The sequence below is a fragment of the Bacillota bacterium genome (assembly GCA_013178125.1).
Taxonomy (GTDB): domain Bacteria; phylum Bacillota; class SHA-98; order Ch115; family JABLXJ01; genus JABLXL01.
Genome location: JABLXJ010000002.1, coordinates 288,358 through 346,028 on the forward strand (window position 1 = coordinate 288,358; position 57,671 = coordinate 346,028).

The window sequence follows — 57,671 nt, forward strand, 5'->3', positions numbered from 1 at the left end:
CGACGACGTCTCCGCCGGTTACAGCACCTTCATGGTGGAGATGATCGAGACCAGGGAACACCTGGTGGCCGCCGCGCGCCGCCGCATTCGCGCCGGATCCGGGTCCGGCCCTGGGCACTCCCTTGTGCTCGTGGATGAGTTGGGCCGGGGGACCTCGACATATGACGGCATAGCCATAGCCCAGGCCTATGTGGAAGCCATGGCCCGAGCGGGCGGGTGCAAGGTCCTCTTCAGCACCCATTTTCACGAGCTTACCCGGCTCGAGGGGGAGATCGATGGGGTCAGGAATTATCACATGGAGACCGTTGTCAGGGAGGGCAGGCCCGTATTCCTTTACAAAATAGCGCCGGGGCCCGTTGCGCGGAGCTTCGGCATCAATGTTGCGCGGATGGCCGGCTTTGATGCCGCGTTTTGCAGGCGGGCGGAGCAGATCCTGAAGGACCTCGAGAGGAGGAATCCTGAGAGGCTCCAGCTGTCCCTATTCGGCATGGTGGAAGCCGCGAGTCAGATGGAATCTCGGGGGCAGCGGGATGATCAGGGCGCCCCTGTGGGCATTGATGGTAGTATTACAGGCGATGGTGCCGTAGGCGATGCCCCCGCGGATGAGGGGAGCAAGGGAGGGGCCCAATGCGACGGGACTGGACGAGGCGAAGCCGAGTGGGAGATCGAGATTCTCGATTATATCAGGAACCTCGATATAGATAACCTCACCCCGGTCGAGGCGCTCCAAAAACTCCATGAGCTCCAGCAGAGGCTCCGCGCGGCCGGGCAGGTTGATTAGGCCCCATGGGGAGACGGCGATGAACGGTGATGAATTGATGAATTGGCTTGCGCTGTGGGCGCCGGGGCTGTATAATAACCTCATAAAACAGGGTAAGACAAGCAGGAGCGGCATACTGTATAAAACAGGCAGGAGCGGCGTAATACATAATTATCTATGATTAGACTTTATCTATGATTAGACTTCTGGATGACGAGACGATCAACAAGATAGCCGCCGGGGAAGTGGTCGAGAGGCCGGCCTCTGTTGCGAAGGAGCTGGTCGAGAACGCCATCGATGCCGGGGCCAGGAACGTGATCATTGAGGTGCACGGGTCCGGCGTGGAGTTTATGCGCGTAACCGACGACGGCTGCGGGATGACCCGTGACGACGCCCTGCTCGCCTTCGAGCGCCATGCCACGAGCAAGATATCCCGCGCCGAGGACCTCTTCAGCATTTCGACCCTGGGCTTCAGGGGGGAGGCTCTCCCTAGCATCGCGAGCGTGTCGCGTGTAGAGCTCCTGACCCGGCCGGCGGACTCCATCGCCCCCACAGGGACCCGGATAGAGGTCGAGGGGGGCAGGCGGCTCGAGGTCGCCGATGCGGGGGCTCCTCCCGGCACAACAGTTATCGTGCGAGACCTGTTCTTTAATACGCCGGCCCGGTTCAAATACCTGAGGAGCGACGCGACGGAGTTCCGGCATGTATGCGACCTCATCATGAGGCTCGCCCTGGCCCACCCTGAGGTGGCCATAAGGTTCAGCCGCGACGGTCGCCCGGTCCTGACCTCACCCGGCCGGGGCGACCAGATTGGCGCGATCGCCGCATCCTTCGGGACGGGCGTTGCAAAGAGCCTTATAAGGTTCGCCGCGGGTGAGCGGGGAATGGAGATCATGGGGTTCGTAGGGAGGCCCGATTCCTCCAGGACCCGGCGCGATGCCCAGTGTTTCTTCGTGAACGGGCGGTCAATCTGGAGCGCGGTTATCCAGCGCGCCCTGGACAGCGCTACCGCCAAGCTGGTCCCGCAGGGCAGGCACGCCGCCGCCTTCATTTGGTTGAATATCGATCCCTCGCAGGTCGATGTAAATGTGCACCCCACGAAGCGGGAAGTGAAGTTTGAAGATGAGACCAGAATCTACCGGGTGATATTCAATGCCATCCATAGCGCGGTCCAGTCCTTCACGGCGACGCCAGGCATAGCCACAATAGCCACACTCCGGACCGTCCCTGGCACAGGCCACCAGGGGTCTGGGATAGCTCGCCCGCGGCCGGGTTATGAGCCAGGGTATGGGCTAGGGTGGGGCTGGCCAGAAAGGCGCGAGAGATGGTCAATGCATGAGAAACGGCCGCTAGAGGGGGGGCCGGGGCTCGAGAAAAGGCCGGCGGGAGACGGGGCAGCGGCTGCAGCGACTACATGTGAGCCCGCGGGCGCCGCGGATGTAGTTAGGGATGCGCTTGGCCCAACCCGGCTGCCGGTCCGGCTGGTGGCCGCCGAGGTTGCTGCCAGCGTCCTGGCTCAGTTCAAACGGTCCTATATCGTTGCAGAAGCCGGCGATACCCTAATTCTCATCGACCAGCACGCGGCCCACGAGCGCGTGATATATGAGGGACTTCTCAAGGCCAGGTTGCATGACGACGGCGAATCCCAGGGGAGCCCCATTCAACCCCTGCTCATTCCAGTTCCCATCCAGGTCACGCCGGTTATAGCATCGTTTTTCGAGGATAATAAGAATAGGGACGAGCTCCGGAAAATGGGATTCGATATCGAACCCTTCGGCCGGGATGCCTTGCTCTTGAGGGCCGTGCCGGCCATCCTGGGGCGGTTTCCCGGCGGGGACTCGCCCGCGGCTCTGGCAGAAGCAATTCAGAGCCTCGGCGAACCCGAGCTTGCCGGGTGGATGGACCGGGATCAGTCTGCGGATCAGTCTACGGGTCGGTCTGTGGATCAGCCTGCCTGTGCGCATTCCTCTGTCTCTGTCCCGGTCTCTTTTCTTGAGCATTTCGCGGCGCAGGTTGCATGCAAGGCGGCGGTCAAAGCCGGCACCGAGCTCGCTGCCGCGGAAATGCAGCAGCTTGTCGTCGATCTATTTTCATGCGATAATCCATATTCATGCCCTCACGGGCGCCCGACGCTCATCCGGTTTGAGCTCGACACCATCGAAAAGAGCTTCCGGCGCAGATAGGAAGGGGCTCCCGCTGCAGATAGGCGGGGTTACAGGTAGAATGGGGTTGCAGATAGAATAGAGCTGTAGAATTTAAGTGGGGTGGGTGGAGCCGGGCGGAGCGCAGGCAGGTGGAGCCAGGTGGAGCGGGGCGCGGATAGAGCGGTTTTAGAGAAGGGTGGGATAGCATCATGGCAGGCCCCCTGGTTGCGCTGGCCGGCCCGACGGCGGTGGGCAAGACAGAGCTCTCGATCGAGCTGGCCCTGCGGATGAATGCCGAGGTGGTGTCGTGCGACTCAATGCAAATCTACCGTTATATGGATATCGGGACGGCCAAACCATCGCCGGCCGAGAGAAGAGGCGTGCCTCATCACCTCATCGATATCGCCGATCCGGGCGAGGCGTTCAATGTGGCGAGATATCAGGAGCTTGCGCGACGCGCCATCGACGGGATACTCGCGCGGGGGAAGCTCCCGCTGCTCGTCGGCGGCACAGGGCTTTACCTGCGGGCGGCTACGACCGACTACCTCTTCCCGGTGCCCGAGGCAAATTGGGAGGTCAGGGAACGCCTGCGGGTGCAGGCGGAGGAGATTGGGGTCCAGGGGCTCTACGAGGAATTGCGCAGGGTGGATCCCGTGGCTGCCGGGAGGATTCACCCCAATGACCTTCGCAGGATAGTCAGGGCCCTCGAGGTTCACATATTGACCGGCCAGCCAATCTCAGAGCTCCAGGAGGGGCATGAAGGTCGCGTCTTTCACTACAACCCCACCGTGACGATATGTCTCATGCGCAACAGGGCGGCACTCTACGCGCGGATAAACGCCCGCGTTGACCGGATGATCGAGATGGGGCTGGTTGACGAGGTCCAGTGGCTCCTCCAGCGCGGCAACAAAAAGACATTGACCTCCGCGCAGGCCACGGGGTATAAAGAGATTACATACTATCTTGCGGGCCTGTGCACCCTGGATGAGGCTATCAGCCTGATCAAGAGGAATACGCGGCGTTATGCGAAGCGCCAGATTACCTGGTTCAAAAAGGAGCCCGGCGTTACCTGGGTCAACTTAGACGCGTTTGGCAGCTTTTCCGAGGCCGTTGAAAACATCCATCATTTGATTGAAGGGAAACTTGCCGATATGAAGAATAGATAGATATGGAGAATAGATAATACGTCGGAATAGCAGTAGGATCAGCTGTCGTCATTTATAGGATCAGCGGTTGTCATCTACATGTTGTTCTGGGAGGTATAGACGTGAACAAGCCGCAGCCGAATTTGCAGGATGCCTTCCTCAACCAGGTGAGAAAGGAAAGCATCCCCGTAACCATCTACCTGATAAATGGCTATCAAATGAAGGGGCTGGTCAAGGGCTTTGATAATTTCACCGTTGTTCTTGAAAACGACGGCAGGCAAGACATGATATACAAGCATGCGATCTCGACCATCACGCCTTCAAGAGCCATTTCATTCGTGTTTTCGGAGGCGGCGCGGAGAGAGACGGCAACCCAGGATGATTCACCTGCCAGCTAGGCAATGCCAGCCAGGCAATGGTTAAAATCTAATAAAATATAATATTAACAAAATCTAACATGGAGCATGCGGCGAGCACCGCTTGCCGCAAGTGGTGGATGGGTGTCCGGCGGAGGAAGGCTATCTGGAAAATTATTTATTTTAGCTATTCGCCTTCCGCCTGAGGGAGAATAGGGAAGTTGGGGCCCTGCAGGCGCGCCTCTGAGGGCGCGGCTGGGGCAGGGTAAACCACGCGGTCCCGCCACTGTATCCGGGGAGATGCCCTCAAAACGCCACTCGTATCGCGCCTGGGAGCGCCGGGTGCACGGGGAAGGCCGGGGTTTCGGTGATCCGGGAGCCAGGAGACCTGCCTATCCGCCTTGATGCCGTTGAGCCTTCGCGAGAAAGGTAGGTGGGCGCGGGATGACAGGGAACAAAAGAGGTCCTTAACCTTTCCGAGTCGGAGGTTAAGGGCCTTTTCTATAATCAATATCGATTCTATGATCAATTCCATGCTATGACAGGACAGGCTGGCACGCATGCACACGAAGCATACACATGCACGAGGCACACAGAAGCGCACAATAGAAGGGTGGTTGATCAGGATGGGGCCCAAGATGATACACGGGATGATGTTCAGGATGATATTCAGGACGGCATCCAGGACGATATATAGGATGATATATAATAGTAGGGTGATATTATGTAGAAAGGCAGTTCCGGTTATCCTGTTGCTGGTAGGCTTCATGCTCGGGCTTGTAGCGATGATGCCGGTAATGCCGGTACCCGGGCCAGCCGTTAGGGCCATTACGTGCCTGGCAGCCGAGCGGTTCCCGCTGACTGTCGTCGATGATGCGGGGCGGCAGGTGACGATAAGCAGGGAGCCCAGGCGCATCGTATCGCTAGCCCCGAGCAATACTGAGATACTCTTTGCGCTCGGGCTTGGCGACCGGGTCGTTGGCGTGACGACCTACTGTAACTACCCCCCGGAGGCTGCGAAAAAGGAGAAGATCGGGGGTTTTGCGGATCCCAGTATAGAGCGGATAATTCACCTGGACCCTGATCTTGTGGTGGGGGTAAAAATGGGTGAGGGTATAATCCGGGAGCTGCAGAAACTGGGCATACCGGTGATCGTGGTTGAGCCGAAGAGCTTCAATGATACCCTGCGCGTGATCAGGTTCATCGGGCGGGTTACGGGGCGGGACGGCGCCGCGGCCGCACTGGTGGGCGACATGGAGAAGAGGGTGCGGGGCATAACAGAAAAGACGAAGGATATCCCCGAAGGGAAGAGGCCGAAGGTCTACTATGAGATATGGTATGACCCGCTGATGACCGCGGGTCCGGGCACCCTCATAAATGATATCATAGACCTGGCAGGCGGGGTGAATGTTGCTTCGGATGCGGGGGCCCCTTACCCTGAATATAGCCTCGAGGTCCTGCTGGCAAAGAACCCGGATGTGATGATCCACTCGTATGGGCATGCAGGAGGGGACGCGCCGACGAGCGGGGAGATCAAGAAGCGAAAGGGGTGGAGCGCCATGTCCTTTGTCAGGACAGGCCGGATATATCTTGTAAATGCGGATATAATCACGCGCTTCGGCCCTCGTATCGTCGAGGGGCTCGAGGAGTTTGCCCGGGCCATTCATCCTGAGCTATTTAAATAAATAGAGCCCCATGACGCATAAGCGGCACTATCAGAGGATGAAAATGGCTTTAACTAGGGTAATGTTTATTATTGGGGTAGGGGGAATGGAAGAAATAGGGGAATATGGGAAAGGGGCGGGAGCCGCTTGCGTAGTTTGAAGGTGAAAAGCCTGGGATCGAGGGGGCGGGGCCATAGCCGGGGCCAGGGTGAGGGCGAGGAACAGGGTGAGGAACGGGGGCGGGATGCCCATCGGACGGGATCCAGGCAGAGATTGAGGAGAGGCATGATCCTGTCTGTGCTGGCCCTTCTCCTTGCCCTTTCGATCGTGGCTGCGACGGGCACCGGCGCCGTCACGATTCCCCCCGGCGAGGTCGCCGGGGCCATTCTGGGCGGTCTGGATGGCCTCCGCCTCCCCGTGGGAGGCCTCGTGCCGCGCGCTGTCGCGTCCCTGGTGGAGGACGTGCCGGCGACCCACAGGACCATCATCCTGAGCGTCAGGCTCCCCCGAGTGGTGTTGGCGGCCCTGGTCGGAATGTCGCTGGCTGTGGCGGGCACGACATTCCAGGGCCTCTTTAAGAACCCCATGGCTGACCCGTATGTGATCGGGGTTTCCTCGGGGGCCGCGCTCGGCGCGTGCGTGGCTATACTTACCTCGCTGGACCTCAACTTCCTTGGCGTCGGCGCCGTGCCCGCCTTCGCCTTCGTCGGGGCCCTGGCGGCCGTGGCTGTCGTCTACAGGCTGGCGTGCAGGGGCAACAGGGTGCCCGTGACGACCCTGCTCCTCTCGGGCATAGCTGTGGGCTCTTTCCTGTCGGCCATTGTGTCCCTGCTCGTCTTCTTCAGCGGCCAGCAGCTTCACCAGGTGACATTCTGGCTCATGGGTGGGTTCTCGGCCAGAGGTTGGGATTATGTGAAGATATGCCTCCCATATATGGCGGTGGGCTCAATAGTGATTTCCATATTCGCCCGGGACCTGAATGCCCTCGTCTTGGGCGAGGAGCCGGCGCAGCACCTGGGCGTGGATGTCGAGAGGGTGAAGGGGATTCTTCTGCTCACAGCCTCGCTCCTCACGGCCGCGGCTGTATCCGTGAGCGGGCTTATAGGTTTTGTGGGATTGATTGTGCCGCACATTTGCCGGATCATTGCCGGGCCGGATCACCGCACGCTCCTGCCTGCGGCAGCGCTCATGGGGGCCTTGTTTCTGGTCGGGTCCGACACTCTGGCCAGGGTCGTTGTTGCGCCGAATGAATTGCCTGTGGGCATCGTGACGGCGCTCTTCGGCGGGCCGTTTTTCATATACCTGCTGCACCGCAAGGGAGGTTTGTAACAGGGGTGAAGCTATCATCATGATTTCGAATTTGATCCTCATCACCGGCGGGGCGCGGAGCGGCAAGAGCCGTTTCGCCGAGCAGCTTGCTACTTCTCTAGGGGCGCGGGTCGCATATGTGGCTACCGCGACGCCGGGGGATGAGGAGATGAAGGCCAGGATCGAGATGCACAGGGGGCGGAGGCCGCCAGGGTGGGAGACCATCGAGGAGCCCTGCGATGTCTCGAAGGCGATCGAACTCTTGACATGCGGGCAGTGCGGGCACGATGCGGATGTCGTCCTCGTGGATTGCATCACCCTCCTGGTTTCCAACCTGTTGACTGCAGGGAAGGGTGAGGATGCGGTGCTTGAGGAGATATCCAGGCTTGCGGAGGTTGCCCGCACCTCACGTATCCCCGTCATAATCGTATCGAATGAAGTCGGGATGGGGATCGTCCCGGAGTACCGGCTTGCGAGGCTCTACCGGGATGTTCACGGTAGGGCCAATCAGATCCTGGCTGCGGCAGCCAGGGAGGTTTACGTTCTTTTCGCGGGCATTCCCCTGGAGATAAAGCGGCTGGCGCAATCGCCGGGCTGATCGAGCATTTTGCCGGGCCCGCCCCCCGGCCGCTGGCCGCGAGAAGGGGAGAAGGGTAGAGGGGGATCTCATCATAAATGTGGTTGATATGGCCAGCATGGCCGCAGGTGGTTCTGGTGGTCGTGGCATACATGCTTGATCTGGTCATGGGGGACCCACCATGGATGCCTCACCCTGTTGTCGGGCTGGGAAAGCTGATCTCATGCCTGGAGAAGCCAGCGCGGAGGCTCGCGCGCACGGGGTGGCAGGAGCGGGTCTCCGGCGTCTTCATCGCGGTGTTTGTAGTCGGGATCGCCGGATTCTCCACATGGCTTCTCCTTTATGTCGCAGGGTTCGTCACCCAACAGGTTATCAGGCATGTTCCGGGCCCCGTTGTAGAGCGTACTCACCTCTCGAATTATCTAGCGAGTTATCCAGGTTACGCGCTTTCGGCCTTCTTTATATCCACGACCATCGCCCTGCGCGGACTGACGGAGGCCGCCCTGAGCGTGAAGCGAGCGCTCGACCGTGGTGACCTTGCCAGAGCGCGCCGCGAGCTTGGGAAGATCGTTGGCAGGGATACAGCCCGGCTGCCCGTGGATGAGATCGTTAGGGGCACTGTGGAGACGGTTGCAGAGAACACGGTGGATGCCGTCATATCGCCGCTCTTTTATGCATTCCTGGGGGGCGCCCCGCTGGCGATGACCTACCGGGCCGTGAACACACTCGATTCCATGATTGGTTACCGTAATAAAACTTATGTAAACTTAGGTTGGGCATCGGCGAAACTCGATGACCTCGCCAATTACATTCCCGCGCGGGTGGCGGGGGTGGCGCTCGTGGCGGCGGCGTGGCTCACGGGGAAGGACGCGCAGGAGGCATGGAGGATAATCCGGCGTGACGCCCGGAAGCACCCGAGCCCCAACGGTGGGATACCCGAGTCAGCCGTTGCTGGGGCCCTCAGGGTCCGGCTCGGAGGGGTGAACTACTACCAGGGGGTGCCGTCTCATCGCGGCCACCTCGGTGATCCAGACCGGCCGCTTCAGCCGTCTCACATAGACGACGCGATCAGGCTGCTTTATGTAGCATCTGCCATCGCATTGATCCTGGGTGTGGTTGCATCCTGCATCTTGAGCTACATTAAGTCGTGAAACTAAGTCATGAAACGCGATCCCAGGCAGCTCTGCGCCGGACCTGTTACGTCGCACCTGCAAAGAAACTTGGCAGACTGCTCCATCACCCTGCCAAGAAAGTTGGCACTGCGCATGTTCGGGGAGCAAAGACTATCAGGACTTATGAAACGAAATATCAGGCAGAGAAGTAGAAAGCGGGAAGCGGGAAGTAGGGAGTATATCCCAATGAAGAGACAAACAAAGAGAATTCTGCGAGAAGAGAATAGCAATGGATTTATCCTTGCCCTGAGCTTTCTGACAAAGATACCAGTGCGCACAAGCCTGCCTGCAAGTGCGCCCACGAGCCCGCCCGCAGATTCACCTGCAAGTCCGTCCACGGGCCGGCTCGCTGGCCGGCTCTCGGGCCCGGCGGGCGCAGATGCCACCGGCTCCGGCAGTCGCCCCGGTAGCTGTAGCTCCTGCGAAAGTGGAGCCGCAGGCGAGACCGGCGAGGCCGGGAGCTTTGCGGTGCAGCTCGGGCGCTCTGCCGCCTGGTTTCCCGCGGTGGGGGCTCTGATAGGGTGTTTGCTAGCGCTCGTTGGGTTTGCCGCATCGCACGTCTTTTCTACGATGACATGCGCTGTCCTGGTTTTGATCGCCCAGGCGGGGCTTACAGGAGGTATACACCTCGATGGTTTCATCGATACAGCCGACGGGCTCATGAGCGGGCGGGGCCGCGACAGGACGCTGGAGATCATGCGCGATAGCAGGGTGGGGGCCATGGGAGTCATAGCTGCCATCCTGCTCCTCACGCTTAAGGTGGCCCTCCTGGCGGAGATGCCGCGCTGGTTGCTCTATCCATCCTTGTTCGTTATGCCGGCGTTTGGGCGGTGGTCAATGGTCTATGCCCTTTGCCTTTACCCCTACGCAAGGCAGGGCCCCGGCCTTGGAAAGCCATTTGCAGACCATGTTGGCGGGCGCGAGCTCATTACTGCGAGCGTATCAGCCGCCATCCTCGCCGTTGCCGCGTTTGGGTGGGTGCGCGGGCTCCTGGCGGGGCTGGGCGTTTTCCTCGCTACAGCCGCCTTTGCCGCCGGGGTTGCGAGGCAAATAGGGGGGATAACGGGCGATACCTGCGGAGCCACCAATGAGGTAGTAGAGGTGATGACGCTTGCCATCCTCAGAGCGGCATCCCAGTGGTTACCGTAGTGGTTGCCATAGCAGTGCCTGTGATTTGAGCGCCGCGAAGACATCCCAGGTTCGACACGATCAGGCTTTACAGGACTATCAGGCTGTGCAGCGTGGTCAGGCCTCGGCCCCCGGTAGCTGCGGTGAGCTCGTCCAGGGGGCCATCGACGGGGTCGATTTCCTGGTCACGTGCCCCGTGGACCTCTTCGCGACGGCGACGGTTTCGATATGCCAGGAGGCCCGGGAGCATTTCAACCGCCAGCCTATTCCAGGCGTTCCAGGCGGGTGCAATGCAGGCCGGCAGTGCAGGCGCCGGGCCCGGGCGGCGAATCAAAAGGCGCTCATAGCTGCGCTCCGGACACTCGAAATCCTGCATGGAACGGGTGAGATGGCTTCCTATTTCAGAGGGGATTTTCCTCTAGGGCGCCAGTCCGGATGCCAGTCCAGGTGCTGGCCTGATTGCCGGCCCGATTGCCGACTCGATTACTGGCCTAAGGGCTGGCCTGGGTCTCGGCTGGCAATCCACATAGCAAGCGAGCTACCCCGGGCCAAGGGGATGGCTAGCAGCACGGCGGATATAGCTGCGACCTGCGTGGCCACAGCCAGGGCGCTTGGCAGGGAAGGACTGTCGCCTGACGAAATAGCAAATATAGCCCTCGACATTGAACCGACGGACGGCATCATGTTTCCAGGTATCGTCCTGTTTGACCATGTGCGCGGGATTACCCGCCGCAGCCTCGGCCCCCCGCCGCCCATCGATATTCTCATAATAGACCTGGGGGGCGATGTTGACACGATCGCATTCAACAGCCGGGATGATCTTGCAGCGCTCAACTGCCGTAAGGAGCCCATCGTGCGGGATGCCCTGGCCCTTGTGGAGGAGGGGATAAGGCTTGGAGACGCGGCCATGGTCGGAGAAGGGGCCACGCTGAGCGCCCTGGCCCACCAGAGCATCCTACCGAAACCCGAGCTTCCTGACCTTATTCGCCTTGCAAAAAAGTCGGGAGCCGTCGGCGTCAACATTGCCCACAGCGGGACGGTGGTGGGCATCATCATCGACAGGAAGCGGGGGGATTCACGTGAGGTGACGGAGAGGCTCAGACGGGGAACCCCGGCCTCCCGCCATATACTCGGGGAAGTTCAGGTTATAGGCGGCGGTGTCTTATGAGCAATTCTATGAGGAGCAATTCTATGAGCAATAAGGAACGGGAAAGGACCCATGGGGGCAACATCAGGGCAGCGATGGGGCGCTATGGCCTGGGAGAGGCCGGCATGCGCGATTCCGAGATCCTGGATTTTAGCGCCAACATAAACCCACTGGGCCCACCCCGGAGCGTCTTAGATGCCATCATCAAAAACCTTCCCGGCATCGCCAGGTACCCTGACCCGGAATGCGTGGAGCTGAGGCGTGAGATAGCGAGGCACCTGAGCATTTCCCTGGCCAATAACGCCCCGCCCGCCAACGCCCCACCCGGCCACATACCGGCCGGCGACGCCCCGGCCAGCAGCGCTCTGGGCAGCAACGCTCTGGACGAAGGGCCGGCGAACGGCATCACGCCAGATAATATTATCGCTGGAAATGGCGCGGTCGAACTGGTATACTTAATTGCGAAGGCGGTGAAGCCCGGGGTGGCCATCGTCCCTTGCCCGGCGTTTTCCGAATATGCGCTGGCGGTGAGGAGCGAGGGCGGCGATATAAAGAGGGCATATCTCCGGCCTGATCGAGGGTTTAATATCGACCCTGGGGAGATCGCGTCCGCGCTCCCGGGCGCCGATATCCTGTTTATATGCAACCCTAACAACCCCACTGGCAACCTGTGGCCGCGGGAGGCGCTGCTTCATATAGTCGGCGAGGCCGCCAGGGCTGGAGCCTTTGTTGTTATTGATGAGGCCTTCGTCGACTTCGTCGACGATGAGAAACAGGTGACGGTTGTGGATGAGGCGCCCCGGAGGGAAAACCTTATTGTCCTGCGCTCCATGACGAAGATCTTCGCCATACCCGGCCTGCGGCTGGGCTATGCCGTGTGCTCCAGCGAGATGGCGCAGAGGCTCGCATCCCTGCGAGATCCCTGGAGCGTCAATTCCCTGGCCCAGGCTGCGGGCATTGAGGCGCTGCGCGACAGGGATTATATCGTGCAGACAAAGAAGCTCATCCGGCGCGAGAGGGGTTTCCTCTACGACGGCCTCGCCGGGCTCCCGGGCATCGAGGCATATAGGCCCGAGGCAAATTTCATCCTGGCCCGGATTGCGGCCTGCGCCACCAGAGCCGGTGATCTTGCCGCTGGGTTGGGGAGGCGGGGGATCCTGATCAGGGATGCCAGTTCCTTTGACGGCCTCGATGAGGCCTATTTCCGGGTTGCGGTCCGCACGAGGCCGGAGAATGAGCGCCTGCTTGAGGCGTTAGGGGATTGTTTGATGGGGGCAATATAGTACGCCGGAATTGGAATAATAGCATGCTGGAATTCTGGAATTGGGGTGTCTAAATTTAAGATGTCTAAACCAGAAATGATATCAGGAATAATACCTGGATATGAGATAGATGAGAGCAGAATAGATGAGGGCGAAATAGATGGATGCAGGATGGATAAGGGCAGAGCGTTGAGGATAATCGTTATCCGTCATGGCCAGACTGACTGGAATAGGGAGGGCAGGTACCTCGGGCATACGGATATGCCCCTGAACGAGGAGGGGAGACGGCAGGCCCAGGAGGCGGCAGATCATCTCAAAGCGGAGCATTTCGCAGCTATCTACGCCAGCGATCTCAGGAGGACAATGGAAACGGCCTGGATCATAGCCAGGCCGCACGGGCTCACGGTCAATCCGGTCCCCGGCCTCAGGGAGATGAATTTCGGTGCGTGGGACGGTCTTACCTACGAGGAAATTATAGGCGGGTATGGAGACATGGCGCGTAGGTGGTTTGATGATCCTACAGCCGTCACGCCTCCAGGGGGCGAGAGCGTGGTCCAGGTCTGGAGCCGGGTGGTTAATGCCCTCGATACCGTCTATGAATCTGAAATCAGATCTCGCGCATCAGGCACGGTCGCCATCGTCACGCACGGCGGCCCGATCCGGGTGGTCAGGTGCCTTCTCGAACACAGGAGCCCCGCAGACCTGTGGAAGGTCAGGCACGCTGCGCACGGAACCATCGCAGGGACGTTTCTGATAGAGCCGTCTCTCAGGCTCAGTGAGTTGCCGTCCTGCCTGGCCCAGGCCCGAGTTTAGGCTCCTCCGGAGCTCCAGGCTCGAGCCTATTCCCCACGCCAGGCTCGGGCGGGCCCTGCGCCTGCGCGCCCGGCGGCGCCGCCGCGAGCCCTCCGTAAAGAAGCTGTTTTACGGCCTTTCTTATGGCTTCATCGCGGGCGTTCTGGCCAAGCCATTCGATGTAGCCGGGATCCCGCTGGAGGATCTCGCCTAGAGTCCTGCGGGCGTATTTGCCGAACCCTATCACGAGATCCTCGGGGTCGATTATGTCAGGAATATCCTCCTCTGGGGGTACCTGGCCCCCCAGTTCCTCCCATGCAACCATATCGATCCCGATGCTATCTCGTAGGGCCCTGCTCTTCGCTCGTGTCGCGGCCATTCTCAGTAGATGGGGCTGAATCGTCCTGTTTACGCTCTCGGGCGATGCGTCACCGACCTCCTTGAAGACCCCGTCCTGGGTCTCGACCTCGGCCTCCACCACGGCGTACATGCCATTCTCCTTGCTCGGAACCTGGATAACGTTTGTCGTTATGCGTTTCAAGCCTCGCTGCCGGGCAAGCTCGAGGAGGCCGCCATAGAGAACATAATCCCGCCCCTGCAAAGTCCTTACAAATCTCTCGCGAAACTCCTTTGGAAGCTCCATATGAGCTGACACCTCGCGACGGTCCGGCATCTTTCTGGCTGCCAGGTATCATGCCGGTTGCCAGTCAAAATGGCCGTGGTAGCGATGCCGGGATATTCTCATCTTACAATCATAGAATCTCACTCCCCGTCATGTCTCATTCATATTTATCTTCATCGTTGACTCCAGTCCGGAATGGCATTTATTTATATGAATTTTTATCGCTATCTTGCAGGAATATCCCGTTTATTATCGAATATATCACATCGCTAACAAGTTGTAGGTACAATACAACATTACATAAAATCATACAAATATAAGAGCATACAGGATAACATCTTTTCGGCTAGACCCGCATGCCGCGGGGCAGCACCACAGAGAATGAAAATGCCTTTGAAAGTAATGGTCATTTTCGGGGTGGAGTGAAGAAGGTTCAAGTCCACATACAAGGGACCCGGGAGGCGATATGGTTGGCAGGGCGGTCAATAGAAGAATCGAACCCGTTACCCCTTTATCACCAGCTCAAGGAGCTCCTAAGATCCCAAATTGAAGGGGGTGAGTTCCCTGTCGGTGCTCGCCTGCCGAGCGAGGTGGAGATTGCTGAGGAATATAAGATCAGCCGCTCTACAGTCCGGCTCGCCATCCTCGATCTCGTGCGCGAGGGCCTTCTCTATCGCAAGCAGGGCAAAGGGACTTTTGTCGCCAATCCCAAGATAACGCGGGGAATGCCTGGCGTAACAAGTTTTACTGAGGACATGAAAGCCAGGGGCCTAAAGCCTGGAGCCAGGGTCTTGAAGTTTGAGATTGCAGTCCCGCCTCAGAGGGTTGCGGTGAGCCTCAGGTTGAGGGATAAAGAGGAAGCGGCAAGGATTGAACGCCAGATGTTGGCAGATGATGAACCGATCGCCTTTCATATTTCCTACTTGCCTCTTTCAGTATGGAATGCCATAAACATAAAACCCGAGGACCTGAATGACCAGTCGCTGTTCTGGTGCCTCGAGAATAGAGCGAGAATCGTGCTGGATGAAGGCCTGGAAACCATCGAAGTTGGGATTGCAGATGCCTATGTTGCATCGATTTTAGGGATCAAGAAGGGTAGTCCGGTGCTGCTCCTCGAACACCTGGTATCTTCGGTTGATGGGGAACCAGTGGAGTTTGCGACCAACTTTTATCGCGGGGACAGGTATAAGTATTACATAAAGCATAAACGCCAGAGGATCTCGTTTATGAGGAGGTAACCGACTATTATTACCACCTGGGCAAGCGGAAACAGTGGTGATTGTGTAGATATGGCTGGCTATTCCAGGCCGGGCAAGGGGCTATTAGGCAAGGGTCTATCAATTTGGGAAATAGCTCGCGCAAAGGGGGCGCCAGGCTTTGAGTGAATTCCTCCTGGAAATGCGGAATGTCAACAAGAAATTCCCCGGCGTTATCGCCCTCCAGGATGTTAGCTTCGCCCTGAGGAGGGGCGAGGTCCATGTGCTTCTGGGCGAAAATGGCGCAGGGAAATCCACTTTGATGAAGATCCTCAGCGGGGCCTACCCGATGGATTCCGGGGAGATCTTTGTAAAAGGAAAACGGGTGGAGATCAAGAGGCCCCAGGATGCGCAGGATCGCGGGATCAGCATAATCCACCAGGAGTTTAACCTGGTCCCTCACCTTAGCATTGCCCAGAACATCTTCCTGGGCAGGGAGCCTGTGGAGGGGCGCCTTATCAAGACCATTGCATGGCAGGAGATGTATAGAAAAACTGCCGAAATTCTCGGTCGTTTTGATATAAACGTATCGCCACGCACCCCTGTGAGGGAGCTGGGTGTGGCGATGCAGCAGATGGTCGAGATAGCCAAGGCGCTCTCAGTCAACGCCGAAATCGTCGTCATGGATGAACCGACAGCTGCCCTCACTACGGCGGAAACAGAGAAGCTTTTCCAGGTTATAAAGGCGTTAAAGGCCCAGGGTGTGAGCATTATCTACATTTCGCATCGGTTGGAGGAGCTCTCGAAGATTGGCGATGTAGCTACTGTGCTCCGGGATGGGCACAATGTCGGCACGGTAGATCTCAAAAATACGGATACCGACACCCTTGTGCGCATGATGGTGGGGAGAAGCCTTACGGATATGTTTCCCAAGGAGAGCGTCCCACGGGGCAAAGAGGCCCTCAGGGTCGAGAACCTGTGCGGCAAAGGGATCAATGGTATTTCTTTCACGGCGCACGAGGGGGAAGTCCTGGGCCTTGCAGGGATCGTGGGGTGCGGGCGCACAGAGCTCGCCCGGGCCATCTTTGGTGCGGACCCCATATCCGCCGGCAAGGTGTATGTAGATGGGCGTGAGGTATCGATATTATCTCCCAGGCAGGCGATAAAGGCTGGTATCGCCTACCTTACTGAGGATAGGGGCAGGGAGGGGCTTATCCTCGGCCTGCCGGTTCGCGAGAATATAGGGCTTCCGGTGCTGGATACTATTTGCCGGGCTGGCATCGTGAATTCCAGGCGCAAGTCAGCGCTCGCTGCCAGCTTTGTGAAGAGCCTTGGCATAAAGACTCCCAGGCTCTCCACCCCGGCCCGGTCGCTCAGCGGCGGCAACCAGCAAAAGGTGGTGCTTGCCAAGTGGCTCGCCACGAGGGCAAGGGTCATCATTTTCGATGAGCCCACTCGGGGCATAGATGTTGGGGCTAAATGGGAGATATATCAACTCATGAACGAGCTGGTTAAGCAGGGCACGTCGGTCATTATGATCTCTTCGGATCTCCGGGAGATCCTGGGGATGAGCGATCGCATCCTGGTTATGCGAGAGGGATGCATCACCGGAGAGTTCGATAGAAGCGAAGCTACCCAGGAGAATATCCTATATTGCGCGGCGGGGGGTAAAAGTGGTGTTAATCAATAATGAATTGGCAGGGACAAATCCGGTGAGCACGGAGGCTACAAAACCCCGGTTCGGTCAGGCGCTGGTCATACAGTACTTGCAGCAGATCGGCATCCTGGCAGGCTTCATTGTCCTCATCCTTGCTTTTGCTATTTTGTCGCCTTACTTTCTGACCCTTGACAATCTGCTTGCAATAGCGCTGCAGTCGGCAATAAACGCCGTTATCGCCCTCGGGATGACCTTCGTAATAGCCACGGGCGGGATAGACCTATCCGTGGGCTCGATTGTGGCTCTGGCAGGCGTCATCATGGCCGACCTGATGAGGAGCGGCGTCGGGGTCCCCGTTAGCATGCTGGCTGGCACAGTGATCGGGGTGGGGTGCGGCACAGTAAACGGCCTCCTTATAACCAAGGCAAAGCTTCCCCCCTTCATTGTGACGCTTGGCATGATGAGCTTCATTCGCGGATCGGCCTTGATATATACGTCTGGCCAGCCCATATATGGGGTGCCCGCGGCCTTTAGGTTCCTAGGCAGCGGTTATATCGGCGCAATCCCCGTACCCGTAATTATTGCAGCAGTTGCAGCGGGCCTTGCCTATTTCCTCCTCAGGAAGACGAGGTTTGGGGAATATACCCTGGCTATAGGAGGCAATGAAGAGGCTACGCGATTGTCAGGGGTGAATGTCGGGTTTTACAAGACGCTGGTGTATTCATTTTGCGGCCTGATGTGCACCCTTGGTACTATAATCCTGGTCGCCCGGCTGAATGCAGCTGAACCGATAGCGGGCTTCAACTATGAATTAGATGCTATTGCAGCCACGGTCATGGGTGGCACAAGCCTCGCCGGTGGTCAGGCCAATATCCTGGGCACCATGGTGGGCGCCCTCATAATGGGTGCCCTGCGGAATGGGCTGAACCTGCTGAACGTCCAGGCCTTTTACCAGCAGCTTGCTATAGGCGCTGTGATAATTCTGGCGGTGCTGGTCGACAGGTTCCGCAAATAACGTGGCAACCGGAGGGACCTGATGGAATACAAGGTTATGGCTTGTGGGGGGTGGATGTATAGAGTTTAGAGGCTCTTTATCTTATATCTTATGATTAGTCCCGGGAAGAAATGCAACAACTGTGTGATTGAAAACTGTATGAATGAATATGATTGGAGGAATGCGTTCTATGCTGATGAGAAGGTTGGTAGCTGGTTGTATTGCCTTTTTACTGGTGGGTGCAGCGGCACTCTCAGTTTCCCGGACGGCCGGTAGCATTCTTGCGGCCCCTAATCAGATGACCGCGGAGGAACTCGAGAAGGCCCTCGGCCCGGTGCCCAAGCCGTCAAAGCATTATAAGATAGGCGCCATCGAGAAAACCCTCATCAATGAGCACTGGCAGGAAATGAAGAAGGGCTATGAGGATGCGGCTAAAAAATATGGTATCACGGTTGAGGTCGGCGCGGTGGACACTGAGCAGGATCTTATGAAGCAGCTGAACCTCGCGGAGACCTTCATAGCAAAGGGATACGATGCCCTCGCGGTTTCGCCCCTGACGGCATCCAACCTCGTCCCGGCTCTGGAGAAGGCGACCAAGAAGGGTATTCCCATTCTGAATGTCGATGATTCCAGGATTACGGAGGTTCCGATCACGGCGTTTGTCGGCGCAGACCATCGCTTGATGGGCGTCTACGCGGCCGATTACTTTGGGAAGCACGTCAAGAGCGGCAAGGTAGCCCTGATCGAGGGCATGGCCGGGTCCCCCGCTAGCCAACAAAGGGTGGCCGGTTTTACGGAGACGATAAAGAATTACCCTGGGCTCAAGCTGGTCGCAAGCCAGCCGGGCAACTGGGACCGGGTTCAGGCTATGAACGCCGCGGCCAATATTATACGAGTTCACCCCGACCTGAAGGCGATCTATGCATGTAACGATACGATGGCGCTCGGCATCGTCGAGGCCGTTGTCAACGCCGGCAAGGCTGGCAAGATAATGGTCATAGGGACTGATGGTGTTCCCGACGCGATCAAGTCCATCCGCGAGGGCAGGATGACGGGAACCATCGCGGCATTCCCATATGAGATGGGAAGGATCGCTACAGAGGTCGCTATCAGGGTGCTCGAGGGCCAGAAGGTTCCCCCTGTGATAGTCTCGCCCATGGTGTTGGTGACCAGGGACAACTTGGATAAGTACTTCAAGAAATGACTTTGTTTCAAGAGATAATCCCATAATCTCCTCGCGAGCTGGCTGGGGCAGGGGCTCAGGTTCCCTGCCCTGCCCCGGCGGCTTTCGCGTGGACGAGGAGCTCTGATGAGGAGCTCTCTGGCGGATAAGGAACTCTCTTGTGAATAAGGGGCTTTCTTTTGTATAAAGAAATGGAAGGGATGCGGAATGCCCACTCTTCATAACCCCGGCCGGATTGAGCGGCGGGTGCAGCAGCTGAGAGAGCAGGTATGCAAGATCTCGATAGAACGGGCGCGCCTTTTTACCGCCTCCTACCGGGAGACTGAGGGCGAGCCGGCGATCATCAGGCGCGCAAAGGCGGTCGCGAAGGTGCTTCGCGAGATGAAGGTCATGATATACGATGACGAGCTCATCACCGGGAATCGCTCCGTCTGGCCGCGGATGGGCGTCCTGTCGCCGGAGATGGCGGTCGAATGGATAGAGGAAGAGCTCGATTCATTCCCGGTGAGGCCGCAGGACCCATTCGAGATCACGGAAGAGGAGAAACGCGAGCTGCGCGAGGACATCCTGCCATACTGGAGGGGCAAGACGCTCCAGGACTGGATAAGACGGGAGATGCCTGGACATGTAATGGATGCTTCCCTCACACAGGCCTTCAAGCTAAATCAGACGGATAAGGGGCAGGGCCACGTGCTGGCAGACAAGGCAAAGGTGATCGAGCGCGGATTGTTGGGGATACGCGAGGAGGTTGCGGAGCGTCTCGAGATGCTTGGGGTGCGGGGGACGCCGGGGCTGGAGGACGCGGAGGACCTAGAGGAAGCGTCGAGACGCTGTTTCTACGAGGCCGCGCTCATAGTCCTCGATGCCGCCTGCGAACTCGGAAGGCGTTACAGGGATGAAGCGCTCCGCAAGGCGAGCCAGGAGAGGGATGAGCGGCGAAATAGGGAGCTTTTGGAGCTGGCGAAGGTGCTGGAACGGGTGCCCAACTATCCGGCGCGGACATTCTGGGAGGCTCTGCAGTCACTTTGGTTAACTCATATTATATTACAATGCGAATCGAATGCCAGCTCAATATCGTTTGGCCGGATCGATCAATATCTTTATCCATATTATAAGCATGATATCGCTGCAGGGCTTATCACGCAGGAGGATGCCCAGGAGCTCCTGGACTGCTTCTGGATCAAGTGCAACGAGATCGTGGCCGTAAGGAGCCGGGAGAGCGCGAAGCACTTTGCGGGCTTCCCCATAAATCCGTGCGTCACCGTGGGCGGACAGGGGGAAGACGGCCAGGACGTTACAAATGAGCTTTCATTCATGTGCCTGCAGGCGATTGCGGATGTGCGTATGCCCCAGCCCAATACCGCCGTGAGGTTGCATACGAGGACGCCCGATGAGCTCCTGGTAAAGGCGGCTGAGGTAATCAGGCTAGGGATAGGGATACCGCATTTGTATAACGATGAAGTTGTGATTCCAGCCTTGCTAAACAGGGGGGTGACGCTCAGCGATGCCCGCAACTACGCCATAGTCGGATGCGTTGAGATATCGATACCTGGCAAGACATACGGGCTCCATGATATAGCGCTATTTAACCTGGTCAAGGTCCTGGAGCATACAATGAAGGGCATGGTTCCAAAGGGCACGGTTTCAACGGTTTCAATTGGAGGGCCAGACGGAGCTCCAGCCACTTTTGAGGAATTTGAACAGGCCTACGAGCGACAGACCGAGTATTTTGTAAAGTGCGTCGCAGATGGGTGCAATACCGTCGATAAGGCTCACGCGGCTGTGGCGCCTACTCCGTTCTTGTCGTGCCTCGTTGAGGACTGCGTCGGCAAGGGCAGGGATATCACCGCCGGGGGCGCGCATTATAATTTCTCGGGCGTCCAGGGTATAGGGATAGCAAACGTCGCCAATTCCCTGGCGGCTATTAAAAAGGCGGTCTTTGAGGAGAAGTGGGTCACCTGGGAGGAGCTTATGGGGATTCTCGATAGGAATTACGACGGGGCGGAGGAGCTCCGGCTGAGGTTATACAACAGCGTCTCGAAATACGGCAATGATGACGAGTATGTTGACCGGTTCGCCGCGAAGTGGGCTCGCAAGTACTGTCTTGAGCTGGAGAAGTATGAGAATTCCCAGGGCGGCAGATTCCAGGCGGGCATGTACAGCGTCTCGTCGCACGCCCCCCTCGGCCAGGAGGTCGGGGCGACACCTGACGGCCGGCGGGCTGGCGAGCCGCTTGCGGACGGGGGGATCTCACCCGTCAGGGGCACGGACAGGAGGGGGCCGACCGCTGTGCTCCGCTCGGCGGCCAGGATCGATCACGTGTTATCCTCAAACGGGTCGCTCCTCAATCTCAAATTCCTCCCGTCCACGCTGGAGGGGCCGAACGGCATAGCGAAATTTGTCACATTCCTCCGGGCCTTTGTTATGCTGAAGGTGGCCCAGGTGCAGTTCAATGTGATATCCTCTCAGACCCTGCTGGATGCCCAGGCCCACCCCGAGAATTACAGGAATCTCGTTGTTCGCGTGGCCGGATACAGTGCTTATTTCATCGATCTGAGCAAGGATATCCAGGATGACATCATAATGCGGACGGAGCAGTCGCTCTGACAGGATGCTCTGCCAGGGCGGTATGGCAGAATTGCTGGTGCTATAGGGGCGCTCTAGCAGGGTGCTTTGACATGTTTGACATGGTAGATGATATGGGTGCGGGGTGACGACGAAAAGGCCATGTATCTCCTTGGGATTGATATAGGCACTACAAATTGGAAAGTAACGTTATACGATGAGAACGGGGGGGCTGTGGCGGCGTTCTCCAGCCCGACCGTGGTTCATAGTGATAGCGCAGGGCGGGTGGTCTATAACCCGGACGAGATCTGGGCTACTGTAACTGCGGGTATCCGGCAGGTGCTGAGCCAGGTGAAATATCCCCAGGACGTCAGGGCTATAGGCGTGGCAAGCATGGGCGAGGCCGGGGTTCTCATCGATAGGCGCGGGCAGTGTCTTTACCCTGCCATGGCCTGGTATGATCCGCGGACCGCACCCCAGCTCGAATGGTGGGTTAGGACCTTCGGGCGCTACGAAGTCTATGAGATTACAGGCCTGCCGCCGCAGCACATAGCAAGCATCAACAAGATCATGTGGCTCCGTGATAACGAGCCCGAGGCTTACACCCGCGCGGATAAATGGCTGTGCCTTGCGGATTTCGTCACATATAGACTGTGTGGCGAGTGCGCCATGGACTACTCGCTGGCCTCGCGGACCATGGTATTTGATTTGCGGCGCCGCGAGTGGTCTCTCGAGATGCTCGAGCACGCGGGGGTAGAGGCCAGTCTATTGCCCCCGCTTCGTTTGAGCGGGACGCCGCTCGGCCATATCACCAGGCAGGCTCAGGAAGAAACGGGCCTGTCCCCTGGCACCATCGTCGTGGTTGGCGGTTATGATCATCTCTGCGGCGCCTTGGCAGGGAACGCCTTTACGAGCAGCTCCATGCTGGATTCGGGTGGCACCTCCGAGGTCCTGCTGAGCGTCGTTGATGCCGGTTCTGTGAACATAGGGAACGCCCTCTGCGATGCGCAATTCGCCTTTGGCGTTCATGTGGTGAAGGATGCCTATTATATAGCAGGTATATTGCCAGCGTCCGGAGGTGTTATCGAGTGGCTGAAGGACCAGTTGGCGCATGAAGAGCTCGAGCGTGCAAGGGAGACTGGCGCAAGCATATACCAGGTCATGGCTGATGAGGCATCTTCGAGCCCGCCCGGCGCGCGAGGGGTTTTCATGTTGCCTCACCTGAAGGGACGCGTTTCCCCGTACTGCGGAGAGAAATCGAGGGCTGCATTTGTGGGCCTATCATTCTACCACGACCGGCGCGATCTATTCCGGGCCGCTTTGGAGGGCCTCTGCTATGAGCTCCGGTTTAATCTCGATGCCATGAAGGAGCTCGCGCTGATCAGACCGCCCCAAAAGATGCAGGCGATCGGGGGGGCGGTCCGAAATAAGTTATGGATGCAGATGAAAGCGGACATGACAGGCGCCGTGATCGAGGTGCCTGATGTGGAAGAGGCTACAACGCTGGGCGCTGCGTTGCTCGCCGGGATAGGGAGCGGCATTTACCGAGATGAGCAGGATGCGATCCAGCGTACATATAAAATAAGGGAAGTATTCCACCCGAATCCTGAGATGACCAGGAAGTATGATCTTTATTTCCGCCGCGTCTATAAACCGCTGGCAACCTCTCTGGATGGGGTGAATGCGGATATTGCTGATATCTTCGATGTCTAGCCTGAGGTGGGAGTGAATATAGTTATGGCCTCGATAGGGACAGCTGTTGTGAGGGTGCAGGAAAACGGGATCGAAATCAAGGATAAGGATAAGGACGGAGCTATCGAGCACGAACATGAAACCAGGATCCAGAGGTTGCGGCGAAGCGTACTCTCTGCGGTTCCTGAGGTTTGCAGTGAGCGGGCGAGGCTCGTTACAGAGGCATACGCGGAGAACGAGGCGGACCCCATGATTATCCGGCGCGCAAAGGCCCTTGCGAGGGTGTTGCGCGAGATGACCATCTTCATCCTGCCTGACGAGCTGATTGTCGGGAACCAGGCGTCCAGGCCGCGGAGCGCCCCGGTATTTCCCGAGTACGCCTGGGAGTGGATTTATAACGAGCTCGACGACTTCGACAAGAGAACGAGCGACCGGTTCTCGATAAGCGAGGAATGCAAGGGAGGGCTCAGGCGGATACTGCCACAGTGGAGGGGCAGGTCATTATATGATCGCGTTATGGCCACCCAGCCCGACGAGGTCAAGCTCGCGACGAAGGTCGGGGTGTTTGACTGGGAGGGGCAGGCTACAGCCGGCGAGGGACACATCGTCGTTGATTTCAGCAAGGCACTGAGACAGGGTTTCGCGGGGATTATAGAAGAAGCTCGGGAGGGATTGAAGGTCCTGGATCTCGCCGAGCCTGATAGCCTCAAGAAGCGCGATTTTTACAGGGCTGTGATAATCGCCTTCGAAGCCGCGATACACTTCGCCAATAGGTATGCCGCCGAGGCCCGTCGCCTGGCCTCGATAGAATCCAACCCGCAGCGGAGACTCGAGCTCCTGGAGATCGCGAGGGTGTGCGAGAAGGTCCCGGCGCAACCGGCCGGAAGCTTCAGAGAGGCGATCCAGACCGTCTATTTCGTGCAGCTGATCCAGCAAATCGAGAGCAACGGCCATTCAGTTTCCCTAGGCAGGTTTGATCAGTATATGTATGAATACTATTCGCACGACATACGGGATGGGAGGATCACGCGCGAGGAAGCGCTTGAACTCGTAGGATGCTTCTTTATAAAGCTTTTTACCATAACCAAGCTGCGCTCTGCATCGCATTCGAGGACCCAGTCGGGGAACCCGATGTACCAGAATCTCGTCGTCGGCGGCCAGACGCCGGAGGGCGCGGACGCCACGAATGAGCTATCCTACCTGTGCCTCGACGCCCTGGCCGGGGTCAGGTTCCCCGAGCCGAATTTCTATGTGAGGCTTCATGACAATTGTCCTGATGACTTCTTGCTCAAGGCCATCGATGTCATAAAGATGGGTTTCGGCATGCCGGCCCTTGTAAATGATAAGGTCATAGTGCCTTCGTTGATGAATAGAGGGGTTTCGCTGAGGGATGCGCTCGACTACTCGACTATGGGCTGCCTTGAGGTTCAGGTTCCCGGCAAGTGGGGCTACCGGGCCAACGGCAAGAGCAAGGTCAACTTCCTGAAAATACTCGAGCTCGCGCTCAATAACGGCCGCGACCCGGCGACGGGCATCCAGCTGTGCCCCGGTAACGGTGACCTCTCGACGTTTAAATCCTTCGATGACGTAATCGAGGCATGGAAGAAGCAGCTATACTACTATACGCACCTTCATGTCGTCGCGGACAACATCAACGACTTGGCCCTTGAAGAGTTGGCGCCTAACGCATTTTGTTCCGCACTGGTAAACGATTGTCTCAAGAGGGGTAAGTCGTTAAATGAGGGCGGCGCGGTCTACGACATGACGAGCGGGGCTCAGATCGGGGTCCCGAACGTCGGCAATGCGCTCGCGGCCATCAAGAAGCTCGTATTCGAGGAGAAAGCCATAAGCCCCGGCGAGCTCAAGGCTGCCATCGATAGCAACTTCGAAGGCCAGCACGGCGAGGAAATCCGCCAGATGCTGCTGAATAAGGCGCCGAAATATGGCGAGGACGACGATTATGTCGATTCCCTTACCCGTGAGGCTTTCAGCTATTACTGCCAGGACATAGAGAGGTACAAGAACATGCGCTACGGCCGGGGGCCGATCGGCGGGAATTACTACCCGTCTACTGTGACGATCTCAGCCAATGTGCCTGCGGGTGACGTGGTGGGCGCTACGCCCGACGGGCGGAGGGCTGGCACACCGACCGCTGACGGCGTATCCCCTTCCCAGGGCACGGGAAAGCGCGGCCCAACCGCGGTTATTCGCTCGGTCGCCAAGCTGCCGACGCTGCTGGTCACAGGGGGCCAGCTCTTGAACCTTCGGATATCCTCGAACCACCTCGACAGCAGGGGAGGGCGGGAGAGGCTGGCCGCTTTGATTCGGAGCCTTTTTGGACTCTATGGGTGGCATGTTCAAATAAATACCGTATCTACTGAGGTTTTGCGTGACGCTCAGAAACACCCGGAGAATTATCGCGACCTGGTCGTAAGAGTCGCCGGCTATAGCGCGTTATTTACCGAGCTTGATCCCGTCTTGCAGGAGGATATCATATCGCGCATGGAGCACGATATATAGTTACAGTCCGGTTGATTCATGGTTTCCATAATCAATTTTCATAATCGATTTCTACGGCGATTTCTGCAGTCTATAAGGGGAAGATAAGAATGGCCCAAAAAGGAAACCAGAAGGGAAAGAAGTATGCGATCGGTATAGATCTGGGAGGAACGAAGATAGCTGCCGGGATAGTGGACGAGGCCGGGCGCATCTTGAGCCAGGCGCGGCGCCCGACCGGAGCTGAGGAGGGTTACCGCGCCGTTATAGGCAGGATGGTGGATGCAATAAAGGCGGTGTCTGTGGATTCTGCTGTGAGCCTCGCCGAGGTGGGTTCCATTGGCGTCGGCGTCCCCGGGACGCCCGATTTCTCTGATGGAACGGTCATCTTTGCGCCCAACATCGGGTGGCGCGACGTCCCCCTTGGCAGGCTTCTCCGTGAGGAGTTCGGCCTGCCAGTATATGTGGATTATGATACCAACGCGGCGGCCCTGGGCGAATATATGGTTGGTGCCGGCCAGGGGGCCAGGGTCCTTCTCTTTGTGACGGTCGGCACCGGTGTAGGTGCAGGCCTGGTTTTTGGCGGGAAGCTCTTCAGGGGGGCCACGGGGATTGCTGGTGAGATAGGTCACATGGTCATGAATAAGGACGGGCCTCCATGCACCTGCGGGAATACAGGTTGCCTGCAGATGTTCTCTAAAGGACCTGCGCTGGTGGACCGGGCCGTCGCCCGGGCCGCCCAACTCGAAGGCGAGGGGAAAGGCGGAGCCACGATCCTACGGGAGCTCCAGGCGCAACACGGAGTCCTGACAGGAGAGATGGTGATCCGGGCTGCCAGAGATGGCGATCCCGTGGCCCAGGAGGTCTTCGAGGAGGGCGTCCTTTACCTTGGGCTTGGGATCTCGAACGCTGTCAGCCTGCTGAACCCCGATGTAGTCGTGGTCGGCGGGGGGATCGCCAAGGCGGGGGATATGTTGATGGAGCCCCTCGTTAAGATTGTAAAGAAAAGGAGTTATCCTATGGCAGCCGAGTGTGTGGATGTCAGGCTTTCCATGAACTCCGAGGAGGCCGCGATCGTCGGGGCCGCCATGCTTGAGGCGACCTGGTAGAGCGTCCGGTAGATAGGTTAACGACGCTCTTAGCGACGCTATAGATTGGCGACGCTGTAGGCTGGCGACATTAATAATTAATATTATATAAACTGATGTATATTGCAGGTGAGGATATTGAGGAAGGTAAAGGTTGGCGCCTCGCTTGATTGCGCTGATTATGGGAATTTGCAATCAGAGGTCGAAAAGCTCGAGCGCGGTGGGGCGGAGCTGCTTCACTGCGACGTCATGGACGGGCATTTTGTCCCGAATTTCGCTATCGGGACCCGGTTAATCCGGACCTTGAGGGATAAAAGCCGCCTTGTTTTTGACATTCATCTGGCTGTCGATGAGCCCGAGCACCACATCGAGCGCTTCCTCGAGGCGGGCGGGGACATTATCACTGTCCATGCGGAGGCATGCCACAGGCTACACCAGATCGTGCGCCACATCAGGGAGCGCAGCGGCAAAGCCTGTGTGGCCTACGCCCCCTCGACCCCGGTAAACGGCATAGAATATATCCTCCCCGAGATAGACATGGTCCTCTTGATGACGGTCGACCCCGGATTCCCGGGGCAACGCTTCGTCCCGGGGGTCGTTCGCAAAGTCGAGCAGGTCCGCAGGATGATCGAGCAGGAAGGCCTGGATATCGATATCGAGGTTGATGGCGGCGTAAATAAAGAGACCATACCGCTCCTCTACAGGGCCGGCGCCAATGTATTTGTCGCCGGAACATCGAGTGTCTTTAATGGCCTAGAGGATACGGAGACGGGGATGAGGAGATTTAGGGCCTTTTGTGAGAGCCTCGAGAAGCCCCACGAGGAGCCCCAGGGTTTATAGATCGAATGGCCTCTTCGGCCAGCTACCTGCCAACATCCGCAGGAGGAGACCTAACTTTATGTTGTATGTCCCCGGTCCCGGCGAGAGGGGCCGGGGTATTTTTTGCGCTGGAGATGGAACCTCTAGGGTTACCCAGGAATATAATGCAAGGTAACCGGGATTCTATGCGGAATAGAGGCGCGCCCACCTGGCCCGCATGCGACAATTCTCCATCGAAATTATCCATCATTATACATATTATCCATCTCAACCATCAACTATCTATCGCAGGCAGTGCGGGCAGTCAGCGCTTCGTGCGAAAGGACTGGTGAACTCGATGAACGCCAGCAATGACGCTAAGTCCGGCGTCACCGCCAATTCATATAACGCCAGTTCATCCAGTTCAAACAGTTCAAATAGCAATCTACAGGGCAATCTGAATGGCAACCTGCATACCAATCTACGCGACATAGATGCGGTGCTCTCGGCCTTCGAGGACGGGCGCCTCACCCCTGCCCAGGCCTTCAGCCTTTTTAGAGAAATGGGACCGCGGTTTGAGGTCCCGCCGGGCCCGGGCCAGGATGTTGAATCATCGAGTGCATCACGCCTGAGAGAGGCCCTGAACGAGCTCGATAGCCTGATCGGGCTCCATAGCGTCAAGAACCTCGTGCGGGAGATTCTGGCATTTGTCCAGATTCAAAAGAAGAGGGCCAGGCAGCAGCTTGCGACTGAGCCCCTGGTGCTGCACATGATCTTCAAGGGTAATCCCGGCACGGGGAAGACCACCGTTGCCAGGATACTGGGGAAGGTATTCAGAGAGACCGGTGTCCTCGAGCGGGGGCATCTCATCGAGGTGGAGCGCGCAGACCTGGTCGGGGAATATATCGGCCATACGGCCCAGAAGACGCGTGAACAGATTAGAAAGGCCCTGGGCGGCATATTATTTATCGATGAGGCCTATTCTCTCGCGAGAGGTGGGGAGAAGGATTTTGGGAAGGAATCCATCGACACGCTGGTGAAGGCGATGGAGGACTACCGGGACCGGTTCGTCCTGATCCTCGCAGGCTATTCGGAGGAGATGAATTACTTTATACAAACCAATCCCGGGATAAGGTCGCGTTTTCCGATTCATATCGACTTCCCAGATTACCTGCCTGACGAGCTCATACAGATCGCCGAGCTTATGCTGAAAAAGAGGGAGTACAAACTGGACCCCTGGGCGAGGAATCATCTTTACGACATATTGACCCGGAGCGTGCCGCGCTTCGATCACAACGCCGGAAACGCCCGCCTCGTCCGCAATATTATCGAGAGGGCCCTACGGCGTCAGGCCGTGCGGCTGATCGACAAGGAGAACCCCACTCGCGAGGAGTTAATGACGATCCGGAGGGAGGACATCGGGGAGGGGCTCTAGCATGAAGCGCTGTTTAGTCCTGGGAAAGCCCAACGCTGGCAAGACCCTTTTCGTGCTGCACTTCGCTGAATTCCTCCGGGCTAGAGAGGTAACAGTCATGTTCCAGGAGCCCGTTGTCACCCTGCAGCACCCACAGAAGGGGACTGGCGCTGACTCCAACGGCCATGCCGGCCCGGCGATTTCCGGTGGCTCGGGCTTAGTTACTAGCTCAGGCCTAGTTACCAGTTCAGATCCGAATGCCATCGGCCGCGATCCTGGTGCAGGCTCCAGCCCCAGGGCCTCCAGGTCTTTAAGGATATATAAGATCCAGGATGCTGTGCGCGATCTCACGGGTCCATGTCCACACACGACCAGGTGTCTACAGTCTATAATCCTGCAGCTCCCGGCGGGCAAGGGTAAAAAGACTGTGGAGCTAATTGATACCAGCGGCTTGACTGACGGCATTCACCAGGATGCCGGGATAAGGCGGGCAATGTCTCAGACCCTCTCGAGCGTGCGCTCGGCGCACATAATCCTGCACATTATAGATGCGTCCAAAGTCGATAGAAGAGGCGCTGTCGAGGCCTTGGGCGATGTCGATTACCAGGTAGCCGCATTTGCCCAGATGCGGGGCGGCTACTATATACTGGCGAATAAGATCGATCTCCCGGGCGCAAGGGACGGCGTCAAGAAGATCAAGGAGGACTTCCCTGGCCACATCGTCATTCCCATCTCTGCCCTTTACAAAGAGGGTTTCAAGGAGGTCAAGGCATTTGTTCTCCGGGAGCTTTGAGGCCTTTTCGCTCAGATCCCTGTCCGCCGCCCTGCTGGCCGGGGTCGCGATCAAACTTATGGACGACTACATTGACCGCGAGGTTGACGAGATTTGCGGGAAGTATTCATTTGCCCTCACGCTTGAGGGCGCCCTCGTTCCTTATGCGCTCTTGTGCGCTGCCCTGGCATGCGCGCTCGACAGCTCCCTTGCGAGTTCGTTGATTATCGGGAGCTACATCGTTGGCATGTTGCCGGACCTGGACGAGGTTTTCCCGTCCGGGCTCAACGCCCGCCTTGAATCCATTGTGGTTGGACTCTTTGGCGTGATCCTCCTGGGGTGGAGGGCAATTTTATCTTCGATCGTCTTGATGTCCGGCGTCCAGCTTATTGACGACATTGTTGATTACCTGCACGAAGGCGCGATAGTGGGGCGCAACTACGCCAAGGCATTTGGTTGTCTTGGGACCGGAGCGGCCGCTCTTGCCTCCATGATGCTGGGTTTCATCCTGGATAGCGGCAAGACGATTACTGTAATGGCAGCCTTTTTGGTGTTGACTGCAGGCGAACAGGTTCTGGTTGCCAGACTGACAAGGCTGAAGAGAAGGGGATGGGCCACCCGTGACAGTTGAGGTTGTGGTCCTGCTCGCTGTCGTGGCGTTTCTCGCCGGATACATAATTGGACACAGGCATGGCGCTCTTGAAGGCTACAGGGTGGGGTCGATATTTGCCCCGCTGGAACTCCGGCGGCAGAGCCTCGAGCGGGGTAGGTGTATAATATGTGGTATCGGCATGAAAGACCCACAGACAGGCGACAATGCGAGCGGCACGCGACAGGGTCCCGGCGGCTTGCGGGCAGGCTGGGGGTAGAATCGGTTAAAAATCACCCAAATGGGTGATTGAAAATCTTGTTCCTGAGATGGTATTCTATATACATAAATGTTATATGATCAGTATATGATCAGAATTCTACCCGTTATCTCATTCAACGGTTGAGGATTGGTAACCCAGGGTGAATCACAGGGGGCTAAGAGATAAATGCAGCTGGATTTCATAAAGATGCATGGACTCGGCAATGATTTCATTGTAGTTTGCACGCTCGAGGCGGGGGGTCATGGAGTCGCTGGGAGCACCGCCGGGGATACGTCTCCGGATAAGCCGGAAGATATATGGGACCATGGGTCTCTGAGGAACCTGGAAACTATGGCAACGGAATCCCTGGAGGCATTCTCCCGTGGAGTCTGCGACAGGCACTTTGGGGTCGGTGCAGACGGTCTAGTCTTGATACTGCCCTCAACGAAGGCGGATTTCAGGATGAGGATCTTTAATTCCGATGGCAGCGAGGCCAGGATGTGCGGCAATGCCATAAGGTGCGTGGCTAAATATGTTTACGAACGCGGGATCTTCACAAAGTCGTCTCTCAAGGTTGAAACCCTTGGCGGCATCGTTGAGCCGACCGTGGTCACTGACGGCGAAAACAGGGTTAGCGGTGTGACTGTTGATATGGGACAACCAGTCTTTGCCACGAAAGATATACCGTGTGAAGTGGGTTGTGATGAGGCGATTATGTTGAAGAGGACATTTGGACAAGCCAGCAACCCCATAGAATTTACCATTACCTGCGTCTCCATGGGAAACCCTCATTGTGTTATCTTCGTCGATGATGTTGATAAGGTGGATTTGGAGTCGGTTGGCCCGCTCATCGAGAATGATTCCATCTTCCCCCAGCGTGTGAACGTGGAATTTGCCCATGTGGAGGGGCCCGAGTCGATCCGGATGCGCGTCTGGGAACGGGGGGCTGGGGCGACGCTTGCATGTGGGACGGGGGCCTGCGCGACCCTGGCTGCGGCGGCAAGGGTGGGCCTCTCAGGGAGGTACGCAAAGCTCCACCTCCCTGGCGGAGTGCTTGATATCCGGTGGGCCCAGGATAACCACATTTATATGACGGGGCCCGCCGAGGAAGTCTTCGCAGGAAGGCTGAGCCCGGACTGGCTTGAGGCCCGGCTACCGGGGTAGCTTACTAGCTTACTAGGTTAGCCATTTGTTTCCAGCCCGGCAAGGCAGGACAGTGCAGTGCAGGACCTATAGGGGCGGGGTATAACGGCGTATGATAGGGAGTATATGGAACAAGAACATATGAACATATATTATGTATGATTATGGGAGGTTTAGATTTTGGAGACAGCAAGGAGAATAAGGGAATTACCGCCATACCTATTCGCCGAGATCGACAAGAAGATAGCGGATGCAAGAAGACGCGGGGTCGATGTGTTGAGCCTGGCCATCGGCGACCCTGATATGCCTACCCCCGAACATATCGTAAGGCGTCTTGTTGAGACGGCTCAAGACCCCCAGAACCACCGTTACCCCTCATATGAGGGGCTCGAGGAATTCCGGAGGGCGATTGTCGGCTGGTATGAGAGGCGGTTCGGCGTCAAGCTGGACCCCGATAAAGAGATAGTCTCCCTGATCGGGTCAAAGGAGGGGATAGCCCATATCCCGCTCTGTTTTGTTGACCCCGGGGACATAAATCTCATACCGGATCCTGGCTATCCCGTTTACGGGATTGGCACGCTCTTTGCGGGCGGTCGCTCCTACATGATGCCGTTACTGGAATCTAATGGCTACCTTCCGGACCTCTCGGCCATCCCCGAGGATGTGGCGAGAGCTGCAAAGTTGATGTTCATAAACTACCCTAACAACCCAACCGCGGCCGTTGTTCCTGATGGATTCTTCGAGGAGGTCGTTGAGTTCGCGAGGAAGTATGATATCATTGTGTGCCACGATGCGGCCTATACCGAGATAACATACGATGGATACAGGGCGCCGAGCTTCCTCCAGACCCCTGGTGCCATGGAAGTGGGGATCGAATTCCACTCGCTGTCGAAGACCTATAACATGACCGGGTGGCGTATAGGCTGGGCCGCCGGGAATCAAACCGTGATCGAGGCGCTCGGGAGGATCAAGACGAACATAGACTCCGGTATCTTCCAGGCGGTCCAGTATGCGGCTATTGCGGCGCTGACTGGCCCGCAGGAGCCCATCGAGGAGGCGTGCCGAGTTTACGCCAGGCGGCGCGACATGATCATACAGGGTTTAAACGCCCTCGGCTGGGACCTGAAGCCGATCAAAGGGAGTATCTACATATGGGCTCCTGTTCCGCGAGGATATGATTCCATGGGGTTCGCTTCTTACCTCCTGGAGAAGACGGGCGTGGTTATCACGCCGGGCATTGGCTATGGCAAACATGGGGAGGGCTACTTCCGGATATCCCTTACATACCCGGAATCCAGGATAGCAGAGGCTCTTGACAGAATCAAAGAGGCAGGCGTAACGTTTGCAGGAAAATAGGACGCAAGAGGGCAAATATATTGTCAACATCCTGGCTAGGGATTATGGGATAGATCGTAGCCTTATAGCCATTGCTGAAGCGGCGATAGCAGCCTGCTGGCGCGAGTGGGCCCAGATCGAAAGCACCGGGATGATAAATTTCTTGAAGGTGCTGAGGGCCTTCCAGGAGGCCCAGGTCGGCGATGACCATTTTGCAGGAACCACGGGCTACGGGTATGACGATACCGGGCGCGAGGCTCTGGAGCGGGCCCTGGCGGGGATTTTTGGAGCTGAGCGCGCCCTTGTGAGATGGCAGATCGTCTCGGGGACCCATGCCCTTTCGTTGTGCTTGTTTGGCCTTCTGCGCCCGGGCGACAAGGTTATCTTCGCCACGGGGGCACCCTATGATACGCTTCACGCTGTATTTGGAATGGGCGCCGCCTCCGTCGGCGGCGGGCCTGCGCGCCCCCCAGCCGGGTGCCTTGCTGAGCTCGGGATAACCTGGAACGCCGTCGACGTGCTGCCCGACGGGTGCCCGGATATCCCGGGGATCATTGGTACGATAGATGACAGGACACGGCTCGTCTTCATACAGCGGTCCAGGGGTTATGCATGGAGGCCATCGCTTTCTATCGGACAGATTGGCCAGATAGCCTCGGCCGTGAAGGCCGCCAGCGCCGATACGATAGTCCTGGTTGATAACTGCTATGGTGAATTCGTCGAGACCCTGGAGCCTCCCCAGGTTGGGGCTGATGTGGTCGCGGGCTCCCTGATAAAAAACCCCGGCGGTGGCATCTCACCAACCGGGGGCTATGTCGCTGGCAGGGCAAAGCTTGTTGAGCGCATCGCGTCGCGTCTTACGGCCCCCGGTATCGGATTGGAGTGCGGTCCTACCCTCGGCATCACCCGCCTCCTGCTCCAGGGGTTGTTTCTCGCGCCCCGCCTTGTGCGGGAGGCTCTGAAGGGCGCTGCTTTTACAGCCAGGTTCTTTTTGGATCTGGGTTTTGATGTCTTGCCGCGCCCCGGCGACGAGCGGAGCGACATCGTCCAGGGAATTCTCCTGGGGAGCAAGGAAAGACTTGTGAGCTTCTGCAGGGGTTTACAACTCGCCTCCCCTGTAAATACCCGCTTCATGCCTGAGCCCGCCCCCATGCCGGGCTACGAGAGCGAAATCATAATGGGCGGGGGAACGTTCATCCAGGGATCATCCTCGGAGCTTTCTGCCGATGCACCCATTAGACCGCCGTATGCTGTTTTTATGCAGGGTGGCCTGTGTTTCGAGCATGTAGTAGTCGGCGCTCTCCTCGCGGCAAACAGACTCATCATTGATGGCTTATTGAATATGCCCTCCGGCCGCGAAACGCGTTAGCGAGCAAGAGCGGGATATTTTAAGAGAATAAGGTCCCTGTAGGGACTAGCTGCAAGATTTTGCTGATATTTCCCGATGAATCCTGGTTATTGTCTTGACATTTGATGCGAATTTGCTAGAATCGTATTGATCGGTCGTCAAGTCTCTTGGGTCAGCGGGCCACCATGGCTTGATTCTTGAAGGGAGGCGAGACTTTGAATGAAAAATACTTTGGGTCGTCATATCTTGTGCGAGGTGTACGGGTGTGACCCTGAGGTACTGAACAATGAGAAGCTCATCGAGGAGATCATGGTAAACGCTGCTTTGCAGGCCGGTGCCGAGGTCCGCGAGGTGGCGTTTCATAAATTTAGCCCCCAGGGAGTTAGCGGGGTCGTGGTGATTTCTGAGTCTCATTTAACAATTCATACATGGCCGGAGTTCGCGTACGCCGCCGTGGACGTTTTTACTTGCGGGGAAAAGGTTGACCCGACGGTTGCTTGTTTGTATATCAAGGATGCTGTGAAGGCCCAACAAATGACTGCATCTGAAGTGAAAAGGGGGATCCTGGAGGAGCACCTTCTAGAGAAGGTCTCCTCGGGGTAGCTGGGGCAGGGGTAAAGCATTTGGAGCATTTGCAAGAGGCCGGTGGCTGCAAGGCTGTAGCAACTACAAAGCCGGCAAGAAGAGTAAGGCCGGCAAGACGAAAAGGGGAAATGGAAGGAACGCATTTATCGCGTTCCTTATTTTTTTTCGAAGGAGATCATGCCACTTTGTCGAAGAACTTAACATAAGCATGGGGAGTCAGCTTTATACTTTTATATTGAAGATACTTTTATAGAAGATCACGTAGTGGGGGAGGGTTTTAGTATGCGACGGTGGGGCCTGCGTCGTACCATGATCGTAGCTTGCCTGGTGCTAGGGGCAATAACTCTGATTACGAGGTCAGGTGGCTATGCCGCTGGTCAAGCCCGGGAGAAGGAGATCTCAGGCGCCAGCCGCCAGGGGCTCTATGTGACGGTGTATAACAACGGTCTTGCGCTCATCAAGGATAGGCGCGAGATAATGCTTGACCAGGGTTTGAATCTGCTAAGGTTCTGCGATGTGGCTGAGCTCATCGATCCGACCTCGGTGCACTTCAAGTCTCTATCAGCCCCCGGCAGTTGCGTGCTCCTCGAGCAAAATTACGAATACGACCTTATCAACCGCGAAAAGCTGCTTCAGAACTATATAGGGAAGCAGATAATATTGAATAACGACGGGATTGCCCAGGAAGGGACCCTGCTCTCCTTTGCAGACAGCAAGATCACGCTGGAGGTCGACGGCAAGATTCTCATCGACCCGCCCGGGAGAATCGAGCTCCCGCGCCTGCCATCCGGCCTTATAACGAAACCGACCCTGGTCTGGCACCTGCAAAGCAAGACCGCCATGAAGCACCTGGTCGAGGTCACCTATCTTACGCGGGGCCTGTCCTGGCGGGCTGATTATGTGGCTGTCCTAGATGCCATGGATAAGTCACTCGATCTGACTGGCTGGGTATCCCTTAACAACGAGAGCGGGGCATCATATCCAAATGCCAGCGTGAAGCTGATAGCCGGCGATGTAAACATCGTAAATGAGCGGGCTGTGATGGTTATGGCTAAGGCTTCCCAGGCAGGTGGTGCAGCGCCGCAGTTTGATGAGAAGGGCTTCTTCGAGTATCATATGTATACGTTGAACAGGCCCACGACGCTTAACAGCAATCAATTGAAGCAGATAGAGCTCCTGACGACGGAGCGGGTGCCTGTAAGAAAGCTATATTTATTCGAATGGAGCAACGATTTGAGAACGGGTAGCTCCATGGGGCAGAAGCAGACTTCGAATGCAAAGGTCTTCATCCAGTTCACGAATTCCGCTGATTCGGGGCTCGGGATGCCTCTTCCTGCAGGGCGCATGCGCATCTATAAGTCCGATGACGATGGAGGCCTGGAGTTCATCGGCGAGGATGAGATCAAGCACACGGCGAAGGATGAAAGGGTCGTTCTCTACCTGGGCAATGCCTTCGATATCGTGGGCGAGCGGACTATAACGGATTATCGCAAGACCGGCGCGGACTCATATGAGCAGGCATGCTCCATAAAGCTAAGAAATCACAAACAAGAGGATATTGAGGTTGTGGTCCACGAGAGATTCTATGGGGATTGGACGTTGACGAGCCCGGCTACGTGGAAGAAGATAGATTCGAATACAGCCGAATTCAGGGTAAAGATCCCAAAGGGTAAAGAGGCTGAGATTCTTTATAAAGTCAAGGTCATACAATAGGCCTGCGGAAGGCCTGCAGAGTCCTGATACCTCCGGCAGGGTATTGAGATTGTAGGATATTGATATTAATGCGGGCAGGGGCCTGCAGGAAAGGAGGACATTCATTAGCTAGCAGCCATTAGGATAGGGGGGATCGTCATGACCGGCTACCTGATTGACAATCTAGAGGACTTTAAAAGAAGCATAGTAGGAAACATCATTGTAGATGTGAGATTTCGTCGAAGCGACCGGAGCCCTGATGACCCCAACTACTGGGAAGAGATACTGATCGAACTGGATAACGGTTATATAATACAATTCTCGAGCACGTTCTCGGATGCTTATAAAAAAGAATACAACAAGAACCGCAGAAGTTCTTTAAAGCTCAATTAATGGCTAGGTCAATTGGCTGTGATTCATGGCGAGGTTTGATTCCGTTGTATTCCAGGGCCGGGAATGCCAAAGAGTTCCCGGCCTTGCTATACATACATTCATCCAAATCATCCAGGAAGCGCCAGAGCGCCAGCTGACCAGTTGAAAAGGTTAAAGAGATAGGATAGGGAGGGTATACCGGTGGATACCGTTAAGCTTGAAGCAGCAGTGCGGGCAATACTCGAAGCTATAGGAGAGAATCCGGATAGGGAAGGCCTTAAGGATACCCCGAGAAGGGTTGCAAGGATGTATGAGGAGGTTTTCGGGGGCCTCGGGAAGGATCCGCGGTCTGAATTAAAGGCGCTTTTTAATGAGGATCATGAGGAGATGGTTTTGATACGAGATATACCGTTTTACTCCATGTGCGAGCATCATCTTCTACCCTTCCTCGGCAAGGCACATGTGGCCTATATCCCCAAGAAGGGCAGGATTGTGGGGCTCAGTAAGCTTGCCCGGGTTGTTGATATGCTGGCGAGGAGGCCCCAGATGCAGGAGCGCCTCACAAGCGAGATAGCGGATATGATCAATGAAGCATTGGAGCCGCATGGGGTTGTGGTCGTCATAGAAGCCGAGCACATGTGCATGTCTATGCGCGGGGTGACAAAGCCCGGTAGCATCACAGTGACGTCGGCCGTCAGGGGGCTTTTCAGAAGGGATGTAGCCGCCCGCGCCGAGGCTTTTTCACTTATCAAGGGGAAATAAACCAGTCACCGGTTATATTTGCCTGGCTCCCTCATATATATTATGTGAAGGCGGGATACCTGGCGGGATGTCTTACATCAAGAGCTTTGGGGCCCCGAGTGACAACGGAGGAGGGAGAAGGCAGGTGGAGAAGTTCGACATCTTCAGGGACATAGCTGAACGAACTGGGGGCGATGTATATCTGGGGGTTGTCGGCCCGGTCCGGACAGGGAAGTCGACTTTTATAAAGCGATTCATGGATCTCCTTGTCGTGCCAAACATCAAGGATCCTTACGATAGGCAACGCGCCGTGGATGAGCTTCCACAGAGCGGAGCCGGGCGCACCATAATGACAACCGAGCCCAAATTCGTTCCGGGCGAAGCGGTTGAGCTCAACTTGGAGGGCAATATCAGGCTCAAAGTTAGAATAGTGGATTGCGTGGGATATACCGTCAACGGAGCCCTTGGGTATGAAGAAGATGTAGGGCCGCGGATGGTTGTAACGCCCTGGTTTGAGCATGAGATACCCTTCCAGGAGGCAGCCGAGGTCGGAACGCGCAAGGTTATTTCCGATCACTCGACGATCGGGCTGGTTATAACAACGGATGGAACTATAACGGACCTTCCGCGAGAGAGCTACGTGCCTGCCGAGGAGCGGGTTATAAGTGAGCTCAAGGAGCTCGGCAAGCCGTTCCTGGTATTGTTGAATTCAACAAGACCAGATGCGCGGGAGACCAGGGAGCTTGCCAGCAAGCTCGAGGAGAAGTATGAGACCAGGATTCTGCCGATAGATTGCCTGCAGATGAGCACAAAAGATGTCATATTCGTCCTCCGCGAAGTGCTCTACGAGTTCCCCGTGAGGGAGATAAACGTCACCCTCCCTGTCTGGCTCAACGAGCTTCCAGACGACCACTGGCTGAGATCGAAGCTCGGTCAAACAGTGGTGGAAGCCGTTCAGAAGATTAAGAAGGTGAGAGATATTGATGGTGTGGCGTCTGATCTCAAGGCCTTGGATTTTGTTGATGATGCGGCGCTTTCACGACTAGAGCTTGGTTCGGGGGGAGCGACTATCGACCTCTCGGCGCCGCGAGGGCTCTTCTTCGATATCCTGCAGGAGCTCAGTGGGCTTACCATTGAAGGGGATCATCATCTCGTGCGGATCATCAGGGAGCTCGCAGCTGTAAAGAAGGAATATGATAAGGTGGCGGGTGCGCTCAGGGATGTCAGGGAGAACGGCTACGGCATCGTCATGCCGCCCCTGGATGAGATAACATTTGAAGAGCCGGAGCTCATCAAGCAGGGGAGCAGGTTTGGCGTCAGATTAAAGGCAACCGCTCCATCGCTCCACATCATCAGAGCGGATATAAAGACAGAGGTCTCCACCGTGGTGGGGACGGAGAGGCAAGGGGAGGAGCTTGTAAGGCGCCTGACAGATGAATTCGAAAAAGACCCCGCAAGAATCTGGGAGACAGATTTCCTGGGGAAATCCCTGCACGAGATCGTCCAGGATGGCATCGAGAGCAAGCTCTTTAAGATGCCAGAAAATGCTCAGCAAAAGCTTCAGGAGACTTTGGAGCGTATTGTAAACGAGGGAAGCGGCGGCCTCATCTGTATAATCCTATAAAACCGGACTTAAATGGTCCTGGGGCCAATCGGCCGGCATTTCGACCGGCCAGATCTCTCCACCCATCATAAATCGCGCCATAACTGGACAAGCTACTGGCAAAGGGAGGTGAGATTGGTGACCAAGACCGAACTGATCGATAAGGTTGCCGGGAAGACACAAATGACCAAGAAGGATGCAAGCCGGGCCATCGATGCCGTGTTTGAGGCCATGTCTGAAGCTCTGGCAGCGGGTGATAGAGTTCAACTCGTCGGGTTTGGCACCTTTGAGGTGCGTAAACGCGCAGCTCGGACAGGGAGAGATCCACGGACGGGCGAGGAGATAAAGATTGCGGCCAGAAAGGTGCCAATCTTCAGAGCAGGTAAGAGCCTCAAAGAGGCTGTGGCCAAGTAGCATTCTCCTCACAATGCTGCGGTCCGGGTGCCGCGGCTTACAGGCTCGGGATGCTGTAGGCTTCGGATGCTGTAAGCTCCGGGTGCTGAAGGCCCCGGGTGCTCCGGCTCACAAGCGTAGCATAGACGCTACGCTTGTGTTTTTGTTTACCGATTTTTGGCTGCCGACCGAAGAAGGAATCCCCGCACATCTGGGGAATATGTTATGTTAAAGGCTCTATTTCGATATCCATATTCAATTTCAATCATTATCGTTCAATACCCATACAATGCCATAATAATGGGTTGTGGGGATTATAATCATGAATTATGGGGGTCGAGAGCGTAATGCGGAGAGTCTCCTATCGCCGCCGGAAGAGTGCGGGTCTTGCTGTCTTCCTTTCCCTGATCGCCGCAGGGCTTGGCCAGATTTATCTTGGGGCTACAATAAGAGGGGTAATCTTCCTGCTCCTCGAGGGGGCACTCGCGATACTGGGCGGGTTGATTCAGGCCCTGATCTTCCTTGTAACCAGGCGACCGGACTTGATTCATATAGATACCAGGCTGGCCGCGATCATGGCCGTTCTCGTGTTATACAACTTGATTGATGCCTTCATGCTTGCCCGCAGGACCAACCGGCCTCGTTACCTCATGCAGCGCCGCAGGTAGATAGCGACATTCTTCCCGGAATAATTCCGGGACTTTCGTCGCCGGTTCCGGTTTCTTGCAAAGCTAAAAGCTATAGGAAAATAAAATAAAAAATGGTCGGACCGGCCAGACTCGAACTGGCGACCTCTTGCACCCCAAGCAAGCGCGCTAACCAAACTGCGCCACGGCCCGACACTTTATTCAAGCCTTCGATTGTATTATAGCAAAGTCTACGTGCTCGTGCAAGCCATTAAATCAGCCATCAAACGAAAGAATCGAAAAACCCGTCAAAGACACATCCTACCGCCCTCGCACCCCGCCTCGCAGATCAGGGGCGGTGAGGATGCCGCGCTGGATTGCCGCTGCGATTACATCCGGGCTCGTAAATGGGTCGTCGTCAACGAGCTTTTTCGCTGTGAGGCCCTGAATCTCACCCTGAGCCTCACTTCGAATCTCACCGGCAAGGGCTCCTATTCTATCCAGCAGGCTCCTTGCCCCGTCCAGCAGCTCTTTCTTTCGCCGGGTGATGGCCGGGTCCTCCTCCACATCTGGAACCCCATCTATCCAGCGATGAATAACCCCCAGGGCGATCTTACAACTCTCGATAAGCTGGTCAGGCCGCGCGACATCCATCCCTTCCGAATACCCTACCACATGGACGATGTCGGGCTTCAGGAACATGCCGAGGGCGATGGAGCTAGCAAGCTGGCCCTTTGCCACGTCCGGATCCTTGGAAAACGATGCGAGCCCGCCCCTGACCTGCCGGTATGACTTGAAATTCTCGTCATGCAGCGACTCGATCAAATGGATCTTCGCGAGCATCTTTGCAATATCCATGGCGGGAGGCGTGGCAGGCGGGGTGTTGAGCATGTACTGGGATACATAATGCTTGACACCCATTTTTTTCGCATTGTAGGCCGCAAGATATGCCATGGCGACAGCTACGACATCATCCGCGCCTCGTAGGCTCCAGTGGTGCGCCTCATTTACCTCGACAGGTATGCCCCGCTCGGCGTGCCACCTCATGGTTGCTTGGTTTTCGGCTATTGCCTCGCGAAGCGGCCTCTTGCTCCTGCCATCAAGGACGTTATACCAGCAGAGGGGAACAGCGCACCAGGCATTTCTGATGGTTTCCTGGAGCATCTCAGCCATGGGGATCAGGTTTGTCGTGCCGCTATAGCACCTGACTAGGGGTCTGTTCCCGCGCCTCGTCGCCTCGTAGATCCGGCGCAGGTCTTCCTTCGTGCGGACCGGGACACCCCCCGCTCCATCCTGGCGGGGATCCATTTTATCCGGCGTGAAGAAATATTCCTGGGCGTTTTGGTCCGGCCCGATGGACAGGACGTCGAGCACGCCCGCTTCGGCTATTTCGGCCGCACCCTTGACTGTCGCGTCCACCGTGGGCAGGCCGAAGTGGTGCCTTATAAGGGGGAGCGGCTTCTTTGCGCGGATTCTCGCGATAAGGGTATCAGGTAGAGCCTCCGGCCGGCCAGCGCGCTTCCTGCCGAGTAATTCGTCCAGGACATCTTCACGGGACTCCCCACCGGAGAAGACTGCGTCAAAGATGCCGAGCCTGTCCGCCACGTCACACGTCGCCGGCGTCCCGCCGAAGAACAGCTTTATGCTGGTATTCATGCCCGTAAGACCCGTAAGGCCAGCGCCCTCCATCTGGCGCTTCAGCTCGCTCAGGAGGTTCTGAGCCGCCGAGGGGGCCAATCTATAACTTACAGCTATTGCCGTTGCATTGAGTTCCTTCGCCTTCGCGACGAGGTCCTCTACTGGTGTCGCCGGGCCAAGGAAGACAGGTTCATAACCGGCTGATTGCGCCAGATCTAGGAAGCCGAGAATCCCGGCTATGTGAACGCAATCACCTATGGCCGCTGCGACCAGGATATTGCTTCTATCGCCGTGGTGGTCATAGTTTCCTGTGCTTCTACTCTTCTCGCTCGCGCTCGTAGGTATGCTCATATGCCATTTCTCCCTTCCATGACCGTATGCTGAATCTCCTTGACTGTCAAACCTTCGAGGCCGAGGTTCTTCGCAGTCCGGCCCACTATCCAGTAGTCGATGCCATGAATGAGGCATCCCAGGTGGATCAGGGAATCCAGGGTTGGTGTCGGCACACCCAGCATCTTCCCCAGGGAAGCTATCGGCACGAGGCTGGCGGGTATATCCTCGAAAAGATATCTATTGCGCATGGTTGCCGGCGCCTTTATGCCCCCGTACCCCTCGTTGTTGTGCATTGCCTCGTAGAGGTTATCGCCGGTTGCTGCGTAAGCGATCTCGAGCCATTCGAGCGAAGTCACCGCATCGACGCCCAGGGCGCGTGCAACTGCCACGCGCTCGGCATCAACACTCTCGAGGACCCTGGCGACCGATGGGGTTACGCCTTCGAGATAGAATTCGAACTCGCCCATCCGGGCCTCTATCCACCCTACATTCATGAGGGTTATTGCCGGGTGAAACACCGCTCCCATGTTATCCAGGCTAGTTTTAAGCACATTTATCGCCGGCACGAACTGGGGGAATGCTTCGCGCACGGCCTTCATCAGCAGAGGCGTGCGGGATGCTGGCAGCGCGGCAACAGGAACGGAGTTCTTTATCCGGAATATCCTCGATTGTGCAGGCCCCATACTTCGGCTAGCGTAAATGAAGGTCTGAGCCTCACCAAGCGTGATATCCGCATCCAAACCATACTCCGAGAGGACGCGCGAGAATTCGAGAGCTCCACCCGTCCTGCCGGGATTCAGCAGGATGACCTGGCCGTCCCGGAGATGGGGGGCGCACAGCTCTGCCATGTGCGCGTGTGCGCAGGCGGGCACCACAACCATGATGACATCAGCGTCCGCGAGAGCTTCCTCTATAGTGGATGTCACTATAGCTGGTGAGCCGAAGCCATCGATGATCCCATCCAGCTCTATGCCGCCGCGCACGATGATCGGCTCGATACGATGGTATGTGCGGTTGAAAAGCGCCACCCTGAAGCCCCTCATGGCAAGATGGGCGGCCATGGCCTGCCCACCATGGCCAGCACCTAAAACTGCAAAACTCGGATATTTGTCTCTGATCATGAAGAATTACACCTCCTGAGCGTTCCTGATAAAACAAAGCGTGCCCGCGGAGAATCGGTTCCCGGGCACGCTATAATTGTCTAGCTATCCATTTAGTTCATTTAGCCAAGCCAATATGCAGCTGCAAATCAGCAGATGCAAATCAAATATAGCTATGCCTGATAGCTTAGCTAATAGTAAGTAGCTAACAATCTAGCAGCAAGGCCGGTACCATCCTCCTCTTTCGACGCTTACGAGGTTAGCTGACGGGTTCGGGTTGAAAGAGTAACCCTACCTGCTTCCTCAGGCCGGCTGCCAGCCTGACAATTCCATTATGTCCCGGTTCTTGCCAGTATTAACCATGAGTTTCTACTGCCTCGTCATGTTTTCTACTGGCCCTGGCGGCCTCTGATATGCCGGTCCTGACGCCCAGAAGCAGGATTCACCCCTCTAATGGCGTTGACTGTCGGTTTCCCCGTTCACCCGAAGGGGATTCAGCGTCCTAGGGTGGCTTGCCTGTATCATGCGTTCGCGCTATTTACTTTTTCCAGTTAAAAGTCTACCAGAAGACCTTGTGGATGTCAAGGAGATCAGCGGTATAAGTCGGAATAACAGGTAATAAATGGCATGAAATGGCTATATCAATAGCTGTATAAAGGCTCTGTAAACAGGTCCTGAGCTTTCACCTCTTTCACCTGTTAAGGGAGCAAAGGTGGAGGACGGGACAACAATGGCCGATGGCATCAGCTATTCTGAGGTGGAGGGTTAACATCCACAGGGATGGAGGTTAGAGCCCTCTTTAAGAAAATGGTTATGACCATAATTGGTTATGACCATAATCCCCTCTTCGATAGTCTGTTACCACCGGCATTTATAGTTTCCCCAGGATGAAGCGGATTATGTGATGAATTTCGGATAAAAGAAATGGTAAAAGTGGAAAGGGAATCTCAGCTCAACTTCTTGAAGATCACTACGCTAAGGTTCCACAAGGACCTCGATGTCAGAACGTTCCCCCATGGCATCCAGCCCCAATTCCATAAGTCCTGTCACATAGCCGCTTTCCTGGCAATAGAATTCCTTTGCGTATAGTTTCAGTAATGACCACAGCTGCGCCAAGATAGGCAAGAATCCGCGCTGTCTCCTTGCCGATGCCCTGGCCGGACACGGGAACAACGGCGACCCTGCCATCAAGTATAGTCCGGTTGATGCCCGATCGTTCAATCATCATCGTTTATCACACCCTGTTTCGCTCACCTGCCGCTTCCAAAAGGCCTCTATCTTCGGAACTTTTTGGAAGACGTTGGCTTAAAATGGCATATCCCGGAGTCAAGTGTGCTTCACATGGGCGCGGCCTGCACCGGCCTTATAAAGACCCCAGCGGCCATTGCGATGGGCAAGGCCGCTGTTGGTCCCTATGTCAAGGATGAGGTTACCGGTAAAGTGGCGTCGTATCTATCCGCACGAGGTTGGACGAGCGTACGCACCTACCTGAGGATGGAGATCGAACTAGCGGAGAAAGGACGCGGCTCCCTCGTCCGCCGGATGTCGTCGTGTGCCGGGCTGAGGATGTGGCGGGACTCCGGCTGGCGCATGAGTTGATTGAGGAGACGCTGGCCGATCACTGGGACCATCGCCGTCTCAGCTTCGATGACTTTTACGCAGCGCAAGCGGCGCGCGTTTACGAACGAGTCGGGATGCACATGTCGAACTGAAGTCGGAGCAGCGGCGCCTAGCCGTGAGTGGCTTAGAGCCGTGTATGTAACCTAAAACCATGATCTGTATCCCGTGACTTTCTTTTTGAAAACGCTTGGTGCGAGAGACGGGATTTGAACCCGTACGGGGGTTGCCCACCAGATCCTAAGTCTTAAAAAGCCTCTTTTTTTGAGTTTTCCTGAGTTTTCCTAAGTGGCTTAGAGGCTTGCTATATCTAGCTTTTTGGCGTATAGTAATTGGTAAGAGTAGGAATGAAATCGGGTGAGTTTGGGGGAGTTGGCACACAAGTGGCACACAGCAAAAAATGGAAGTGAGCAGACATGAGGGTGGGACCTGGCGAATATACCACACCTGAGGGGCAAAAGGCGGAAGCACAATCGTTCTTCCTTATCGCGGTGGAGAGACTTGCCCCCGAGGTTTTGAAGGCGCTGGCCGAAGAGGTTTACCCGTGCTACCAAGGGGAGGATATGCGATATGTCCCCGATAGTCTCCGGGCGGCGCTGGATGCGTGGATGCAGAAATTCCATATAAAAGCCGACTGGATACTGGAGCAAGCGTTGGATACAATGAGCCTATGGCGGCAGTATCCCCCCGTGCTGAAATGGGAACCCCTTGAATGGGGCATTATCGCCCTGGGCCCTGCGGAATGGTATCCCGTCCCCAAAGAAGAACAGCGACTTATCTTTCATTCTGACGGATGGCATATAGACATTGAGACCCGGGGGCAGGCGAGAGATAGACTTATGAGCGAGTTTAAGGCATATCTGGAAGAATACCTAAACTATGTGGAGGCCATAGCGGGGGGGCGAGGGTGGACCCGTACCTTTGAGAAGCGTGGCAGAAGCGCAAGAGGCAAACCGGATCTACATTTTGAATGGCTGGTGCGTCACCAGGTCCAAGGGTGGACCTGTGAGCGCATAGCTGAAGAATACGGTGGCGAAGATCAATGGTTGGACCCTGCAAGCGTCTGGCAAGGGATACGGGAGACGGCTGAATTAATCGGCCTGCGATTAAGGACCCTGCCAAAAGGAAGAAAACGGAAGGGGTAACGGGACTAACTGAGCTATAGTCGAGATTAAATACTGAGGTTAGCGCTCAATAGCGCTAACCTTTTTATTTTCCGTATGTGTGCGCGTTAAGGTGATCGTAGAGGTGATTTTGTATGCTACTGAGAGCCGAAGAAGTATCGATGTTGCTTCGAGTACCAAAGGCGCGCGTGTATGACTTGGCGCGAGAAGGCGTCCTTCCGGGCGTCGTAAGGATCGGGCGTCAAATGCGGTTTAATGAACAAAAGATTATGGAATGGATCGAGCGGGGCGGGCAATCCTTGCCCGGCGGCTGGAGGAAGGAAGCATGAAAACAAAAGACCCGGCGAACCGGGCCCGAGCCGAAAGGCGGTGAGAAACTTGCCTAATTCAAATATAACACAAAACGCGGCAATTAGCTACTGTCGGCGTGGATGGAGCGTAATACCCCTCCGGCCAAAAGATAAGAAGCCCGCTATCCCCTCATGGGAGCCATATCAAAAGAGACGTGCCACAGAGGAGCAAGTAAGGCACTGGTGGCAAGGGGACTCCTCATTCAATATCGGGATCGTAACTGGCGCAGTCTCTGGTATTTGTGTCCTTGACATTGACGGACCCCAAGGCCGTGAAGCTGTCAAAGGCCTTGCCTTACCTCCGACCCCGACCGTCGAGACAGGCAAGGGGTGGCACTGCTACTTCAAGCATCCTGGCGGCCCGGTGCAAAATGCCGTAGGCCTACTGCCGCATGTGGACCTTCGCGGTGATGGTGGCTATGTCGCTGCTCCTCCAAGCATTCACCCAAGCGGTAGGCAGTATCGCTGGTGCGATGGACTATCGCCAGATGACGTCGAGCTTGCTCCCCCGCCCCAATGGGTACTGGACAAGCTGGAAGCCCGGCCTAAGGTGGCCAAAGCAGTTTTAAATGAGCCTATCCCAGAAGGACAGCGAAATGCCACACTAACGAGCATAGCCGGGAGCCTGCGGAGAAGGGGTGCGGATGAAGGGGCGATTCTGGCGGCGCTTAAAGCCGTTAACCAGGAGCGGTGTAAACCCCCATTGCCGGAGGAGGAGCTTGCCAATATCGCAAAGTCTGTAGGCCGATACCCGGCCAGGGGGCAGGGGGCAAAACAGGGCCCGCAAGTGGGCCCGCCCCCCTCGATATCGGCTGTGGACCTTATGAAGAAGGAATTTCCGGATCCTGTTTGGGTTATCCCCGAGCTACTTCCCGAAGGATTAACGCTTCTAGGAGGTAAGCCGAAGATGGGAAAGAGTTGGCTCGCCTTAGGTATAGCTCTTGCCGTGGCTTGCGGCGGCCGGGTGTTAGGGAAAATCGCAGTAGAAAAGCATGATGCAATCTATCTTGCACTCGAAGATACACCCCGACGGCTGAAGGACCGTATCGGGCAGTTGCTCCAAGGGGACCAGGCCCCGGCTGGACTGCATCTTGTGACCGAATGTCCACGCGTGGACAAAGGCGGCCTTGTGGCGATTGAAGCCCTGCTTGTTCAGCATCCTGACGTTAGGCTGGTAATCATCGACGTGCTGAAACGTCTGAGGCCCCCACAGAGAGGAAACCAGAATCTATACGATCAGGATTATGAAATCCTGGCGAACCTCAAAGCTATAGCGGACCGTCGAGGCGTGGCGATGCTTATCGTTCATCACTTGAAGAAGCTTGCTGAAGATGACCCGTTAGACATGTTGAGTGGGACCACGGGGTTAGCAGGTGCGGCTGATGGCATCTGGATACTAAAGCGTGACCGCGCCCGCGCCGATGGCGTCCTCTTCGTTACGGGTAGGGACATTGAGGAGAAGGAGTTTGCGTTAGAGCGTGACCCACACATTGGAGGCTGGGTGTTCCTTGGGGATGCGGAGAAATATCGCATGAGCCAAGAACGGCAGGAGATTATCGAGGTGCTACAGAATAGCGGGGAGGCCATGTCTCCAAAGGAAATAGCTGAGATATTAGAGAGGCCACACGGAGCGGTGAAGAAGCTACTCTACATCATGTCTAAGGATGGAGAAGTCAGACTCATTACACGGGGGAGATATATACATAACAGTAACCATAGTAACTTTGATAATATGGTATCTTCGGTATCCGCGGTAACTTTGGAGAGTAAGGCTGAAGAAAGTTACCGGAAGGTTACTGAGGGTTACCGCGAAGGTTACCGCAAAATAGAGGCTGAAAGCCTTGGGCCGCAAGCTTCTCCGGCGAAAGTTACCGAGGTTACCGTGGTGAGTAGAGCAGTACCCGACCGAGAGGTGTTCGACATATGACCCCCGCTGATTTGCTCGAGCGCTTACGGCGACTCGGGGTGGAGCTATCTTGTAATGGCGACACCCTCCACGTCGAGGCCTCTGCTGGGACGGTGACCGAAGAATTGCTCCAGGAACTGCGGGCCCACAAGGCCGAGATTATCCGATTCCTGCTGCAAGACCCTCCACAAAGTAGAGTGATATTCGTGGAGAATGTGCCGGTGGTTCTGGGCCCTAACGGCGAGGACCCGCTAGACTTTCGATTCGATACCGTCCGCAAGGCCTGGGTGCATGATCCCGGCTGGTGGCTCAGTATTCCAAGGAGAGGAGGCAAGCAAAGTGAAGCGCAAGATTGAGCAGCCAAAGCTGATTCCCTTCCAGTGCCCAGCATGCCACAAGTTGGTAGTCTGGACTTTGAGTGGTGCGAAGTGTTTCTGTCCGGGGTGCCGGGTATGGTTTACAGCGGAGGAGGTGAAAGAGCGTGCCGACAAGACTAAAGAAACCCTGCGCTTATCCCCTATGCCCTGAGCTTGCGGCTCCTGGCGAGCGATACTGTTCGAAACATAGGACTGCGAGACGGCAGGAGGACAGGGAATACAAACGCAGGCGCGCAGATAAGGAGGAGCAGGCCTTCTACACAAGCGAGCGTTGGCGCAGGTTGAGGAAATGGAAGCTGATGCAGAATCCATTGTGCGAGGAGTGCGGGGCGCTGGCGCAGATAGTTGACCACATAAAGCCTATCAAGGAGGGTGGCGACCCGATGTTGATTGATAATCTTCAATCCTTGTGTATTGCTTGTCATAACAGGAAACATATGGGAGGGCGGGGAAAATCTTCAGAAGCTGACGGCTAAGAGTCGGAGGGGCGGCTTCGAAAACATGACCGCGAAATTCGTTAAGGGGGGTATCCGGGCATGATAGGCAAGCTGAGATATCGAATTACGATTGAGGGCGAGACCACAACGGCAGGAGAAGGCGGCGTTCTGATAACTACATGGCAACCCGTGGCGACCGTGTGGGCGCATATAGCCCCCCTCCGTGGGCAGGAGCTATTTGAGGCTATGCAGTTGGTCAACAAGGTATCGCATCGGGTGATGGTGCGCTATCAGAAGGCCTTGGAGAGTATAGTCAGCGGCCATAGGATACGCTGGCAGGACGGCCTGCATGAGCGGGTATTCAACATCACGGCAAGTCTAGCAGATAACAGGCATGAGTGGATTATTCTAGAATGCCAAGAGGTAATTCAATGAGGAGGTGTTTGGCGTGATTGACGAGGGTGGACTGCTCAATGAGGAACGGGAGATAGCGGCGCGGGTGCTGTCGCAATATCATGCTGAAAGGTTGGCTAGGGTGATCTCGAAGGCAACAGAAGCTTGTAGGGGCGTCCTAGTTGCGTATGAAGAGCTTGAGAAAGCAGGATTGAATGAAAAGGCTGACTCCGTGGTGTGGGCGGATCGGGTGCATGAATTCTTTGTCCGGCTGTCTAAGGTCGAGGCCGTCCTGAGCGAACGCGAGGCGCTAAACGGCATAGGGGAAGCGCTGAATGCCTTGATGAGGGGAGGTGACGCCGATGTCGGACGTATACATTAGTCCTCTCCTCCGGGCATGGTCGAAGCTGACCAGTCGGATCGTGAATGAAGGCCGTGATCCTACCCCTGAGGAGGAGCAGGAACTTGAGGCCCTGAGGAAGGCATGGAACGAGGAAGAGGAGCGCAGGGGCCGCGAAGAGCGGCGCAAGGAAAAGCGGCTTGCCAAAGGTGGGACGTGGATTGACAAGGACCCGGAGTTAAGGTAAAATTATCCTGAGGCCGGTGGAGGCCGAACAATTGCATACGCAACTACGGACCGTTGGAGGCCGCTAGGAGCTTACTGCTAAGGGTTCGAGCTGACCCCTTGCCGTTGGAGGCACGGGCGAAGCAAGAGCGCTGGCAAGCCCCTGGCGGCCTTTGTGCTTGTCAGGGGGCACCAAGACAAGAAAGGAGCGAGTCAAACATGGAATTTGACAAGAATGAACTGCGGAGGGAGCGAGCCCGACTGATAGCTGAGGGGCGGGCGCTGCTCAATAAAGCCGAGAAGGAAAAGCGAGAGCTCAATGCCGCGGAGGAGCAGCGATTCAAGGAAATACTGGGAGCCATAGACTGGATGGCGCGACAAATCGGTGGGCTATCGACCTCCGATCAGACTTCCTTTGACGAGATCGAGGCGGAACTTAGCAAGTCCCAAGGCACAATCGTAGGAGGCAAGGAACCCATCGAGGGGCAACGGTGGTATGAGAACCCTGGCGAGATTCGGGTGTTGCGGCGAGAGCAGAAGATAGCTGAGAACCGGAGCTACAACCTCCCGGACGGCATAAGGCCTGATGAGCTATCCCTGGGGCGGCTGCTGCGCGGGGTTGTGAGCGGGAATTGGCATGGCGCTGAGGCTGAGAGACGGGCGCTCAGTGAAGGAACCGACACGTTGGGCGGCTATCTTGTGCCGGAACCCCTGGCACTTAGGGTGATAGACCTCGCACGGAATCAGGCGCGGGTAATGGAAGCCGGGGCGCTCACTGTGCCGATGGAAGAATCTTCGCTGAAAATGGCCCGTGTGACGAGTGATCCTACGGCGTATTGGCGGGCTGAGAATGAGGCCATAACAGAGTCCGATATGACCTTCGGCGCGATAACGCTATACGCGAAGGCGCTTGCTGCGCTATGCCGGGTGTCCATCGAGCTTATCGAGGATGCGGTGAACATGCCGCAGCTTGTCGAGAGCGCTCTATCCCAGGCCCTGGCGCTGGAGCTTGACCGGGCAGCGTTATTCGGGAACGGGGTAAGCGAGCCTATGGGGCTTTACAACACTGCGGATGTGCAGAAGGTAGACATGGGCACAAACGGCGCGGCGCTGACGAGCTTTGCGCCATTCTCTCAAGCCGTGCAGAAGGTGCAGGAAGCAAACGGAAGCCCAAAGGCGCTCATATGGGCCCCCCGGACGGCCGGTGAGGTAGATCGTCTTGTGGACACTACGGGACAACCCCTGCGGCCTCCTGCGAGCTTCGAGGCGTTGAGCAAGCTGGCCACTAAGCAGGTGCCGGTGAATCTGACCCACGGAACTGCTACAAATGCCACATGTGTATTCGTGGGCGACTTCTCGCAGATGCTGATAGGCATGAGGACGAACCTTACCCTTGAGGTAGCGAGGCAGGCGGCTGACGCATTCGGCAAGCTGCAGGTATTGATTCGAGCTTACCTGCGGGCTGATGTGCAGGTAGCGCGGCCACCTCACTTTTGCATAGTTGACGGGATCATTCCTCCAGCGTAAGTAAGTCTTCGGCGGTTTCTATCCCGTCGAAGTAATCCTCCTCCCCCCGGTGGCTCCTAACGCCGGGGGGTTCTATGGTATAATAAGTGCGAGCCATAAATCTGGGTTAGCGAGGGGGCCCCCTGGACATGTTCTGGGGGCTTCTGCTTTTTCCGGAGGCCTCTAGCGTGGCCGTAGAGCGGCGCTGGAGAACAAGCTAAGGTAGATTTACCTACCCGGGCGAAAGAAGGCCTTCAAGGGGCTCCTGGGGGGCATTCTGTGAGGCCGGAGGTCATTGAGGCGGAGCGGGCGAGGACCAAAAAATATCCTTGACAATATGGAGTATAGGTGTATAATCCATATTGGGAGGTGACAAGATGATTGATACGCATGTATTGCTTCCTGAGTCGGAGTATGAATGGCTGCGGCGTAAGGCGTATGAAGAACATAAAAGCGTGGCGCAAGTCATAAGGGAGATTATCCAACAGGCGAAGGCCGAGGCCGAAGCGAAGGCTGGAAAGCCTTCAAAATAACCTTAGAGGAGGTATATTAGGCAATGTATACTGTAGGGAGTCTTATGGTAGAGAGTGGGCGAAGTAAGGAAGAGTTAAAAGACCTGCTATGGTTCGCAAACGAGTTGCGGAGCATGAGCAAGGACAGGGTTAGAGCTTTACTCCTCACAATAAAGCTTTTCAGGCGGGGGCACAGAATAAATGAAAAGATGGCTGCCTGTCTTAATGACCTCTCTTCTTCCTCTGATAGCTTTAATGTTCTTGATGTCGTTGAAGGCCTGCTTGAGACCCGACTAAATTTACAAGAGGAGGCATGAGAGGTGACGCACCAAATTAGGGGTATCTCTTTGGGCCCACTAAGTGGTGGGGGAAATTATGCAAAGGCGCGGGGAGCTGAGAGTGTGAGCGCGGCTGAAGGGGGCTCGAAAAGTGGCCGGACAGATCATCCAGCGCGGTGACAATATTTTCCTTGTGCGAGTGTTTTTAGGCCGTGACGAGGGGGGGAATCGGCGCTATCACAACAAGACCATCCATGGCACCAAAAAGGATGCGCAGAAGTATTTGACGGCTGTCCTGCGGGAAAGAGACCTTGGAAATTTCGTCGAGCCAACAAAAGCAACTGTCGGCGAGTATCTATCAGACTGGATGAAGGATATAGCGATTCCACGGTTGAGGACCCGCACGGCCATGGAGTATGAGGGCTTACTAAAGCGTTATGTCTACCCTACTTTAGGACAGAGGAAGCTAATGCAGTTGACTCCGCAAGAAATCCAAAAACTCTACAATGACATGCTGGAGAGGGGACTATCAGCCCGAACCGTTAGATTTACCCATGCGGTATTGAGGAGCGCACTTAATCAGGCCGTAAAATGGGGAATGATTCCGAAGAATCCTGCATTACTTGTTGACTTGCCCCGGCAAGAGCGGAAGGAAATGCGCGTCCTCTCCAAGGAGCAGGTGGAGAAATTCCTTGAGACGGCCAAAGAGGACCGATGGTATACCTTATTTCTTTTGGCCGTGACTACGGGAATGAGGCCGGGAGAATATTTGGCACTGCAATGGAAAGATATTGACTTTGCGACAGGGAAATTGAGCGTATGCCGGACTCTAGTATATCGCGGCGGAGGCTGGCACTTCACCGAGCCAAAGACGTCGAGGAGCAGACGGACGATTAAGCTGCCCCCTACAGTGACGCAGGCATTAAAGGCGCACAAGGTAAAGCAGTTGGAGGAACGACTTGCAGCGGGCCCGGAATATGAGGATATGGGACTTGTTTTCGCGACTAGAAAAGGCCGTCCCCTGCAAGAATTGGATATTCTTCGCCAGCATTTTAGACCCGTCCTTGAGGCGGCTGGGCTCCCCAAAGATATTCGGCTATATGACCTGCGGCATACCTGCGCTACCCTTCTATTGGCGGGCGGCATAAACCCAAAGATAGTATCAGAAATGCTGGGGCATTCGAGCGTAGTAATGACCTTGGATACATACTCCCACGTGCTACCCGACATGCAACAAGGCGCTGTGGACCGGCTGGAGGCGATGCTGTTTGGTGGCACACATTGAAGAAGTTTGGCACACTATAGGCACACAATTGGGGGCAAATTGTTCTTCCCTTGATTTGGTAGTCCGGGAACCCTTGATATTATTGGTGCGAGAGGCGGGATTTGAACCCGCACGGGGGTTGCCCACCAGATCCTAAGTCTGGCGCGTCTGCCATTCCGCCACTCTCGCACTACATTTGGGTTGGTTATTCTATACTGCGGTCTGCTACGTCATTATAATAACATGGAGCCTTATGGCGTGTCAACGTATCGTGAAGCCTACAAGATCCCCCCGGTAATCGGACCACTCTACATCGACGCCTCTGACCCGCCCAAAGAGAGGGCCCTCTTCGAGCTCCTTTATAAACCTATCGAGGGTTGCTTTTTCTCCTTCAGCAACAACCTCGACACTGCCGTCGGGTAGGTTTCGCACAAAACCGCCCAAAGCGAGGCCCTCTGCAACGCTCCGGGCAAAGGCACGATATCCGACGCCCTGAACGTGGCCGTAGACGATGGCCCTAATCCTTGCATTGGTCCGAATTGCACCTGCCATCCTCATAAATACCCCATTTCTATGTGAGTATTCAAATATTATCGCCACTTTTCCAGTGGTTGCCGGTGTTTGCGCGACGGGGCCTTTGAAATTTGACAAGGTCCTCGCGCCAAATTTCAACGGAGGCGCGTCGCAAGCGCCGTCCCCAGAGCGCAACACCGTAAGTCCTGAGACGTGCTGGTAAACTGGCACAAATTAAGGAACTAGCACTTAGTACTAGCCTAATATTAGCCTAACGGATACATTCATTCAACTATCTATACGGGCATCCCATGGCCAAAATACCATCCCACAGCCAAAATATCGTCTTGTAGCCAGAATATACTCCCGGCGTCGCCGCCTGCCGCTGGAGGAGCCTGGCAGGCTCCTCCATAATCCCTAAAAGAACATCTTCCGCTTTGCAAGGAATACGATCGCCGCAATTGAAATTGCTAGGGACATCCCCAGTATGATATGGAAGGCATACGGCAGGCCCGCCAGCGGCAACTTTACGTTCATCCCATAGAAACTCGCCAGCATGGTGGGGAGTGCCAGGACAATCGTAACCGACGTCAAAAATTTCATCGCGATGTTCAGGTTATTGGAAATTACGGAAGCAAAAGCATCCATAGTGCTACTCAATATACTGGTGTATATGTCAGCCATCTCGATAGCCTGCTTGTTCTCGGTTATCACGTCTTCCAGGAGTCTTCATACATCTTGGGGGCTTTCGTAGCCGCTCCGGTCTCCGGTACTTCCTTATATTTGGCTATATGGTAGTGTAGCTGTCGTGGTGCTTGGAAGGGGACTCGTAATCATTGTATTTATCTAGATAGAGATTCCCCTGCGTATCGAGTGCAGCCAGCATAACCTGATCAGCTGTGGTTCCGCGGTTTTGGAGTTGCTGCATGAGCCATTCGGCTGTCAGGTTGTTGCGCCTGAGGTTTGAGGTGATCACCTGGCCTTCCAGAACCACGATGGTAGGTAGTATATATCTTCTATTCCCCGAACATGCAGGCGAACCTACCAAATGCATCCATGGCAGGCCTGACGACCGGTCTTCTGATAGGAGGCCGGTGGAGGAGCCATAAGGCTTAATCTTAATGTGGTAATATACTTGATGGGGCAATATGGCCGATAGCATGAGTGGGGTTCAAGGGATGTCTAGAATTCAGGAGATGTCTCGCCGATATCGTTTTTATCTTTGTGACCGCATCGAAAAACGAGGGGACTGGCGACAATGCACACGAGATTCGCCTGTTGAGTTCCGGGATCGTCACGTAGGAGTCGCCTGCGGAGATTCTTCGCACGAGCACCGCTCCTCGACCCGGCCTGTTAACGCCGCTCCTGATTGTGTAGAAGTACCGGTAGCCCATACCGCGGGCGAGCCTGATTACGGTTGAATTATATGCGCCATATGGGAAACACAAAGATGTTACTCTTGTGTGCAGGTTCTCTTCCAAAAGATGCTTGGAAAGCCATAGATCGCACCATACGCGCGTCTCATACTCGTCTGTGCTCTCCCTCCTTCTGAGCCCGGCATCATAGAGGGGCGCTACGAGGGCTGGCCGCTTGTGCCCGAACCGGTCGACTGGTGCATAATAATGTGAGTCATAGGTATGGGACTCCAGGGCAACAAGGCCGCTCTTCTCCATCTCTTTCATCTCGTTCCATGAAAGATGCGGGATATTGATGCTGTGACTTGTATTCCCGGTATCTCCCACAATTACGAAGTTTATGGCCGGGAATCGATACTTCTCGAGAGTGGGGTAAGCGTACTTGTAGAAGCTCTCATACCCGTCGTCGAATGTGATGAGAATGGCGTTATTCGGCACTTTACCCCTTCCATCCAGGAAATTCGCGAAGGCATCATGGGAGATCGGATTAAACCCCATTTTCTTAAGGTAAAGCATGTGGGCGTCAAAGAGCTCGGGAGGGATAACTCCTCTCCTCTGATGCTGAAAACCAATCTGGTGATACATTAGCACAACAACGCAATCGTGGTATCTCGGGGGAAACACATTCGGGATAGGTGGGGAGCTTATTCTAGCCTCGTCATGTAGTATCCTTGCCCGGGTGCCTGCCGGAAATATAACAGCGCAAAGGATGAGCAAGAGGAGAATTGGCGCTGCAGCTAAACGCCCTGAGTGGGGCAGAACCAGATCTAGATGCTTTAGGAACTTCGAATCCCTCTCCCTCACCTTACAGCCTCCCAAGTCCCAAAACCGGCCCGTGATTGATTCATTATCGAGCTCATTATTGAATTAAGCTTTTCATTGGAAAGAAGCATAGGCAAAGAATCATAGGTATTGAAATGAAGTATAAACCTATTGGAAACATAGCTTCTAACCATTTATAACCATTTGGGCATGATCTAAATCTCTAAACGTAAAAGATATCGAATCGGTTCCCGACTGGGCGCCTTCGATTACTATTTTTGCGGTTTTAATGCTGGTTTAATCTCCTCTTGCTAAATTGGAGCAAAGAGTGAAAAGCCCGAAAGAGCCCAAATATCTCTGGAAGGTGTAGATATCTATGAAACTCACTATATGTCATCTCTACCCGGATCTTATGAATACCTATGGCGACAGGGGAAATATGATCACGCTCTACAGGAGAGCTTTGTGGCGCGGGATAGAGGTGGAGGTGGTCCCCGTATCCATAGGGGAAAACCTGGATTTTAGGGCCTTCGATCTCATCTTCTTCGGCGGGGGCCAGGATAAGGAGCAGAGGCTCGTATGCCAGGACCTTGTGGCTTTGAAGAAGGGTTCTCTAATCGATGCTATAGAAGATGGCGTCGTTGTCCTCGCCGTGTGCGGCGGTTATCAGCTCCTGGGAGAATATTACCGAACCTTGGGGGGTGAGGAGTTGCCGGGCGTAGGAGCCTTGGATATAAGGACAGAGGCGGGAAGCAAGCGATTCATAGGGAATGTTGTAATAGAGTCGCAATTGCCCCTGGAGGGAGTGCCAACCCTGTGGGGAACGCCAACCATGATGGGAGCACCCACCATAGTTGGGACCCCAATTATGGTGGGTTTTGAGAATCACTCCGGGAGGACCTATCTTGGGGACAAAACGCGCCCGCTTGGGAGGGTGATTGTGGGACATGGCAATAATGG

At 56.0% G+C, this 57,671-nt stretch carries 58 protein-coding genes, 2 tRNA genes and 1 riboswitch (2 of these 61 only partly in view); of the genes, 50 read left to right on the plus strand and 10 right to left on the minus strand.

What is annotated here, in order from left to right:
- From mutS to HPY71_03680, 13 genes are all read left to right on the plus strand, one after another.
- Positions 1-781: the end of a DNA mismatch repair protein MutS gene (gene mutS / locus HPY71_03620; protein NPV52595.1), read on the plus strand. Its footprint begins 2,006 nt before the window's first position; 781 of the gene's 2,787 nt are visible here — the last part of the coding sequence; its start codon lies beyond the left edge, outside the window; the stop codon is at positions 779-781.
- A 19-nt stretch (positions 782-800) separates the two neighbouring features.
- The gene (locus tag HPY71_03625; GenBank protein NPV52596.1) at positions 801-941 is read left to right on the plus strand and encodes a hypothetical protein; all 141 of its coding nucleotides are present in this window, start codon (positions 801-803) and stop codon (positions 939-941) included.
- 13 nt (positions 942-954) lie between these two features.
- Positions 955-2,943: a DNA mismatch repair endonuclease MutL gene (mutL, locus tag HPY71_03630; protein NPV52597.1), complete on the plus strand. Its 1,989-nt coding sequence runs from the start codon at positions 955-957 to the stop codon at positions 2,941-2,943.
- A gap of 170 nt (positions 2,944-3,113) precedes the next feature.
- Positions 3,114-4,070: a tRNA (adenosine(37)-N6)-dimethylallyltransferase MiaA gene (gene miaA, locus HPY71_03635; GenBank protein NPV52598.1), complete on the plus strand. Its 957-nt coding sequence runs from the start codon at positions 3,114-3,116 to the stop codon at positions 4,068-4,070.
- A gap of 101 nt (positions 4,071-4,171) precedes the next feature.
- Positions 4,172-4,447, plus strand: coding sequence for an RNA chaperone Hfq (hfq, locus tag HPY71_03640; GenBank protein ID NPV52599.1), 276 nt, complete (start codon positions 4,172-4,174; stop codon positions 4,445-4,447).
- Between the two features lie 132 nt (positions 4,448-4,579).
- Positions 4,580-4,816: riboswitch (cobalamin riboswitch) on the plus strand.
- Positions 4,817-5,043: 227 nt separating this feature from the next.
- A complete protein-coding gene (locus HPY71_03645; GenBank protein ID NPV52600.1) occupies positions 5,044-6,090 on the plus strand; it encodes a cobalamin-binding protein in 1,047 nt (348 codons plus the stop codon).
- A 264-nt stretch (positions 6,091-6,354) separates the two neighbouring features.
- Positions 6,355-7,398, plus strand: a complete 1,044-nt coding sequence (locus HPY71_03650; protein NPV52601.1) for an iron chelate uptake ABC transporter family permease subunit — start codon at positions 6,355-6,357, stop codon at positions 7,396-7,398.
- A 19-nt stretch (positions 7,399-7,417) separates the two neighbouring features.
- The gene (cobU, locus tag HPY71_03655; protein ID NPV52602.1) at positions 7,418-7,975 is read left to right on the plus strand and encodes a bifunctional adenosylcobinamide kinase/adenosylcobinamide-phosphate guanylyltransferase; all 558 of its coding nucleotides are present in this window, start codon (positions 7,418-7,420) and stop codon (positions 7,973-7,975) included.
- 77 nt (positions 7,976-8,052) lie between these two features.
- Positions 8,053-9,105 (plus strand): cobalamin biosynthesis protein CobD, encoded by a 1,053-nt coding sequence (cobD, locus tag HPY71_03660; GenBank protein ID NPV52603.1) that lies wholly within the window; start codon positions 8,053-8,055, stop codon positions 9,103-9,105.
- A 207-nt stretch (positions 9,106-9,312) separates the two neighbouring features.
- The gene (gene cobS, locus HPY71_03665; protein ID NPV52604.1) at positions 9,313-10,275 is read left to right on the plus strand and encodes an adenosylcobinamide-GDP ribazoletransferase; all 963 of its coding nucleotides are present in this window, start codon (positions 9,313-9,315) and stop codon (positions 10,273-10,275) included.
- Between the two features lie 25 nt (positions 10,276-10,300).
- Positions 10,301-11,422: a GHMP kinase gene (locus tag HPY71_03670; GenBank protein NPV52605.1), complete on the plus strand. Its 1,122-nt coding sequence runs from the start codon at positions 10,301-10,303 to the stop codon at positions 11,420-11,422.
- A gap of 23 nt (positions 11,423-11,445) precedes the next feature.
- On the plus strand, positions 11,446-12,684 hold the full coding sequence (locus HPY71_03675; protein ID NPV52606.1) for an aminotransferase class I/II-fold pyridoxal phosphate-dependent enzyme: 1,239 nt from the start codon (positions 11,446-11,448) through the stop codon (positions 12,682-12,684).
- A gap of 60 nt (positions 12,685-12,744) precedes the next feature.
- Positions 12,745-13,476, plus strand: a complete 732-nt coding sequence (locus tag HPY71_03680) for a histidine phosphatase family protein (GenBank protein ID NPV52607.1) — start codon at positions 12,745-12,747, stop codon at positions 13,474-13,476.
- On the opposite strand, the gene HPY71_03685 is transcribed toward HPY71_03680, so the two are convergent.
- A complete protein-coding gene (locus HPY71_03685) occupies positions 13,436-14,098 on the minus strand; it encodes a hypothetical protein (protein ID NPV52608.1) in 663 nt (220 codons plus the stop codon). The two genes, HPY71_03680 and HPY71_03685, sit on opposite strands and share 41 nt — an antisense overlap.
- A gap of 449 nt (positions 14,099-14,547) precedes the next feature.
- Here HPY71_03685 and HPY71_03690 point away from each other — a divergent pair, with 449 nt between their 5' ends.
- From HPY71_03690 to HPY71_03800, 23 genes are all read left to right on the plus strand, one after another.
- Positions 14,548-15,315 (plus strand): GntR family transcriptional regulator, encoded by a 768-nt coding sequence (locus HPY71_03690; protein ID NPV52609.1) that lies wholly within the window; start codon positions 14,548-14,550, stop codon positions 15,313-15,315.
- 160 nt (positions 15,316-15,475) lie between these two features.
- Positions 15,476-16,963: a sugar ABC transporter ATP-binding protein gene (locus HPY71_03695; GenBank protein ID NPV52610.1), complete on the plus strand. Its 1,488-nt coding sequence runs from the start codon at positions 15,476-15,478 to the stop codon at positions 16,961-16,963.
- A 22-nt stretch (positions 16,964-16,985) separates the two neighbouring features.
- On the plus strand, positions 16,986-17,945 hold the full coding sequence (locus HPY71_03700; protein ID NPV52611.1) for a ribose ABC transporter permease: 960 nt from the start codon (positions 16,986-16,988) through the stop codon (positions 17,943-17,945).
- Positions 17,946-18,114: 169 nt separating this feature from the next.
- The gene (locus tag HPY71_03705) at positions 18,115-19,128 is read left to right on the plus strand and encodes a substrate-binding domain-containing protein (GenBank protein NPV52612.1); all 1,014 of its coding nucleotides are present in this window, start codon (positions 18,115-18,117) and stop codon (positions 19,126-19,128) included.
- Positions 19,129-19,314: 186 nt separating this feature from the next.
- Positions 19,315-21,714 carry a glycyl radical protein gene (locus tag HPY71_03710; protein ID NPV52613.1) on the plus strand — a complete coding sequence of 800 codons (2,400 nt, stop codon included), beginning with the start codon at positions 19,315-19,317 and terminating at the stop codon, positions 21,712-21,714.
- A gap of 96 nt (positions 21,715-21,810) precedes the next feature.
- Positions 21,811-23,385: a carbohydrate kinase gene (locus HPY71_03715; GenBank protein ID NPV52614.1), complete on the plus strand. Its 1,575-nt coding sequence runs from the start codon at positions 21,811-21,813 to the stop codon at positions 23,383-23,385.
- Positions 23,386-23,409: 24 nt separating this feature from the next.
- Positions 23,410-25,884, plus strand: coding sequence for a glycyl radical protein (locus HPY71_03720; protein NPV52615.1), 2,475 nt, complete (start codon positions 23,410-23,412; stop codon positions 25,882-25,884).
- An 89-nt stretch (positions 25,885-25,973) separates the two neighbouring features.
- A complete protein-coding gene (locus tag HPY71_03725) occupies positions 25,974-26,969 on the plus strand; it encodes an ROK family protein (protein ID NPV52616.1) in 996 nt (331 codons plus the stop codon).
- A 117-nt stretch (positions 26,970-27,086) separates the two neighbouring features.
- Positions 27,087-27,788, plus strand: coding sequence for a ribulose-phosphate 3-epimerase (gene rpe / locus HPY71_03730; protein ID NPV52617.1), 702 nt, complete (start codon positions 27,087-27,089; stop codon positions 27,786-27,788).
- Positions 27,789-28,308: 520 nt separating this feature from the next.
- A complete protein-coding gene (locus HPY71_03735) occupies positions 28,309-29,181 on the plus strand; it encodes an AAA family ATPase (protein ID NPV52618.1) in 873 nt (290 codons plus the stop codon).
- Position 29,182: 1 nt separating this feature from the next.
- Positions 29,183-29,953 carry a GTP-binding protein HSR1 gene (locus tag HPY71_03740; protein NPV52619.1) on the plus strand — a complete coding sequence of 257 codons (771 nt, stop codon included), beginning with the start codon at positions 29,183-29,185 and terminating at the stop codon, positions 29,951-29,953.
- Positions 29,934-30,563: a hypothetical protein gene (locus tag HPY71_03745; protein NPV52620.1), complete on the plus strand. Its 630-nt coding sequence runs from the start codon at positions 29,934-29,936 to the stop codon at positions 30,561-30,563. Before HPY71_03740 ends, HPY71_03745 begins: the two co-directional genes overlap by 20 nt.
- Positions 30,553-30,801 carry a hypothetical protein gene (locus HPY71_03750; GenBank protein NPV52621.1) on the plus strand — a complete coding sequence of 83 codons (249 nt, stop codon included), beginning with the start codon at positions 30,553-30,555 and terminating at the stop codon, positions 30,799-30,801. The genes HPY71_03745 and HPY71_03750 overlap by 11 nt, the downstream gene beginning before the upstream one ends.
- Positions 30,802-30,969: 168 nt before the next feature.
- Positions 30,970-31,947 (plus strand): diaminopimelate epimerase, encoded by a 978-nt coding sequence (locus HPY71_03755; protein NPV52622.1) that lies wholly within the window; start codon positions 30,970-30,972, stop codon positions 31,945-31,947.
- 159 nt (positions 31,948-32,106) lie between these two features.
- Positions 32,107-33,282 carry an LL-diaminopimelate aminotransferase gene (locus tag HPY71_03760; protein ID NPV52623.1) on the plus strand — a complete coding sequence of 392 codons (1,176 nt, stop codon included), beginning with the start codon at positions 32,107-32,109 and terminating at the stop codon, positions 33,280-33,282.
- A 31-nt stretch (positions 33,283-33,313) separates the two neighbouring features.
- Positions 33,314-34,630, plus strand: coding sequence for a hypothetical protein (locus HPY71_03765; GenBank protein ID NPV52624.1), 1,317 nt, complete (start codon positions 33,314-33,316; stop codon positions 34,628-34,630).
- Between the two features lie 198 nt (positions 34,631-34,828).
- A complete protein-coding gene (locus tag HPY71_03770) occupies positions 34,829-35,212 on the plus strand; it encodes an S-adenosylmethionine decarboxylase proenzyme (protein NPV52625.1) in 384 nt (127 codons plus the stop codon).
- Between the two features lie 264 nt (positions 35,213-35,476).
- Positions 35,477-36,907 carry a hypothetical protein gene (locus tag HPY71_03775; GenBank protein NPV52626.1) on the plus strand — a complete coding sequence of 477 codons (1,431 nt, stop codon included), beginning with the start codon at positions 35,477-35,479 and terminating at the stop codon, positions 36,905-36,907.
- Positions 36,908-37,045: 138 nt separating this feature from the next.
- A complete protein-coding gene (locus HPY71_03780; protein ID NPV52627.1) occupies positions 37,046-37,279 on the plus strand; it encodes a hypothetical protein in 234 nt (77 codons plus the stop codon).
- A gap of 180 nt (positions 37,280-37,459) precedes the next feature.
- Positions 37,460-38,020, plus strand: a complete 561-nt coding sequence (folE, locus tag HPY71_03785) for a GTP cyclohydrolase I FolE (protein ID NPV52628.1) — start codon at positions 37,460-37,462, stop codon at positions 38,018-38,020.
- A gap of 124 nt (positions 38,021-38,144) precedes the next feature.
- Positions 38,145-39,623 carry a stage IV sporulation protein A gene (gene spoIVA / locus HPY71_03790; GenBank protein ID NPV52629.1) on the plus strand — a complete coding sequence of 493 codons (1,479 nt, stop codon included), beginning with the start codon at positions 38,145-38,147 and terminating at the stop codon, positions 39,621-39,623.
- A 117-nt stretch (positions 39,624-39,740) separates the two neighbouring features.
- Complete coding sequence (locus HPY71_03795; protein ID NPV52630.1) at positions 39,741-40,016, plus strand: HU family DNA-binding protein; 276 nt, start codon at positions 39,741-39,743, stop codon at positions 40,014-40,016.
- A gap of 326 nt (positions 40,017-40,342) precedes the next feature.
- Complete coding sequence (locus HPY71_03800) at positions 40,343-40,663, plus strand: hypothetical protein (GenBank protein ID NPV52631.1); 321 nt, start codon at positions 40,343-40,345, stop codon at positions 40,661-40,663.
- A 93-nt stretch (positions 40,664-40,756) separates the two neighbouring features.
- Here the strand turns inward: HPY71_03800 and HPY71_03805 are convergent.
- The 4 genes from HPY71_03805 to HPY71_03820 all read right to left on the minus strand — a co-directional run bounded on the left by HPY71_03805 (position 40,757) and on the right by HPY71_03820 (position 44,920).
- A tRNA-Pro gene (locus HPY71_03805) sits at positions 40,757-40,834 on the minus strand.
- A gap of 108 nt (positions 40,835-40,942) precedes the next feature.
- Entirely contained in the window at positions 40,943-42,610 is a 1,668-nt protein-coding gene (locus HPY71_03810) for a cobalamin B12-binding domain-containing protein (protein NPV52632.1), read from the minus strand.
- Complete coding sequence (locus HPY71_03815) at positions 42,607-43,713, minus strand: NAD(P)-binding domain-containing protein (GenBank protein NPV52633.1); 1,107 nt, start codon at positions 43,711-43,713, stop codon at positions 42,607-42,609. Before HPY71_03815 ends, HPY71_03810 begins: the two co-directional genes overlap by 4 nt.
- Before the next feature lie 979 nt (positions 43,714-44,692).
- Positions 44,693-44,920: a hypothetical protein gene (locus HPY71_03820; protein NPV52634.1), complete on the minus strand. Its 228-nt coding sequence runs from the start codon at positions 44,918-44,920 to the stop codon at positions 44,693-44,695.
- Between the two features lie 62 nt (positions 44,921-44,982).
- Here HPY71_03820 and HPY71_03825 point away from each other — a divergent pair, with 62 nt between their 5' ends.
- The 13 genes from HPY71_03825 (at position 44,983) to HPY71_03885 (ending at position 54,042) form a co-directional block, all read left to right on the plus strand.
- Positions 44,983-45,291 (plus strand): hypothetical protein, encoded by a 309-nt coding sequence (locus HPY71_03825; protein ID NPV52635.1) that lies wholly within the window; start codon positions 44,983-44,985, stop codon positions 45,289-45,291.
- Between the two features lie 434 nt (positions 45,292-45,725).
- A complete protein-coding gene (locus HPY71_03830) occupies positions 45,726-46,454 on the plus strand; it encodes a hypothetical protein (GenBank protein NPV52636.1) in 729 nt (242 codons plus the stop codon).
- A 113-nt stretch (positions 46,455-46,567) separates the two neighbouring features.
- Entirely contained in the window at positions 46,568-46,762 is a 195-nt protein-coding gene (locus HPY71_03835) for a helix-turn-helix domain-containing protein (protein NPV52637.1), read from the plus strand.
- Between the two features lie 49 nt (positions 46,763-46,811).
- The gene (locus tag HPY71_03840) at positions 46,812-48,710 is read left to right on the plus strand and encodes an AAA family ATPase (GenBank protein NPV52638.1); all 1,899 of its coding nucleotides are present in this window, start codon (positions 46,812-46,814) and stop codon (positions 48,708-48,710) included.
- Positions 48,707-49,045 carry a hypothetical protein gene (locus HPY71_03845; protein ID NPV52639.1) on the plus strand — a complete coding sequence of 113 codons (339 nt, stop codon included), beginning with the start codon at positions 48,707-48,709 and terminating at the stop codon, positions 49,043-49,045. The genes HPY71_03840 and HPY71_03845 overlap by 4 nt, the downstream gene beginning before the upstream one ends.
- A gap of 125 nt (positions 49,046-49,170) precedes the next feature.
- Positions 49,171-49,542, plus strand: a complete 372-nt coding sequence (locus tag HPY71_03850; GenBank protein ID NPV52640.1) for an HNH endonuclease — start codon at positions 49,171-49,173, stop codon at positions 49,540-49,542.
- A 60-nt stretch (positions 49,543-49,602) separates the two neighbouring features.
- Positions 49,603-49,938: a phage head closure protein gene (locus tag HPY71_03855; GenBank protein NPV52641.1), complete on the plus strand. Its 336-nt coding sequence runs from the start codon at positions 49,603-49,605 to the stop codon at positions 49,936-49,938.
- Between the two features lie 13 nt (positions 49,939-49,951).
- A complete protein-coding gene (locus HPY71_03860; protein NPV52642.1) occupies positions 49,952-50,278 on the plus strand; it encodes a hypothetical protein in 327 nt (108 codons plus the stop codon).
- Entirely contained in the window at positions 50,259-50,483 is a 225-nt protein-coding gene (locus HPY71_03865; GenBank protein NPV52643.1) for a hypothetical protein, read from the plus strand. Before HPY71_03860 ends, HPY71_03865 begins: the two co-directional genes overlap by 20 nt.
- Before the next feature lie 197 nt (positions 50,484-50,680).
- Entirely contained in the window at positions 50,681-51,988 is a 1,308-nt protein-coding gene (locus HPY71_03870) for a phage major capsid protein (protein NPV52644.1), read from the plus strand.
- 356 nt (positions 51,989-52,344) lie between these two features.
- Positions 52,345-52,500, plus strand: coding sequence for a hypothetical protein (locus tag HPY71_03875; GenBank protein ID NPV52645.1), 156 nt, complete (start codon positions 52,345-52,347; stop codon positions 52,498-52,500).
- A 23-nt stretch (positions 52,501-52,523) separates the two neighbouring features.
- A complete protein-coding gene (locus HPY71_03880; GenBank protein ID NPV52646.1) occupies positions 52,524-52,796 on the plus strand; it encodes a hypothetical protein in 273 nt (90 codons plus the stop codon).
- A 112-nt stretch (positions 52,797-52,908) separates the two neighbouring features.
- Positions 52,909-54,042, plus strand: coding sequence for a site-specific integrase (locus tag HPY71_03885; protein NPV52647.1), 1,134 nt, complete (start codon positions 52,909-52,911; stop codon positions 54,040-54,042).
- Between the two features lie 83 nt (positions 54,043-54,125).
- On the opposite strand, the gene HPY71_03890 is transcribed toward HPY71_03885, so the two are convergent.
- The 5 genes from HPY71_03890 to HPY71_03910 form a co-directional block, all read right to left on the minus strand.
- Positions 54,126-54,210 (minus strand) — tRNA-Leu (locus tag HPY71_03890).
- Positions 54,211-54,282: 72 nt separating this feature from the next.
- The gene (locus tag HPY71_03895; protein ID NPV52648.1) at positions 54,283-54,573 is read right to left on the minus strand and encodes an acylphosphatase; all 291 of its coding nucleotides are present in this window, start codon (positions 54,571-54,573) and stop codon (positions 54,283-54,285) included.
- A 378-nt stretch (positions 54,574-54,951) separates the two neighbouring features.
- The gene (locus tag HPY71_03900; GenBank protein ID NPV52649.1) at positions 54,952-55,218 is read right to left on the minus strand and encodes a hypothetical protein; all 267 of its coding nucleotides are present in this window, start codon (positions 55,216-55,218) and stop codon (positions 54,952-54,954) included.
- Positions 55,219-55,321: 103 nt separating this feature from the next.
- Positions 55,322-55,528, minus strand: a complete 207-nt coding sequence (locus tag HPY71_03905; protein NPV52650.1) for a hypothetical protein — start codon at positions 55,526-55,528, stop codon at positions 55,322-55,324.
- A 124-nt stretch (positions 55,529-55,652) separates the two neighbouring features.
- Positions 55,653-56,753: a polysaccharide deacetylase family protein gene (locus tag HPY71_03910; GenBank protein NPV52651.1), complete on the minus strand. Its 1,101-nt coding sequence runs from the start codon at positions 56,751-56,753 to the stop codon at positions 55,653-55,655.
- Positions 56,754-57,087: 334 nt separating this feature from the next.
- Between HPY71_03910 and HPY71_03915 the strand changes: the two genes are divergently transcribed.
- On the plus strand, positions 57,088-57,671 hold the 5' portion of the coding sequence (locus HPY71_03915) for a glutamine amidotransferase (GenBank protein ID NPV52652.1). 208 nt of this gene lie beyond the right edge of the window; the window shows 584 of its 792 coding nt (coding positions 1-584); its start codon is at positions 57,088-57,090; the stop codon falls past the right edge of the window.

Bases quoted from the DNA above. Each gene is read 5' to 3' on its own strand.
- HPY71_03880 (NPV52646.1), top strand. From the start codon at position 52,524: ATGTATACTGTAGGGAGTCTTATGGTAGAGAGTGGGCGAAGTAAGGAA.
- HPY71_03695 (NPV52610.1), top strand. From the start codon at position 15,476: ATGCGGAATGTCAACAAGAAATTCCCCGGCGTTATCGCCCTCCAGGAT.
- HPY71_03815 (NPV52633.1), bottom strand. From the start codon at position 43,713: ATGATCAGAGACAAATATCCGAGTTTTGCAGTTTTAGGTGCTGGCCAT.
- HPY71_03675 (NPV52606.1), top strand. From the start codon at position 11,446: ATGAGCAATAAGGAACGGGAAAGGACCCATGGGGGCAACATCAGGGCA.
- HPY71_03895 (NPV52648.1), bottom strand. From the start codon at position 54,573: ATGGCAGGTGCAATTCGGACCAATGCAAGGATTAGGGCCATCGTCTAC.
- HPY71_03710 (NPV52613.1), top strand. From the start codon at position 19,315: ATGCCCACTCTTCATAACCCCGGCCGGATTGAGCGGCGGGTGCAGCAG.
- HPY71_03845 (NPV52639.1), top strand. From the start codon at position 48,707: ATGACCCCCGCTGATTTGCTCGAGCGCTTACGGCGACTCGGGGTGGAG.
- HPY71_03820 (NPV52634.1), bottom strand. From the start codon at position 44,920: ATGATGATTGAACGATCGGGCATCAACCGGACTATACTTGATGGCAGG.
- mutL (NPV52597.1), top strand. From the start codon at position 955: ATGATTAGACTTCTGGATGACGAGACGATCAACAAGATAGCCGCCGGG.
- cobS (NPV52604.1), top strand. From the start codon at position 9,313: ATGAAGAGACAAACAAAGAGAATTCTGCGAGAAGAGAATAGCAATGGA.
- HPY71_03645 (NPV52600.1), top strand. From the start codon at position 5,044: ATGATACACGGGATGATGTTCAGGATGATATTCAGGACGGCATCCAGG.
- HPY71_03625 (NPV52596.1), top strand. From the start codon at position 801: ATGAACGGTGATGAATTGATGAATTGGCTTGCGCTGTGGGCGCCGGGG.
- HPY71_03705 (NPV52612.1), top strand. From the start codon at position 18,115: ATGCTGATGAGAAGGTTGGTAGCTGGTTGTATTGCCTTTTTACTGGTG.
- HPY71_03870 (NPV52644.1), top strand. From the start codon at position 50,681: ATGGAATTTGACAAGAATGAACTGCGGAGGGAGCGAGCCCGACTGATA.
- HPY71_03775 (NPV52626.1), top strand. From the start codon at position 35,477: ATGCGACGGTGGGGCCTGCGTCGTACCATGATCGTAGCTTGCCTGGTG.
- cobU (NPV52602.1), top strand. From the start codon at position 7,418: ATGATTTCGAATTTGATCCTCATCACCGGCGGGGCGCGGAGCGGCAAG.
- HPY71_03725 (NPV52616.1), top strand. From the start codon at position 25,974: ATGGCCCAAAAAGGAAACCAGAAGGGAAAGAAGTATGCGATCGGTATA.
- HPY71_03900 (NPV52649.1), bottom strand. From the start codon at position 55,218: ATGGCTGACATATACACCAGTATATTGAGTAGCACTATGGATGCTTTT.
- HPY71_03720 (NPV52615.1), top strand. From the start codon at position 23,410: ATGGCCTCGATAGGGACAGCTGTTGTGAGGGTGCAGGAAAACGGGATC.
- HPY71_03680 (NPV52607.1), top strand. From the start codon at position 12,745: ATGTCTAAACCAGAAATGATATCAGGAATAATACCTGGATATGAGATA.
- HPY71_03650 (NPV52601.1), top strand. From the start codon at position 6,355: ATGATCCTGTCTGTGCTGGCCCTTCTCCTTGCCCTTTCGATCGTGGCT.
- HPY71_03875 (NPV52645.1), top strand. From the start codon at position 52,345: ATGATTGATACGCATGTATTGCTTCCTGAGTCGGAGTATGAATGGCTG.
- HPY71_03810 (NPV52632.1), bottom strand. From the start codon at position 42,610: ATGAGCATACCTACGAGCGCGAGCGAGAAGAGTAGAAGCACAGGAAAC.
- HPY71_03685 (NPV52608.1), bottom strand. From the start codon at position 14,098: ATGGAGCTTCCAAAGGAGTTTCGCGAGAGATTTGTAAGGACTTTGCAG.
- HPY71_03835 (NPV52637.1), top strand. From the start codon at position 46,568: ATGCTACTGAGAGCCGAAGAAGTATCGATGTTGCTTCGAGTACCAAAG.
- HPY71_03855 (NPV52641.1), top strand. From the start codon at position 49,603: ATGATAGGCAAGCTGAGATATCGAATTACGATTGAGGGCGAGACCACA.
- HPY71_03780 (NPV52627.1), top strand. From the start codon at position 37,046: ATGACCGGCTACCTGATTGACAATCTAGAGGACTTTAAAAGAAGCATA.
- HPY71_03800 (NPV52631.1), top strand. From the start codon at position 40,343: ATGCGGAGAGTCTCCTATCGCCGCCGGAAGAGTGCGGGTCTTGCTGTC.
- HPY71_03865 (NPV52643.1), top strand. From the start codon at position 50,259: ATGTCGGACGTATACATTAGTCCTCTCCTCCGGGCATGGTCGAAGCTG.
- HPY71_03735 (NPV52618.1), top strand. From the start codon at position 28,309: ATGGGACCGCGGTTTGAGGTCCCGCCGGGCCCGGGCCAGGATGTTGAA.
- HPY71_03740 (NPV52619.1), top strand. From the start codon at position 29,183: ATGAAGCGCTGTTTAGTCCTGGGAAAGCCCAACGCTGGCAAGACCCTT.
- HPY71_03770 (NPV52625.1), top strand. From the start codon at position 34,829: ATGAAAAATACTTTGGGTCGTCATATCTTGTGCGAGGTGTACGGGTGT.
- miaA (NPV52598.1), top strand. From the start codon at position 3,114: ATGGCAGGCCCCCTGGTTGCGCTGGCCGGCCCGACGGCGGTGGGCAAG.
- HPY71_03755 (NPV52622.1), top strand. From the start codon at position 30,970: ATGCAGCTGGATTTCATAAAGATGCATGGACTCGGCAATGATTTCATT.
- cobD (NPV52603.1), top strand. From the start codon at position 8,053: ATGTGGTTGATATGGCCAGCATGGCCGCAGGTGGTTCTGGTGGTCGTG.
- HPY71_03830 (NPV52636.1), top strand. From the start codon at position 45,726: ATGAGGGTGGGACCTGGCGAATATACCACACCTGAGGGGCAAAAGGCG.